The organism is Enterobacter sp. MGH119, assembly GCF_001037675.1.
GTDB lineage: Bacteria > Pseudomonadota > Gammaproteobacteria > Enterobacterales > Enterobacteriaceae > Enterobacter > Enterobacter hormaechei_C.
On sequence record NZ_KQ089929.1, the window covers coordinates 2,141,295 to 2,198,545 of the forward strand.

Sequence of the window (57,251 nt, forward strand, 5' to 3'; positions counted from 1 at the left end):
TCTATGCGCAGGAACTGCTGCCGGGACGTATCGGTATGGTTTCCGGCCTCTTTTTCGGTTTTGCCTTTGGCATGGGCGGCCTTGGCGCCGCCGTGTTAGGGATGGTTGCCGACCACACCAGCATCTTCCTGGTCTATAAAATCTGCGCTTTCCTGCCACTTCTGGGGATGTTGACCATATTCCTGCCTGACAACCGTCATAAAGCGTAACTTCACGGCTGCCAAAGTTAAACTTTGGCAGCCGGATAACCTGATGCCATAAGGCTTTCCTCTCCCTCCCCTCAGCAAATTTATCAAAATCTGCCTTTTTTCATGCTTATTGTCTTTTTATTGTGTTTTCAACAATTATTCATAAACATAAGCGTAAAAATTGTCATAAACTATTAATCGGCTTTTTGGTATTTGCACCAAAAATGGATCACCCATCGCAAAAGGAGACGGAATGCACCACGCCACACCGCTTATCACCACCATTGTTGGTGGACTTGTGCTCGCTTTTATTCTCGGCATGATTGCCAATAAACTGCGTATTTCGCCCCTGGTAGGCTATTTGCTGGCGGGCGTGCTGGCAGGGCCCTTTACGCCGGGTTTTGTCGCAGATACCAAACTGGCGCCTGAGCTGGCGGAATTAGGCGTGATCCTGCTGATGTTTGGCGTCGGGCTGCATTTTTCCCTGAAGGATCTGATGGCGGTAAAGTCGATCGCCATACCGGGAGCGATCGCCCAGATAGGGGTGGCGACGCTGCTGGGCATGGCGCTTTCGGCGGTGCTGGGCTGGTCAATCATGACCGGTATCGTATTTGGGCTGTGTCTTTCAACCGCCAGTACCGTGGTGCTGCTGCGCGCGCTTGAAGAGAGGCAGCTGATAGACAGCCAGCGCGGGCAAATCGCGATAGGCTGGCTGATTGTTGAAGATCTGGTAATGGTGTTGACGCTGGTTCTGCTGCCCGCCGTCGCCGGGATGATGGAAAAAGAGAATATCGGCTTCGCCTCGCTGGCGCTGGATATGAGCATTACCATCGGTAAGGTTGTGGCGTTTATCGCCATCATGATGCTGGTGGGCCGCCGTCTGGTGCCGTGGATCATGTCCCGCAGCGCCGCCACGGGCTCGCGTGAACTGTTCACGCTTTCAGTCCTTGCGCTGGCGCTGGGCATTGCCTTTGGCGCCGTCGAGCTGTTTGACGTCTCCTTTGCGCTGGGCGCGTTCTTCGCCGGGATGGTGCTGAACGAGTCCGAGCTGAGCCACCGCGCCGCGCACGATACCCTGCCGCTGCGGGATGCATTCGCGGTGCTGTTCTTCGTCTCCGTCGGGATGCTGTTCGACCCGTTGATCCTCATCCAGCAGCCGCTGGCCGTGCTGGGTACGCTGGCAATCATCATCTTTGGTAAGTCCGTTGCCGCCTTCTTCCTGGTGCGGATGTTCGGTCACTCGCCGCGCACGGCGCTGACCATCGCCGCCAGCCTGGCGCAGATTGGCGAGTTCGCCTTTATTCTTGCCGGTCTGGGGATGGCCCTGAACCTGCTGCCACAGGCGGGGCAAAATCTGGTGCTGGCGGGGGCGATCCTCTCCATCATGTTGAACCCGGTATTGTTTGCCCTGCTGGAGAAATATCTCGAGAAGACCGAAACCCTCGAAGAGCTGACGCTGGAAGAGGCGACAGAAGAAGAGAAACAGATCCCGGTGGATATCTGCAACCACGCGCTGCTGGTCGGTTTTGGCCGCGTCGGCAGCCTGCTGGGTGAAAAACTGATGGCTCAGGGCATTCCACTTGTAGTGATTGAAACGTCACGCACCCGCGTCGACGAACTTCGCGAGCGCGGCATCCGCGCGGTGCTGGGCAACGCGGCTAACGAAGAGATTATGAATCTGGCGCATCTGGACTGCGCTCGCTGGCTGCTGCTCACTATCCCGAACGGTTACGAGGCTGGTGAAATTGTCGCCACAGCCCGTGAAAAATGCCCGCATATCGAAATCATTGCCCGCGCCCATTATGATGACGAAGTGGAGTACATCACCGAGCGCGGCGCGAATCAGGTGGTGATGGGTGAGCGTGAGATTGCGAATACGATGCTGACAATGCTGACGAAACCGCCGGTTGAAGAGGCAGTAACGGGGTAAGTTTTGTGCTGCCTGATGCCCTCACCCTGACCCTCTCCCGCAGGGAGAGGGAACAAACACTAAAAACGGCAACCACAGGTTGCCGTTTTGCTTTTACCTGTCCCAATAAGCCTCTTCGAGGCTGTCTTCCCGTTCCGGCAGCCCCCGCGTTAAGCGCGGAGAATGCTGGTTCAGCACCTGATAACTCACGCGGTTCGCGTACTTACACACCTGCGCCAGCGAGGAATAGGTCAGCCAGTCGAAGGTATGTTTGCTGGAATTCGGCACGTTGGTTTTGTGGTAGGCGTTGGCGGTAATGTCGTGCAGCAGCGCGGCCAGCGCGCCGTCGCCCGCGCCGTTAGTGTTCATGATCTTCTCAGGGCCACCCATATACGGTGCGATGTGAGAGAAGATACGCAGCGGGTTGATGCAGTCTTTATGACGCATAGCGCGGCTGAACTCATACTGATTAAATTCGGCGATTGCGCCCGGCAGCAGCGGGTGCTGGGTTTTACGCTTGCTCTCTTCTTCCGTGAAGCCCGCCATGTACAGCCCGACCGGCCCGGCGGTGCAGAGCACCAGGTCCACCCAGTCCAGCGCCTTATCAGACGCCAGCAGCGGATCGCTTTCGCCGGTCAGCGCTTCGGCTTCTTCTTCATTCATCGCCAGAATCGAGACGTGTTCTTTCAGGAAGGCCTGCCACCACTCCGGGTTGTCGGCAATGACGAATTTGGTGCCCAGCGTCAGAACCACAGGCACGTTGTATTTCTTCGCGTACTCAATTGCCTTCATGGTTGCGTCCGGCATTGGTTCGCCCGGCTTGCAGCGCACCAGATAGGAGGTCAGTACCAGCGCAGACGCGCCCGCGATCACCTCTTCCGGGATACTTTCAGCGCGCAGCTTATTCATATGGCCGGGGCTGATGGCAAAGGTACGCTCGCCGGAATCGCTTATCAGCGTAAAGCAGCGGCCAATCGGCCCGTCAACGCCCTGTAAATAGTTCAGATCGGTGCGGCTGGAGGTATTGCACAGGTAGCGGTAGGCGTAGCCACCGATTTCGATATTGCTGCACATCACGCCAAGCAGCACCGAGCGGTCGTCTGCCAGTACGGAGTAGTTGTGCATGGTGTTGCCGATAGTGCCGCCGGCAAACTGGTGGGTGATAAGATTTTCGCGCACCAGCTCCTGATACAGCGCTTCAGCAACGTCATCCTCAATTACCAGCGAGTGCCCGGCGCTCAGACCGTAACGTGCGACAAACGCATCATCCACTTTGGCTTCAATGTCCACCAGCGTCTGATCGATACCGACCACCCAGGCAGCGCTGGTTTCGCTTTCCTGCTGAATTTGCTGTAACAGCGGATCGCGGGCATCGACGGGGAAATAGTGTTTGGACTTACGTTTACCGGGAAATTTCATGGTCTGAACTGTGCAAAGAATACGGGCCGGGAATGGTAGCACAAACCCGGCCCGTAACGCGATCAGCGGCGGGTGGTGACCAGTGACACCATCATGTCGATGTGTTCAGGGGAGTCGTTAAGCGCAGGAATGTATTCGTATTTCGTTCCGCCCGCCTCCATAAAGAACTCTTTGTTCTGGACGGCAATTTCTTCCAGCGTTTCCAGACAGTCCGCCGAGAAGCCCGGCGACATCACCTGAATGTGCTTCACGCCCTTCTCGCCCAGCATTTTTAGCGTTTCATCAGTATACGGGGTCAGCCAAGGTTCACGGCCGAAGCGCGACTGGAAGGTCATCATCACCTTCTCAGGCGGCAGGCCGAGGGCGGAGACCAGCTCGCGGGTGGTATCGCGGCAACGCTGGGGGTAATCGTCCCCTTCGTTCGCGAAACGCTGCGGAATACCGTGATAGGAGAGCAGCAGCAGATCCGGCTCGCCGTGTTTTTCAAACGACGCGCGCACGCTGCTGGCAAGCGCCTGAATGTACAGCTCGTTATCGGCGTAGTCGCGGATAAAGGTGATACCCGGTATACGGCGGCGGGTCGCCAGAATGCGCCCCAGTTCGTCCCAGACGGCAGCTACCGTGGAGCACGAATACTGCGGATATAGAGCCAGCACCACAATGTGTTCAACGCCCTGCGCCAGCAGAGAGTCAACGGCGCTTTCCAGGGACGGCTTACCGTAGCTCATGCCGAGCGCAACGGGCATGTCCGGCAGGCGGGCGGCCAGCGCCTTCTCCTGACGACGGCTGTACACCATCAGCGGCGAGCCCTCTTCCATCCACACGGACTGATAGAGCTTTGCCACACGCGGGGAACGAATCGGCAGAATGACGCCACGCAGCAGTGGCCACCACAGCAGTCTTGGGGTATCCACGACGCGCGTGTCGCTTAAAAATTGTCGCAGGTAGCGTTTTACCGCCGCTGGAGTAGGTGCTTCTGGGGTGCCCAGATTGGCAAGCAGGATGCCGGTTTTCGCCTGACTCATTCACGCCTCTTAACCATTTGATAGGCTGTCAATTGTAGCGGAAATGCGTTTAAACGAAACCCATTGCTGCAATAGGTAAGATGAGAATTTTTCTCACCCGGGGCTCCGGGTGAGAGAGGTGCGCTTAGCCGAGAATTTTTTCCAGCTCTGCACGTACGTCAGCCACGGCTTTGGTGCCGTCCACTTTCGCGTATTTGGTGTTACCCGCCTGCGCTTCTTTGGTGTAGTAGCCGATCAGCGGTGCGGTCATCTGATGGTATTCCACCAGGCGTTTACGCACGGTTTCTTCCTGATCGTCTTTACGGGTGGTCAGCTCTTCGCCGGTCACGTCGTCTTTGCCTTCAACCTTAGGTGGGTTGAATTTAATGTGGTAAACGCGGCCAGAAGCAGCGTGTACGCGACGGCCAACGATACGGTCAACGATCAGCTCGTCCGGTACGTCGAACTCCAGCACGTAATCCACGTTGATGCCCGCTTCTTTCATGGCGTCAGCCTGAGGAATGGTGCGCGGGAAGCCGTCCAGCAGGAAACCATTGCGGCAGTCTTCCTGAGCAATGCGCTCTTTTACCAGCGCGATAACCAGTTCGTCGGTCACCAGCTTGCCTGCGTCCATGATGTCTTTAGCTTGTTTGCCCAGCTCGGAGCCAGATTTAACAGCGGCACGCAGCATGTCACCAGTAGAGATTTGCGGAATACCGTATTTCTCCATGATGAACTGAGCCTGAGTTCCCTTACCCGCGCCCGGAGCGCCAAGCAGAATAATACGCATTGCGAAAATCCCCTCAAATGTCGATTCAATTTTTCAAAAGCGCTAAACAATACCACCAGAACGGGTATCGCTCAAGGAAGGCGGGGAGGCTGAAACGGTTAATGAGGGGAGATAATTTGGGAGAGTGCGGTCTGGTGCCCTCACCCCGGCCCTCTCCCACGGGGAGAGGGAGAAGACCAGGGGAGACGTGGTCAGTTACGCCAGCAGCAGCGCATTCACACGTTTAATGAACAGGTTAGGATCTTCCAGCGTACCGCGCTCGGCCAGCAGGGACTGATCCAGCAGCAGTTCAACCCACTCCGCAAAGCGGGCGTCGTCCTGGGTATCCGCCGCGCGTTTCACCAGCGGGTGATCCGGATTAAGCTCAAAGATATATTTCACATCCGGCACGGCCTGGCCCGCCGCAGCGAACAGTTTCGCCATCTGGGTGCTCATTTCGTCCGCATCGGTGGTGACAATGGCTGGCGTATCGGTCAGACGGTGCGTGAAGCGCACCTCTTTCACGCGGTCACCCAGCAGGGTTTTCACGCGCTCAATGAACGGCTCCAGCGCCTTCTCGGCTTCTTTCGCGCTTTCGTCCACTTCATCTGCCAGCTTGTCGATGGACTCGTCAGCTTTGGCAACGGACTGGAACGCCTTACCGTCGAACTCGGTCAGGTAGTTCATCATCCATTCGTCGATGCGGTCAGACAGCAGCAGCACTTCGATGCCTTTCTTACGCAGCAGCTCCAGGTGCGGGCTGCTCTTCGCTGCCGCATAGCTGTCGGCGGTGATGTAGTAGATCTTCTCCTGCCCTTCTTTCATGCGGGAGACGTACTCTTCCAGCGACACGGTCTGGGCGGAGGAGTCGTTGTGCGTAGAGGCGAAGCGCAGCAGTTTAGCGATAGCTTTCACATTCGCGGTGTCTTCCGCCGGACCTTCTTTCAGCACCAGGCCAAACTGTTTCCAGAAGGTCTGGTATTTTTCCGCATCGTCCTTCGCCAGTTTTTCCAGCATCTGCAACGCACGTTTGGTCAGGGCGTTACGCAGGTTACGGGTGACGGTGCTGTCCTGAAGGATTTCACGCGAGACGTTCAGCGGCAGATCGTTGGAATCAATCAGGCCGCGCACAAAGCGCAGGTAGTTCGGCATGAACTGCTCGGCGTCGTCCATAATGAACACGCGCTGCACGTACAACTTCAGGCCGTGCTTGTGATCGCGGTTCCACATGTCCCATGGTGCCTGCGCCGGAATGTACAGCAGGCTGGTGTACTCCTGCTTCCCTTCCACACGGTTGTGGCTCCAGGTCAGCGGATCGGTGAAGTCGTGGGCAATGTGCTTGTAGAACTCATTGTACTCGTCGTCTTTAATTTCAGCTTTGTTACGCGTCCACAGCGCCTGCGCCTTGTTGATTTTCTCCCAGGAAACCACGGTTTCGCCGTCTTTCTCTTCCTGTTTTTCAATCTCAACCGGCAGCGCGATGTGGTCGGAATACTTGCTGATGATGGAGCGTACGCGCCAGTCGTTCAGGAAATCGTCTTCGCCTTCACGCAGGTGCAGGGTGATTTCGGTGCCGCGATCCGCTTTGGTGATGTCATCAACGGTGTACTCGCCTTCCCCTTTGGATTCCCACAGCACGCCGTTCTCGGCGCTGTCGCCCGCGGCGCGAGTGCGCACGGTGACTTTGTCCGCCACGATGAACGCCGAGTAGAAGCCTACGCCGAACTGACCAATCAGCTGGCTGTCTTTCGCCTGGTCAGAGCCCATGGACTCAAGGAACGCTTTGGTGCCGGATTTGGCGATGGTCCCGAGGTGGTCGATCACCTCGTCGCGGTTCATCCCGATGCCGTTATCGGCAATCGTCAGGGTGCGGTTCTCTTTATTGAACGAGACGCGCACGCGCAGTTCGCCGTCGCCTTCATACAGATCCGGGTTAGACAGCGCGCGGAAGCGCAGCTTGTCCGCCGCATCGGAGGCGTTGGAAATCAGCTCACGCAGGAAAATTTCTTTGTTGGAATACAGGGAATGGATCATCAGGTGCAGAAGCTGTTTTACTTCTGACTGGAAACCACGGGTTTCTTGTCCTTTCATCTAAGTCGACCTCAACAATGCCATTTAATGGGGTTGTAAAACGTTGAGTGAGAGATGGGGATAAGGGGGGAAATTTTCAAGCGGAGGCCGCGCGCGCAGCCTCCGTTTGGTCAGAAAATAATCTTGTGACGTCCGGCCAGCGAGTGCGACAGCGTGGTGCCGTCGACCATCTCCAGCTCACCGCCGACCGGCACGCCGTGGGCGATGCGGCTGGCGTCAACGCCGTACTGCGCGCACAGTTCGGCGATGTAGTTGGCGGTTGCCTCCCCTTCCACCGTGGGGTTGGTGGCGAGGATCACCTCTTTGATGGTTTCCGACTCCAGGCGCTGCTCCAGGCGGTCAAGACCGATATCGTCCGGGCCGATGCCGTCCAGCGGGGAGAGATGCCCCATCAGCACGAAATAGCGGCCGGAAAACTGCCCGGTTTGTTCGATGGCGTAGATGTCCGCCGGACTCTCTACCACGCAAATCTGACCGTTTTCCTGACGACGCGGGTTCGTGCAGATGTTGCATACGTCCTGCTCGGTAAAGGTACGGCAATCCGCACAGTGACCAATTTCTGACATGGCGCGGGTCAGAGCCTGCGCCAGGCGCATCCCGCCGCTGCGGTCGCGCTGCAATAGCGTAAACGCCATACGCTGCGCCGACTTCGGGCCAACGCCCGGCAGGCAGCGCAGTGCTTCCATTAACTGCGTGAGCAGCGGACTGGTTTGCATCAGAATGGCATCTTAAAGCCCGGCGGCAGTTGCATACCGCTGGAAACAGAGGCCATTTTCTCTTTCTGGGTTTCGTCGATACGGCGAGCGGCATCGTTAAACGCGGCTGCAACCAGATCTTCCAGCATCTCTTTGTCGTCTTCGAGCAGGCTCGGGTCGATTTCCACGCGACGGCAGTTATGCGCACCGTTGATGGTCACCTTGACCAGACCGGCACCGGATTCACCCGTGACTTCCAGTTGAGCGATCTCTTCCTGCATCTTCTGCATTTTTTCCTGCATCTGCTGAGCCTGCTTCATCAGGCCACCCAGACCGCCTTTTCCACCAAACATAGGCTTCTCTCTTCTTTCACGTTAAGGATTACAACCGTAAGTCAGACTCACGATCAAATGGGGCGAATACTCTCTTCATCCAGATCGGCGTCGAAGAACCGGCGCAGGGTCTGGATGTTGTTATCCGCAATTATCGCCTCGCGCGCCTGCGCGAGCTTCTCTTCATAAATGGCCTGACGCCACTCGAGCGGCGTTTTCACCGCCGGATTATCATCTTCAATGATAGTCAATTCAACCGGCACACCCTGTAATGCGGTAAGCGCCTCGGCCAGCGCCTTTTGCGCGCCTGGGGAGTTGAGGTGCCGCTGGCCAGGGCGCAGGTGCAGACGCACCTGATTACCGTCCTGCTCTTTCCAGGCGTTCAGCGCGACCTGCTCCACCAGCTTCGGCAGCTGAAGTTTGCTGACCTCAGCGGCCCAGGCGTCGCGCTCGATGGACTCTTCCGCGAGCTTCGCGGACAGCTCCGGCGTTTTTTCATGCTCCAGCGCCTTTTTCAGCGCTTTTGGCGTGGCGACCACTTCCTTGACCGTTTCAACAACGGTAGTCGCCTTCCAGCGGTATGCCTCTTCTTTCGCCGGGGCTTTTTGCTCGAGCGCGGACGGTGCCGGACGCGACTGCACGCGCTCCGTTACCGAGGCCAGTCGTTCAAGCGCGGCGTTGTTCACCGGCCGCGCTCTTGCAGGCGCTGCCGGTTCACTCTTTTTTGGTTTGGTTGCTCCCTGCGCACGTTGCAACTGGCTTCGTGCGGCAAGCACCGAACTGGTGGCATCCGACAGCGGCACGTTTTGCGGCGGCGGCGATGCCGGTTGCGGTGGCACCTGCTGCGGTGACATTACCGCGGTCGGCGCAACCGGCGCAAAGGACTGCCGGGGCGTTTCCGGCTCCGGCAGTGGCTTGCGCGGATGGAAGGCCAGTGCGCGCAGCAGCGTCATTTCAACGCCCATCCGGCGATCCGGTGCAAACGGCAGCTCTTTGCGGCCGATCAGCAGCGTCTGATAATAAAGCTGAACGTCAGCCGGCGGCACGGTGCGCGCAAGTTCACGCATCCGCTGCTCAATGGTCGCCATGTCCGCGCCAATGGCCGACGGAGACAGTTGCAGCATCGCCACGCGGTGTAGCAGGCTGAGCATCTCGACCAGCAGCGCTTCCCACTCAATGCCACGGGCAGCGGCGTCGTTGACGAGGGTCATTACCCGCTCACCGTTGGCGGCAATCATCGCTTCAATAAGCGACAGCGCCTGATCGTCATCCAGCGTGCCGAGCATGGTGCTGACCGCGTCGGTGGAGAGTTTACCGTCACCGCTGGCAATCGCCTGGTCGGTCAGGCTCAGCGCATCGCGCAGGCTGCCGTCCGCGGCACGGGCCAGCAGTTGCAGCGCACGCGGTTCATGGACAATGTTCTCTTCATCAAGGATATGCTCAAGCTGAGCGCGGATCTGCTCAACGTCGAGCGCCTTCAGATGGAATTGCAGGCAGCGTGAGAGGATCGTAACCGGCAGCTTTTGCGGATCGGTGGTCGCCAGCAGGAATTTGACATGCGCAGGCGGCTCTTCCAGCGTTTTCAGCAGGGCGTTGAAGCTGTGGCGCGACAGCATGTGCACTTCATCGATCAGATAGACCTTGAAGCGGCCGCGCGCCGGGGCGTACTGCACGTTGTCGAGCAGATCGCGGGTGTCTTCCACTTTGGTGCGCGAGGCGGCGTCGATCTCAATCAGATCGACAAAACGCCCCTGCTCGATCTCACGACAGTTGTCGCACACGCCGCACGGGGTGGCGGTGATCCCGGTTTCGCAGTTCAGACCTTTTGCCAGCAGACGGGCAATAGAGGTTTTACCGACGCCGCGGGTGCCGGAAAAAAGATAGGCGTGATGGATGCGACCTAGCGACAAGCCGTTCGCCAGGGCCGTCAGCACATGTTCCTGACCGACAACGTCAGCAAAGGTTTGTGGTCGCCATTTACGGGCTAACACCTGATAACTCATGGGCAGGCTCTGCAACGCTGGAAGGTGAATTAATGGAGGGGAATGCTATCACAACCTCACCCATTGAGCGAGGTTGTGAGATATGGGATTAATGTCCCGGGAATGGCACCAGGCTGTAGCTGGTAATACCCTGTTTTTCCAGACGCTGCTCGCCGCCGAGATCGAACAGGTTGATGATGAATGCCGCGTCGGTCACTTCCCCGCCCAGACGACGGATCAGCTTCACGGTCGCTTCGATGGTGCCGCCGGTTGCCAGCAGATCGTCCACCACCAGCACTTTGTCGCCTGGCTTGATAGCATCAACGTGAATTTCCAGCTGATCGGTGCCGTATTCCAGCTCATAGCTCTCAGCAATGGTTTCACGCGGCAGTTTGCGCGGCTTACGCACCGGCACAAAACCCACGCCCATCGCCAGCGCAACCGGTGCGCCAAACAGGAAGCCACGGGCTTCAGTACCTACTACTTTGGTGATCCCGGCGTTTTTATAACGCTCAACCAGCAGTTCAATGCTGAGGGCGTACGCTTTCGGGTCTTCCAGCAAGCTGGTGACATCGCGGAAAAGAATGCCAGGTTTTGGATAGTCCTGGATACTTTTGATGCTATTTTTCAGATATTCAAGCTGCTGTGCAGTTGCGGTCATCGGTTTGTGCCTAAATGAAACAGTGTTACTCACGGCGCGCGACGAGTCGGTCAAAGTAACAGTTGTTTAACCTTTGACCAGGCGCACCTGTGCTCGAAAACGGTCGAATTTACTGGCTGTGCGCCATAATTGCAACCGCCATGATGAGGCTTCAGTGCTTTTGTTGCTTTTCATCAACCACGGGGATCCGCCACATAAAGATCAGCAGGCAGGCCAGGATCGCCAGCAGCAGAATGCGCACCCACATCATTTTCACCAGCCATAACGAGACGGCGAAGGTGATCAGGATGAAGGCAATGGCGCGCGGCTTGGCCCCGGGCGGCATAGCCCGGTGTTTTTGCCAGTGCCGCAGGTAGCCGCCGAACCACGAGCGGTACAGAAGCCAGTGGTGAAAACGCGGCGACGAGCGGGCGAAGCACCAGGCGGCCAACAGGATAAACGGGGTGGTCGGCAGCAAGGGCAAAACCACACCCAGCGTACCCAGCACTACCGCGAGCCAGCCAATGATGATTAAAATAGTACGCTGCATAATGCGAATCGTTATCAAACTGAACGGCTACTTTACCACTGGAGAGCGCCTTGAAAACAGCACTGCTTCTTGAGAGGCTGCAAAATCAGCTGATCGCGCTGCGGGCGCAGGCCACACCGCTGATGGGCCACGCCACGCTGAAACCGCGCTTTGACCGGCAGCTCTTCCGCACCCGCAGCACCGTCATTCAGGATTATCTTGCTGAAGCGCAGACCAACCTCGACGAGCTTCGCCACGCGGTTGAGAGTGAACAGCAGGAACAGGTCGCGTGGCTTGCGGAGCATCTTACCGAGCAGATCACCGCCCTGCACCGGGAAATCGCCGCCTGGCCGCTACGGGCGTGGGACAGCGCCTCGCCTGGGCTCGGAAAATGGCAGCGCAAGCGGCTGGAGAACCAGGAGTTTGAGCGCCGTCTGTTTGAGATGAAGCGTGAGCGCGAAGCCCGCCTGAACATCAGCGAAACGCTGGAAGAGCAGCAGTTATTAATGCGTGAAATCAGCGCGCTGGAAGGCCGCATCGTCCGCTGCCGTCAGGCGCTGGATGAGATTGAACGCGTCATTGAACGCCTGACCCGTTAACAGGAGCCGCTGATGTCACTGGAAAATGCCCCCGATGAGGTCAAACTGGCCGTCGATTTAATTATGCTGCTGGAGAATCATGCGATCCCGGCTGAGACGGTGCTGAAAGCGCTGGAGATTGTGCGGCGGGATTTTGAGGGGAAACTTCCCCCTCACCCTGCCCTCTCCCCAGAGGGGAGAGGGAAATAATTCAGGCGGGAGTCGGGTCGTCCCCCTTAATTTCGCGCTTCACTTCCGTATGCTCGTCACCTTTCTCGTTACGCAGGTGCACTTCAAGCTGGTTGAAGGCGATATTAATGTTGTTTTCACGACACAGACGGTCAATGGTGCGGTTCAGCTCATCGACGGTGTAGCTGCGATCGCGCAGTTCGCGTACGTACAGGCGCAGCTCATGATCCAGCGTGCTTGGCCCGAAGGTGGTGAAGAACACGTCAGGCGCAGGATCGTGCATCACTTTAGGATGTGATTTCGCGGCTTCCAGCAGGACCTCTTTCACTTTATCCAGATCTGAACCGTAGGCCACCCCGAGTCGGATCACCACGCGGGTGGTGGTATCCGAGAGCGACCAGTTGATCAGGCGCTCGGTCACAAAGGCTTTGTTCGGGATGATCACCTCTTTACGATCGAAGTCGGTAATGGTGGTCGCACGGATGCGGATCTTGCTGACGGTCCCGGAGAAGGTGCCGATGGTGACGGTATCGCCGATACGCACCGGACGTTCGAACAGGATAATCAGGCCAGAGACAAAATTACCGAAGATCTCCTGCAAGCCGAAGCCGAGACCCACCGACAACGCTGCCGCCAGCCACTGAAGTTTATCCCACGAGACGCCCAGCGAGCCGAATACCGTCATCGCCCCGACAATAATAATGACGTAGTTCAGGATGGTAGTAATGGCGTACGACGCCCCCTGACGCAGGTTCAGCCTCGAGAGCACCAGCACTTCCAGCAGACCCGGCAGGTTGCGGATCAACGCCCAGGCAACCACTGACGACACCAGCGCAAAGAGCAGGCTGCCCATGGTGACGCTTTTCATTACCGCAGCGCCCGCTTCGGTACCGTTGTATTGCCAGAGCGTGATACTGTCGAGGTAGGCGAAGACGGTAATTAAATCAGACCAGATGGCCCAGAACATCACCGCAAACAGGGCGATCATCACCAGCATGGTAATACGCATCGTTTGCTGGTTGACCTGCTCCAGGGCGATAGTCGGCTCTTCCTGCGGCTCTGCCCCTTCAGCCCCCTCTTTCACCTGATGCTGCCGACGGGCAACAGCACGACGATACGCAATGCGGCGCGCCGCTACGCTCAAACCACGCAGCACGGTCTGGAACAGCAGGTTCCACACAATCACCAGATAAACCGTTTCGATCCAGCGGCCTGACAGACGCAGCGTGGTATAGAAGTAACCCGTCGCCGTCAGCACCATCAGCGCCAGCGGAATGATCGCCAGCACCGTTACGGTAACCAGACGAAGATTATGGGACTCTTTATCCCGCCAGCTGTCGCGGCACATCGGCCACATAAGGACGGCAATCAGCAGCAGGTTCAGCATAATCACCAGTTGCCCCAGTACGTCATCCATCAGATGCAGCGGCGAAAGCTCGGCCACAACTGACCAGAAGTGCAGCGGCAGCAGCGCGAGGCTGATGCGTACAATCTGGCGACGCCAGTGGCTGGTGAGTTTTTCCGGCATGTTGAAGTGGCGGACGGCGACGCCATCTTTTTCCAGCACTTTCCAGCACAGGCCAAACACCAGCCAGAACAGCGCCAGCTTCTTGCTGAACGCCCACAGCAGATCGCTGATATTCAACTGCATGGTCAGCAGGATCAGGCCCACGGCGAGTATCAACAGGCAGACCGGCAGAGCACGGATCAGATCGATCAGGATCGCTTTCGGGGTGTGCAGCTGGCTGTCGTTACGCAGTTGGCCCACTTCCGAGGCCAGCTTCGCCTGGTACTGTTTCAGCCATTTCAAACGCCAGCGTATTACGCCAGCGATGAGCAGCAAAGGCAGTCCCGCCAGGAAGGCAATCATTACCGCAGGCCAGGCTTTCTCCCAGTTCACGGTAATTTTCATGCTTTTTATCTGGGATTTCAGCGTTTCCGGGAAAGATTTAAACCAGTCCCAGTCCATGGGTTTATTGCTGTTCACCCAGAAAATCTGCTGGGTCAGGATCTCCTGGAGGCTTTTAGAAACGCTCACCAGCTGCTGCTGGTTGATTTGCAGGTTAATCGCCATCATCAACTGGTTGCCCAGCTGCTTGTTGAGCTGATCGAGCAGTTCGCGGCGCATGTCCACCACCTGCAACAGCGCGTCGTGAACTTCAGCGTTCACTTCACCTGAATGGCCCTCTTCCACTTTGGCAACGAAGGTATCGCTCTGGAATAGCGCATCGCGCTGCTGGTTGACGTCAAACTGTTCAAGACGCAAATCCGCAATGCGATTGGTCATGTCTTCCAGCTCGTCGGCGGACGGCAGCGTCTGCTGTTGCTGGTAGAGAATGCGCGACAGCAGCAGGCTGCCCTTCAGGACGGCAATCTGCTCCTTGACGTTACGCTCGGCCTGCAACGCGCGATCCAGCCAGTTTTTGACCTTGATATTCTGCTGCACCAGCGCGCTGCCGCTTTCAGTCGCCTGGATCAGACGTTCGCTCAGCTGGTGGTTAATCTCCAGCTCCTGCTTCACCAGCGGGTTGGCCTGAATACGCGCCGTCTCGTCTGGCGAGACCGCTTCCTGGGCCGTTTTTTCAGTCAGGGTCAGGCGCTTGCTGTTTACCGCTTCCTGCAACAGCTGAAGTTGATGCTCAAGCCGGTTGATATTCGCGGTCACGTAGTCACGCTGTTTTTGCAGCGCATCCTGTAGCACCGTGTTGCCTTCCAGGCTCTTACGCTGCTGTTCAATCTCCGCGTTTAGCAGCGTCTGCTGGATATTCAGCAGCGTTTGCTGGGTGGGGCGAAGCGCCCCTTCCCCAACGGTGACGCCATTCAGACGGTTACGTATCTGCTGTAGCTGTTGCGATGCGGAGTACATGGCGTTCTGCACGCGCTCAGGCTGGGTTTGCAGCGAAACCAGCTGGCTGTTATAGGTTGAGAGATCGGACTGCGCCGTTTGCAGATCGTCCAGCAGCTGCGCCACGCGCGACTCAAGCTGGCGCAACGACAGCGTGGCAAGCGTTTTTCGGGTTTCATCGTCGTTGTCGACGTCGCTGAGCGCATTCAGCGCCTCCGTAGCCTTACGCATGTTTTCCGGCGCCTGAGCGACCTTCTGCCTCAGCTGGGCCGTTTCGGCTTTGATGCGCTCTATCTTGTCCAGCGTTTCCAGGGTTTCCGTCAGGTCCTGCTGAACAAGTTTTTCCAGGGCGGACAGATCTTTCTGCTTATTCAGGGTGTCGAGTTGCGCCTGAACATCAGCACGCGTGGGAATGTCACTGCCGTTGTCTGCACGGGCCCAGGAAAGCGGCGCGGCTGCAAAGTAAAACAGCAGGATCAAAAACAGGGCCAGAACAAGATGTTGCGAGCGATTGATGTGCAGCATAGTTGTGAATGTGATGTGAGAAATGACCGGAAATAGTCGGGCATGAAGGATATCACGCCCGGCTGAAGCAGAATAGTACGACGGAAAGGGTCTACGATTTTTCCCGTACCCGATCAGGTAGAACGGGGGTGATGCTTACTTTGAAGGGTCGGACAGAGCTGGCACATCTCAAGAAAAATGTCGACATAGCTGCGCGCCTCTGATCTGAGATCGAACGACTCCGGAGCAAAAAGCCAGTTTTCCATCAGGCCGGAAATATAGCTGCGCATCAGGATCGCCGCCCGGCGGGTGAGTAAGGTAGCAGGAAGCATTTTGGCCTGCATGCACTCCGTGAGGACCTGTTCGATGCGATCGTAGCTTTCCAGACACAGGTCGCGCTGCGCCTGCTGAACCACCGCCATTTCGCCAACGAACTCACATTTATGGAAGATGATTTCCATCATCAGACGGCGGCGCTCTTCAACAACTGTCGCTTCAAGGATATATACTAGAATTTCTCTTAACACAGAGAGTGGATCGTGAGGGAATTTTGCCCGATACTCACTCTCAAGATCGCTAATGCTGGACTCTGAAAGCTCCCAGATTTCACCAAACAGATCGGACTTGTCTTTGAAATGCCAGTAAATCGCTCCCCGCGTGACGCCCGCGGCCTGAGCAATCTGTGCCAGCGAGGTTGCCGAAACACCCTGCTGTGAGAACAAACGCATTGCCACATCCAGAATGTGTTGTCGGGTTTCCAGCGCTTGTTGTTTGGTTTTTCGTGCCATACGTTGATGAATTTACAGGAGTCAGATTTACATACATTTATGAATGTATGTACCATAGCATGACGATAATATAAACGCAGCAATGGGTTTTTAGACTCAGGACCCTTGATCAATTTGAAATCGGACACTCGAGGTTTACATATGAACAAAAACAGAGGGTTAACGCCTCTGGCGGTCGTTCTGATGCTCTCAGGCAGCTTAGCGCTTACAGGATGTGACGACAAAGAGGCTCAACAAGGAGCTCAGCAGGTGCCAGAAGTTGGCGTCGTGACGCTCAAATCCGAACCTCTCCAGATGACAACAGAACTACCGGGCCGCACCAGCGCCTATCGCATTGCGGAAGTGCGTCCGCAGGTAAGCGGTATCATCCTGAAACGTAACTTCACCGAAGGCGGTGATGTCAAGGCAGGTGAGTCTCTGTATCAGATTGATCCAGCAACCTACCAGGCGTCTTATGAGAGCGCTAAAGGCGATCTGGCGAAAGCAGAAGCGGCAGCCAAAATTTCGCAGCTGACGTTGAATCGTTACAAGAAGCTGCTCGGCACGCAGTACATCAGCCAACAGGATTATGATTCAGCCCTGGCCGATGCGCAGCAAGCCAACGCGGCCGTTGTGGCGGCGAAAGCGGCGGTAGAAACCGCGCGTATTAACCTGGCCTACACCAAAGTGACCTCCCCTATCAGCGGTCGCATTGGTAAATCTGCCGTCACCGAAGGTGCACTGGTGCAAAACGGTCAGACCAACGCACTGGCCACCGTGCAGCAGCTTGACCCGATCTATGTTGACGTTACCCAGTCCAGCAACGATTTCCTGCGTCTCAAACAGGAGCTGGCAAGCGGTCAACTGAAACAGGAAAACGGTAAAGCCAAGGTTGAACTGGTTACCAACGACGGTATCGAGTTCTCGCAGACCGGTACACTGGAATTTTCTGATGTGACCGTCGATCAGACCACCGGCTCAATCACCATCCGGGCCATTTTCCCGAATCCGGATAAAACCCTGCTGCCGGGTATGTTCGTACGCGCCCGTCTTGAGGAAGGGACTAACCCAAGCGCCATTCTGGTTCCTCAGCAGGGTGTGACCCGTACGCCACGCGGCGATGCGAGCGCGCTGGTTGTGGGTGCCGATAACAAAGTCGAAATGCGCAATATCACTGCAACGCAGGCGATTGGCGATAAGTGGCTGGTGACGGAAGGTCTGAAAGATGGCGATCGCGTGATTATTACTGGTTTGCAAAAAGTTCGTCCTGGCGCGCAGGTCAAAGCGCAGGAAGTGAAATCTGACGACAAACAACAAGCGTCGGCCGCTGGCCAGTCAGAACAAACCAAGTCTTAACTTAAACAGGAGCCGTTAAGACATGCCTAATTTCTTTATCGATCGCCCCATATTTGCGTGGGTGATCGCCATTATCATCATGCTGGCCGGGGGACTTGCGATCCTGAAGCTGCCTGTTGCGCAATATCCAACGATTGCGCCACCGGCAGTAACGATCTCCGCAACCTACCCGGGCGCTGATGCGAAAACGGTGCAGGATACCGTTACGCAGGTTATCGAACAGAACATGAACGGTATCGATAACCTGATGTACATGTCCTCAAACAGTGACTCAACCGGTACGGTTCAGATCACCCTGACCTTTGAATCCGGTACGGATGCGGACATTGCGCAGGTTCAGGTGCAGAACAAATTGCAGCTGGCGATGCCTCTGCTGCCGCAGGAAGTACAACAGCAGGGCGTGAGCGTCGAGAAATCGTCCAGTAGCTTCCTGATGGTTGTCGGCGTGATCAACACCAACGGCACCATGACGCAGGAGGATATTTCCGACTACGTGGGCGCCAACATGAAGGACGCCATCAGCCGTACGTCAGGTGTGGGTGACGTTCAGCTGTTTGGTTCCCAGTACGCCATGCGTATCTGGATGGATCCGAATAAACTGAACAACTTCCAGCTGACGCCGGTTGACGTGATTAACGCCATCAAAGCGCAGAACGCCCAGGTGGCAGCCGGTCAGTTAGGCGGTACGCCGCCGGTCAAGGGCCAGCAGCTTAACGCCTCGATCATCGCGCAAACCCGTCTGACCTCCGCGGATGAGTTCAGCAAAATTCTGCTGAAAGTGAATCAGGACGGTTCGCAGGTTCGCCTGCGTGACGTAGCGAAAGTGGAGCTGGGCGGCGAGAACTACGACGTTATCGCGAAGTTCAACGGCAAGCCGGCATCTGGTCTGGGTATCAAACTGGCGACCGGCGCTAACGCCCTGGACACCGCGACGGCTATTCGTGCAGAGCTGAAGAAGATGGAACCGTTCTTCCCGTCAGGTCTGAAAATCGTTTATCCGTATGACACTACGCCGTTCGTAAAAATTTCGATTCACGAAGTGGTAAAAACCCTGGTTGAGGCGATCATCCTCGTCTTCCTGGTAATGTACCTGTTCCTGCAAAACTTCCGCGCGACGCTGATCCCAACCATCGCCGTACCGGTTGTATTGCTTGGGACCTTCGCGGTTCTGGCGATATTTGGCTACTCGATAAACACCCTGACGATGTTCGGGATGGTGCTCGCCATCGGCCTGCTGGTGGATGACGCCATCGTGGTGGTCGAAAACGTCGAGCGTGTGATGGCGGAAGAAGGCCTGCCGCCGAAGGAAGCAACCCGTAAATCTATGGGCCAGATCCAGGGCGCGCTGGTCGGTATCGCGATGGTACTGTCCGCGGTATTTATCCCGATGGCCTTCTTTGGCGGCTCTACCGGTGCGATTTACCGTCAGTTCTCCATCACCATCGTTTCGGCGATGGCGCTGTCGGTACTGGTTGCGCTGATCCTGACGCCAGCCCTGTGCGCGACGATGCTGAAGCCGATTCAGAAAGGCGGACACGGCGAGCATAAAGGGTTCTTCGGCTGGTTCAACCGCATGTTTGATAAGAGCACGCACCACTACACCGACAGCGTGGGTAACATCCTGCGCAGCACCGGTCGTTACCTGCTGCTCTATATCATCATCGTGGTGGGGATGGCATTCCTGTTCGTTCGTCTGCCAAGCTCGTTCCTGCCAGATGAAGACCAGGGCGTGTTCCTGAGTATGGCGCAGCTTCCGGCCGGTGCGACGCAAGAGCGTACGCAGAAAGTGCTGGATGAGATGACCGACTACTTCCTGACCAAAGAGAAAGACAACGTCGAATCCGTGTTTGCGGTTAACGGCTTTGGCTTCGCGGGTCGTGGTCAGAACACCGGTATCGCCTTCGTTTCTCTGAAAGACTGGTCTGAACGTCCAGGTGCAGAGAACAAGGTAGAAGCCATTACCGGCCGTGCAATGGGCACCTTCTCACAGATTAAAGATGCGATGGTCTTTGCCTTTAACCTGCCAGCGATTGTTGAACTGGGTACGGCGACCGGCTTCGACTTCCAGCTGATTGACCAGGGCGGTCTGGGCCACGAAAAACTGACGCAGGCGCGTAACCAGCTGTTTGGCGAGGTGGCAAAACACCCTGACCTGCTGGTGGGCGTGCGTCCTAACGGTCTGGAAGATACGCCGCAGTACAAGATCGATATCGACCAGGAAAAAGCGCAGGCGCTGGGTGTTTCCATCAGTGACATTAATACCACGCTGGGCGCCGCCTGGGGCGGTAGCTACGTTAACGACTTCATCGACCGTGGTCGCGTGAAGAAAGTGTACGTGATGTCCGAAGCGCAGTACCGCATGCTGCCGAACGATATCAACAACTGGTACGTTCGCGGTAGCGATGGCCAGATGGTGCCGTTCTCCGCCTTCTCAACCTCGCGCTGGGAATACGGTTCGCCGCGTCTGGAGCGTTATAACGGCTTGCCATCGATGGAAATCCTCGGTCAGGCAGCGCCAGGCCGAAGCACCGGTGAAGCCATGAACCTGATGGAAGAACTGGCCAGCAAACTACCTGCGGGTATCGGCTACGACTGGACCGGCATGTCCTATCAGGAACGTCTGTCCGGTAACCAGGCCCCTGCCCTGTACGCCATTTCTCTGATTGTGGTGTTCCTGTGTCTGGCGGCATTGTATGAGAGCTGGTCGATTCCGTTCTCCGTTATGCTGGTGGTTCCGCTGGGGGTTATCGGTGCACTGCTTGCCGCGACCTTCCGTGGGCTGACCAACGACGTTTACTTCCAGGTGGGCCTGCTGACAACCATTGGCTTGTCGGCGAAGAACGCGATACTCATCGTCGAATTCGCCAAAGATCTGATGGAGAAAGAAGGAAAAGGCCTGATTGAAGCCACGCTGGAAGCCGTTCGTATGCGTTTGCGTCCAATCCTGATGACGTCCCTGGCGTTTATCCTCGGCGTTATGCCGCTGGTTATCAGCTCCGGCGCGGGCTCCGGCGCACAGAACGCGGTAGGTACGGGTGTAATGGGTGGTATGGTCACGGCGACCGTTCTCGCCATCTTCTTCGTACCGGTGTTCTTTGTGGTGGTTCGTCGCCGCTTCAGCCGCAAAAATGAAGATGTTGAGCACAATCATTCGGTAGAACATCACTGATACCGGTTTCACATGATAAAAAGGCCGCATTTGCGGCCTTTTTCATTTTCAGAAAAAATCATAAAATAGACCTATTGCTTTTCTATTTATTTTCTTCTTTTTAAATGAGGCCTGCATAATAGGCCGATAACTTACACCAGGAACTCAGCCTTCTTTTATTATCATTTTGCGGCGTAAATTATTCGGACTATTCCTAAGTAACGGAAATTATCTGAAGATATCTGGTTTCGGACTTCACATGAAACTTTGCGCTAACTCAATGAATTTTAAGGAACCGATAAAAAACGGTTTTTTATTTGATTAACGTGGTTGCTGCAAAAGGTACATTTGCGTAAAGGCTCGCACAGTAACGATTTAATTGTAATTTTTCGTAATAGCGCGGTGAAATCTTGATCAGAGTGGCTTATAGTTAGAGTTATCAGGAACACAGGTCCCATGTGGCTAAGCAAGTTGTATCCATCCCGACATGATGTTCGGTGAGTAAAAAATCACTCAGAAGGGGATGCGCTATGGACGAGTACTCGCCAAAAAGGCATGATATCGCGCAGTTGAAATTTCTCTGCGAATCCTTGTACCATGACTGCCTTGCCAATCTTGAAGAAAGTAACCATGGCTGGGTGAACGATCCAACGTCTGCTATCAATTTACAGCTTAACGAGCTGATCGAGCATATCGCCACCTTCGCACTTAATTATAAAATTAAGTACAATGAAGATAATAAGTTGATAGAGCAAATTGATGAATACCTGGACGACACCTTTATGTTGTTCAGCAGCTACGGCATTAACGCACAGGATTTGCAGAAATGGCGTAAATCAGGAAACCGTCTATTTCGCTGCTTCACTAATGTCAGCAGAGCTAATCCGGTTAGTCTTTCCTGTTAAAATTATTACAATTACTAAGGTGAATTTATGTCTGATAAACCATTAACAAAAGTCGATTATTTGATGCGCCTGCGACGCTGCCAGTCAATTGACACCCTCGAACGTGTTATTGAAAAAAATAAATACGAGCTCTCTGATAATGAACTGGCGGTATTTTATTCAGCTGCCGACCATCGTCTGGCTGAACTAACCATGAATAAACTGTATGACAAGATCCCCTCTTCGGTATGGAAATTTGTTCGTTAATCGTTGAAGAGAGACTGTAAAGGCACTACGCCCGTTGTTAAGCTGAATTTACCTTTCGAATTACGCTTCAAGTGCAAACGCCAGGTTCCCGTATAAAACGTATTTATGCGCATAAATGTTGTGACTCCCGTCACAGCCGCTTTTAGGGAACGTTCCCTTTCTGGTTAATCCTCTTTACGCTGCGTAAAACGATTCCAGAGAGGTTCCCATGAGTGAAGAAAAACAGAAGATGATTGCAGGTGAATATTACCGCCCTGGCGATGACACGCTGAGGGCTGACCGTTTACGCGCGCGTCATCTTGTTCACCGCTATAACCATACCGCACCCGATGAGAAGGCCGAACGTCGCGCCTTATTAGCTGACCTGCTGGGTCAAAGCGAAGGCGCCTATATAGAACCGAGCTTCCGCTGCGACTACGGGTATAACATCTATCTGGGCAAAAATTTTTATGCCAACTTTGACTGCGTCATGCTGGATGTCTGCCCTGTCCGCATTGGCGATAACTGTATGCTTGCGCCGGGGGTGCACATTTATACGGCCACGCATCCTCTGGATGTGACCGAACGTAACAGCGGGCTGGAGTACGGTAAACCGGTCACCATTGGTGATAACGTCTGGATCGGCGGACGTGCGATCATTAACCCGGGCGTAACCATTGGCGATAATGCGGTTATCGCTTCCGGCGCGGTAGTGACCAAAGACGTGCCGGCCAATGCTGTCGTGGGCGGCAATCCGGCGAAAATCATTAAAATGCTCTAAGCGCATCCTGAGTAACTGTTATGCTTTTTCCTGGCATAACTGTTACTTTCATCGCGTAAACCCCTCTCATAAAATAAGCAGATCACCTGTATTTTCAACAATCATAAAGGCAAAAAATGACAGAGATACAGCGCCTGCTTACCGCCACCATCGACGATCTCAATACTCGCGAAAAGCGCGACAATCGCCCGCGCTTTAGCATCAGCTTTATTCGCAAACACCCCGGGTTGTTCGTCGCCATGTACGCCGCCTGGCTGGCAACGCTTATCGTCATGCTGAAGTCTGAAACGCTGGTCGATTCCGTCTGGCTGCTGGTAGTGCTGTTCGTGGTGTTTAACGCGTTTTTCTTTTTCGACGTCAATCCGCGTTACCGGTATGAAGATATCGACGTACTCGATTTCCGCGTGTGCTACAACGGGGAGTGGTACAACACGCGTTACGTGCCGAAGGAGCTGATCGACAGCATCCTGCACTCGCCGGCTGTCGAAGCCGGGCAAAAAGAGAAGTTGCAGAAAATGGTCACCACCAAGGGCCAGCTCTCTTTTTATGATGTCTTTACCCTTTCCCGCCCCACTGCTGCGTAATTAACGCCTGAAGACGTCGGATACCCGGCGCAAACTGCGAAGCAGAGGTATTGCCGTAACCTAAAACCAGACCGGTTTGCCCCTGCTTCGTCTCAAGGTAATATCCGCTCAGCGCAGCGGGTGCCAGCTGAAACGCTCTTGCCTGCTCCACCAGCCGCTGGTCGTCGATACCGTCAATCGCCAGCGCCAGGTGCATCCCTCCTTCTCCGGCAAGAACGCGATGCGGCGTATGAAGCTCTGCGCTTAGCACCTCTCGCAGTTGGCGGTATCGCTTACGATAAAGTCGGCGCATGGCGGCAAGATGTCGCGCATAGTGGCCTTCCTCAATAAACAGCGCCAGGGTGCGCTGTTCAGCGCGATGCCCGCCGCGCAGCAGCGAGCCGATGGCGGGACGTGCCGCCTTCGCCAGCGCTGGCGGTAACACCATGAACCCCATTCGGAGCGACGGAAACAGCGTTTTGCTGAACGTCCCCAGATACACAACGGGCGCGTTGTTGACCATACCCAGCATCGCCGGGACGGGCTCACCGGTATAACGGAATTCGCTGTCGTAATCGTCCTCAATGATCCACGCGTTGTGCTGCCGGGCCAGTTCCAGCAGCGCCAGACGCCGCCGCGCGCTGAGTACGCTTCCGTAAGGGAACTGATGCGATGGCGAGGTAAAAATCAGCTTGGGTGAAGGCGCACACAGCCCTTCCCAGCACATCCCCTCGTCATCCACCGGTATGCCGGTCATCGCCAGGCCGGTTTTGACAAAAGCGCTTTTGGCGCCGCTATAGCCGGGATTTTCCACCCAGGCGACATCCCCCGGCTCGCTTAACAGCATTGTGCACAGATTGACGCCCTCCAGCGCCCCTTCGGTTATCACTATCTGGCTGGCGTCACAGTCAATGCCGCGGGAGAGCGCAAGATGGCGGGCAATGGCGGCCCGTAGCGACGGCTCGCCGGCAGGGTCGCCATACCCTAACAGGGCGCTTCCCTCCTCGCGCAGGACGCGATCGTACAACCGCCGCCACAGCGGCAAGGGGAAATAGTTGATGGCAGGCGTTCCCGGCGTAAACGCCATCACCGGAGTGTCACGCGGCACAGGCGCGGGCAGCCGGGCGACACGTTTTGTCAGCCTGACGTCCGGGTCCGGTAATGTCCGGGCAATCGTACGAGGAGCGAATTGCCCCACCCGCGTGCCCTGGCGGCTACGCAGCAAATAACCTTCGAGCGTGAGCTGGTCCAGCGCCGCGTTGACGGTATTTCGGGACACCGAGATCTGATGCGCCAGCGTTCGTGAGCCGGGCAAATGGCTGCCGGACCGAAGCCTTCCGCACAGTATGGCCTCCCGCAAAGCAAGATAGAGCGCGCGCTGGAGCGTCTCTGTCCCACGTTTTTTCAGCGCAGCATGGAGCAAGGTGTATAGCTCATCACCCGGTATATTCATCATTCCTCCTTGTGGTACCAGAAAAACATAACCTGGTGGTTCTTTTTAAGGAACCAGCAATTCATTAATCTGGAGATCTTCTTAACATCATGGAAATAAAGATGAATACATTCAATGAGTTTGGTCAACCTGTAGGGGAAAGCCTTATCGACTGGCAGCCTCGGCCGCACCCGTCCCGGGTGGTACTTCAGGGTCGCTATTGTCGGCTTGAGCCGCTGCGCATGGAGCATGCCCACGCGTTGTTCTCTGCGTATTCCGTGGCCGGAGATACCCGAAGCTGGACGTGGCTGCTGCGTGAGCCCGATGCCACCGCAGAGGAGTTTGCCGAATGGGTGGCGAGCGTAAGCGAATTAGCCGATCCCATCCACTTTACCGTTATCGATAACCAGACCCAGTCTCCTGTCGGGACGCTGTCCCTGATGCGGATCGATCCTAAAAACGGCGTCGTGGAAGTGGGACATGTTCACTTCTCGTCACTGTTAAGCCGCACGCCCATGTCGACAGAAGCGCAGTATCTGCTGATGCGGTACGTGTTCGATACCCTGGGCTACCGGCGTTATGAATGGAAGTGCAATAGCCTGAACGAACCCTCCCGCAAAGCGGCCCTGCGTCTTGGCTTTCAGTTTGAAGGGCGTTTTCGCCAGGCGCTGGTCATTAAAGGCCGAAACCGGGACACCGACTGGTTTTCAATTCTCGACAAAGAGTGGCCAGCGCTGGCGAGCGCCTTTGAAAGCTGGCTTGCCACCGACAATTTTACTGCCGACGGCAAACAGAAAAGATCCCTGGAAAGCTGGCGAGAAACGCGCGTCTAGCGCCTTTTTTTACGCCCCTGCACCGCCTTAAAGCGCGGGTTAGATTTGCAAATCACGTATAAGCGTCCCTTGCGTTTGACTATCTGGCAATCCGGGTGACGCTGTTTTGCACTGCGCAATGAGTTAAGCACCTGCATGATTAGCCTCGCTTCGCATCAAGAAAGCCGCCAAAACGCTTGCGGAAGCGTGCCGCGCTGCCATCTGTCGAGAAGGTCTTCTGCTTCCCGGTGTAAAACGGATGTGATTTAGAGGAGACATCAAGAGTAACGTAAGGATACGTTTTCCCCTCAAGCTCAATTTCACGATCTGTCTTAATCGTTGAGCCAACTTTAAAATATTCATTAGCCGTGGTGTCGTGAAACACAACGGTGCGATAGGTTGGATGGATATTCGGTTTCATCTCTGGCCTTCATGTATTGTTATAACATAACAAAATACTATCTGAGCTTTGCTGCAAAAACAACCCCTGTGACGCGCAGCCTGTTTTTGAAAGGTTTATTCAGATACCTGCCTGAGACGGTTGCATGCTATAACTATATCATTTACCGATAAAAACTTTTTCCTCTGGCGCGCAAACTCCAGGCCCGGGGCGGGCATATGGGAAGGATAAAACAGCATGCGAACCCGACATCTGGTCAGCCTGGTGACAGGCGTACTGATCTTCTCTGTGCTGGTCCCTGTGTGCCTCAGTATCTGGCTGGCGCATCGTCAGGCTGAGGAGAAATTTGTGGACGCGCTGGACAGCTATGCCTCGCGTGTCCTGATCCGTACCGACAGAGTCGTTGCGCAGGCAAAACAGGCGCTCACGCACCTACAGACATTCCACGCCCCGCCCTGCACTCCCCCGCATTTACGCGAAATGCGCCGGGTCGCGTTCTCATGGCGCTATATCCAGGAAGTGATGTATATCGATAACCTGAAACCGCTCTGCTCATCGCTTGAACAATCCAGTGATACGGCGATCTTACCGCCCCCAATGCGGATCACCGAAGATGGTTATAGCGCGTGGCTCACCTCGCAAAACGACCTCGGCATTCAGCGTTATATGGCCGTTCTGGGGAAAGGACATTATCTGGTAATGGTCGATCCGGCGTCGCTTGTGGATGTTGTTCCGTTTGGTGAAATCTCAATGGATGCCGCCCTGGTGGGCAGCTCAACCCATCATATATTTGCCAGAAGCAATGTTCTCGACCCGTATATTCTCTCTGTCGTTAAGGAGCAGCAGGACGTTACGCGCGTGCAATACAACGGCTCAATGTACGTGATGAAACCTGTACCCGAACTGGGGTTTACGGTGATCGCTTGGGTGTCGTTAAAACCGCTGGCGGCTTCCTGGCACCAGCAACTGATCATCTGGCTACCGGCTGGCATACTGCTAAGCCTGGTTGCTGCCCTTATTGTCATGCGCATTCTCCGCCGTTTGCTGTCCCCGCGTCACCGCCTGATCGACGCGATCAACAACCGGGAGATCGAGGTTCACTACCAGCCCATCGTGGCGCTGTGTAGTGGAAAACTGGTGGGTGCTGAAGCGCTGATGCGCTGGCCGCAGCCAGATGGCAGTAACCTGTCGCCTAATCTCTTTGTTCCGCTGGCTGAGCAGACAGGGCTTATTTCAACGCTGACGCGGCTAGTGGTAAATGAGGTATTTGAGGATCTAGGCGCCTGGCTACACCATCACCCGGAACTGCATATTTCTGTCAACCTTGCGCCATCGGATTTAACGTCCCCCGAGCTGCCTCGCCAGCTGAGTCAGTTGCTCAACAAATGGGGCGTCCACCCGCGCCAGATCGCCCTTGAATTAACCGAGCGCGGGTTTGCCGATCCTGCCGTCAGCGTACCTGCTATCGCTGCATTTCGCCGCGCCGGGCACGCTATCTACATTGATGATTTTGGCACGGGTTACTCCAGCCTGAGCTATTTGCAGGATCTGGATGTCGATACTCTGAAGATTGATAAATCCTTTGTGGATGCGCTGGAGTACAAGCACGTGACTCCCCACATCATCGAAATGGCCAAATCGCTTAAACTGGCGATGGTCGCAGAAGGCATTGAAACTGAAGGGCAGATCGAATGGTTGCATCGCCACGGCGTGCAGTACGGCCAGGGCTGGTATTTCAGCAAGGCGCTGCCTAAAGAGGATTTCATTCTCTGGGCCGCGCACAACCTCAGGAAATAAACCGATTGTGCGGTGTTACGTGCGGCCACGGCAGTGGCCGCACGTTTCGGCTCAGCCGTTCTGCTGCCAGCTAAACGTGTAGCGCAGCCGGCGGTTTTGCAGAATGAAGGCCGGGGCTACGCTCGGGCTCCATGAGTCGTCCCCCCCTACGCCCATGTGAAACGCATCAAGATTCAACCAGCAGCCAGCCTCTTCCCGCAGCAAGTGCTGATGCGTTGTCTCATGCAGCTGCCGCTGGCTATAACGGCTCAGGGAGAAATGGAACTGTCCCTGCAACTGATGGGAGCCAAACGTCAGCTCGCGGGTGTCGCAGCGCAAACCGTTCTCCGTCGGGAAGATATACGGCGTCTGCATCTCTTCCAGCGGTAACGCCCAGCGCCCCTGCTGCGCCGCCAGTTTTCTGTCCGGATAGTTTTCCAGCGGGCCTAGTCCCAGCCAGCGCACCGTTTCCGGGATATCCGCCATCATAACGCTCAGGCCCACGCGAGCGGGCTCAGGAATGTCAGACGCCACCGTCACCTGCACATCACCGTGCAGCACCCCGTGGTCATCAATCCGCCAGACCTTGCAGCTGATAAACAGCGCTTTACCCTGATGCTCCCAGACGTGCTGCGTGGTCACTATCACCTCACGGTTATGCTGCTCCGCTTCACACTGGAGGAGGCGCGCGGACATCTCATACATCCCTGCCGCTTTCCAGCGTTCCACCCACGCGTTCGGATCGATGCGGGTCGCCTCGCTGACGCCAATGTCATTGTCCAGCGGCGCGCGGGTGAAGTTATCCGTTAGCGGAGAACGGAGCGTTTCAGCGCCCTCGTTCCACCACTGGGTCAAGTTTCCGGTGAGACGGCTAAACTGCCAGCGCTGCTGCTGATGAGTAATGTCCAGCGCCTCGTCCTGCACCGTTAGCTGCGGAGGGGTTCCGCCTGCTTTCGGTGGCGCAAGGTACAGCGGCGCCGGAAGCGGCCACTGATCCCAGGCACAACGGTGGCCGGGCGGCGACCACGGCGTGGCCTGCGGCTGAACGATCTCCACGTTGAGCCAGACCTCGCCCGGCTCAGCGACAAGTTCAGGCAGCGGGATCTCAACGTGCTGCGTCCCCTCGGGCGCAACAGAAAGGGGTGTTTCGCCGGAAGCCAGTACCGCACCGTCACGCGCCACCGACCATCGCAGATACTCGTTGTCAGTATGACGGAACAGATAATCGCTCTGGATCTCGACGACCAGCGGAGCGGTGCTCACCAGCGTAAAGGTAAAGAACTGCTGGGCACGCTGCGCCTCGTAAAGGGCGGGATGCGGAGTGCGATCGGGAAACACCAGCCCGTTGAGGCAGAACTGTCGGTCGTTGGGCTTATCGCCAAAATCGCCGCCGTAGGCCCAGAATACCGTGCCGTCTTCCGCTTTTTTCGTCAGCGCCTGATCGACCCAGTCCCAGACAAAGCCGCCCTGCAACCGGGGATGGCTGCGGAATGCCTGCCAGTAGCTGGCAAAGCCGCCAAAGCTGTTGCCCATCGCGTGGGCATACTCGCACAGGATCAGCGGACGGGTTTCGTCCGGCATACCAATCCACTTTTTAATCGACCACTTTGGCACCGCCGGGAACGGCTGATCCTGATCGACGCGAGCGTACATCGGGCAGACAATATCGGTTGCCGCCGTACTGGCGCCGCCGCCTTCATACTGCACCGGCCGCGTGGGATCGGTGGTTTTCAGCCAGCGGTACAGCGCATCGTGATTCGCCCCATGCCCGGACTCATTCCCCAGGGACCAGATGATGATGGACGGATGATTCCGGTCCCGCTGCACCATACGCGTTACGCGTTCGCTCATGGCAGGCAGCCAGCGCGGATCGTCCGCCAGGCGGCTCATTGGCACCATGCCATGGGTTTCAATATTCGCCTCATCAACCACGTACAGGCCGTAGCGATCGCAAAGCGTGTACCACAGAGGATGGTTCGGATAATGCGAGCAGCGCACGGCGTTGAAGTTATGCTGCTTCATCAGTTCGATGTCGCGGCGCATGGTCGCCTCATCCATCACCTGCCCCTTCTCAGGATGATGTTCGTGACGGTTCACGCCGCGGATCAGCAGCGGTTTGCCGTTAAGCTTCAGCTGGCCGTTGCTGATTTCGACGCGTCTGAAACCGACATTGCAGGCTTCAGTCTCCAGCACGTTACCCTGCGCATCCCGAAGCGACATTGTCAGCCGATAGCATTCCGGTGTTTCAGCGCTCCATAGCGCAGGAGCGTTCACGGGTATCGCCACCCTAAGCCGTTCTGCCCAACTGCCGCGTTCGTCCACGATGGCCGATCCGGGCTGCTGCGTGGTTTGCGCGCAGGCTTCGCCGTTACGCCACAGGGTAAACGCCACCTCGCATTCGGCGTAGCGTGTGCCTTCCAGCGCAACGTCAACCCGGAGTTTCGCCCGATCGCATTCGGCATTCAGATCGGTCACGATCTGATAATCGGCAATTCGCGTTTCCGGCTTGTGCAGCAGCGAGACGTCACGGAAAATGCCACTCATCCGCCACATGTCCTGATCTTCCAGATAGCTTCCGTCGCACCAGCGTAACACCATCACCGCCAGGCGGTTCTGCCCCGGTCGCAGCACCGCGCTGAGATCGAACTCCGCAGGCAGACGGCTGTCCTGCGAATAGCCCATCCACTGGCCGTTACACCACAGATGAAAAGCTGAATTCACCCCGTCAAAAATAATGCGGGTTTGCCCGCTGCACATCCAGGCGTCATCCATCTCAAATGTGAGCGAGTAACAACCGGTTGGGTTTTCAGCCGGAACATAGGGCGGGTTCACATTTATCGGATAGGTGACGTTGGTATAGATGGGAGTATCAAATCCCTGCATCTGCCAGTTCGACGGCACGGGCATCTCAACGGCATCAGCCAGATCGTCCGTTATCCATGCCTCCGGAACCTGCTCTGGCGCCGGGAAAAAGCTGAATCGCCAGATGCCGTTAAGCAGACGCTTGCTCCGCGAAGGCTTATCCTCGCGGGCGAAGGTTTCATCGCGCCAGCTATGAAAAGGCGCGTGTGCGGCCAGACGATTCCACTGCGTCACACCCGGGTTTTCCCAGTCACGACGCGCCAGAAGTGCGCTGAGAGTCAGCGGCAATGTAGAAGACATATCAACCTCTTTGCGAAGCGCTCACAATTTTAGCCAACATGCCCTGGTAAACGGTAGCGGTAAAGACTTTGATCGTCACCAGGCGAGCACGATCACAAAAGTGCTAGCTGCGCGCCAGTTTCTCCGCCAGCAGCGCCAGCGTTCTGAGCTGTTGCGCAAGATCTTCACGATCGGCCTGCTGTGCGGCGCGCGGCGCGGTGGAATGACGCACGCTCAACGTAACGGGAAGTTGTTCCTGCCAGCATTCGTCGTGATGGGCAGGTGCCATCAGCCACTCCACGCTGCGCTCACCGGCCTCGCGGAACGCCTGCCGAACGGTGGTGAGCGGAGGTGAAAACCACGCGCTGTCAGCCGTATCATCAAACCCGACAACCGAGATTTGCCCCGGTACCGCAACGCCTTTTTCCGCACAGGCGCGTAAAACGCCAAGCGCCATCTGATCGTTAGCGACGAGGATCGCCTCCGGCAGCTGCGCGCCCGCCAGGAGCTGATGCCCTTTCTCATAGCCCGAAGCCGCGCTCCAGTCGCCCTGCGCCACCGCAAACGCCTCCACGCCGGCCTGAGCGAGCGTGGTTTTCCATCCCGCCAGACGAGCCCGGGCAGAGACAGAACTTTCCGGCCCGGCGAGCAGCGCAATTCGCTGGTGCCCCAGCGAAAGCAGATGCTCTGCCCCCAGGGCAGCGCCCTGTTCGGCATTGAAAACGAGACTGTTAACCCGAGCTGTGGGGGACACATCGAGAAAAAGAACCGGGGTCGGCGAGGCCATTTCCTGAAGCATTTCTGCCAGGGCATCTTCCAGCGGAACGTTCACCAGCAGCGCCTCTACGCGCTGCGCCAGTAATTCCTGCAAAGCAGCCTGACACTGCGCGGGTTGCTCCACCATGGAGATGAGTACGCTAGCCCCCTGCTCCACTGCCCGGGATTTTACAGCTGAGGCGATTTGCGACGGCGCATGTAGCGCCAGATCGCTGGTCATCAGCCCCAGCGTACGGGTGCGTTTCCCGGCCAGCTGCTGCGCGCCACGGTTGGGCACATAGTGTAGCGCCGCCATGGCCTGCCGGACCTTTTCCCGCGTACGGGCAGAAACGTGTTCCGCGTCGTTAATCACCCGGGAAACGGTCTGATAAGAAACGCCTGCCACGCGGGCAACGTCATAAAGAGTGATCGCTTTCATACATTCTGGCGTCGTGAAAAGAGAAGTCTCTATTCTGACACAGTTACGCCATCATAGCCTGTGAGCGCTTCGCAAAATTAAACAATCCGCTCCGGCTGTGGAGCTTTCTGAATGCGCGGTCTCTGGCGAAACCACGGCAAACAGAGCTGGATCAGCGGGCCGATGGTTAATGCATACAGCACGGTTCCAACGCCAAACGCTCCCCCGAGGAGGTAGCCGACGATCAACACAGTCACCTCGATCGCGGTACGCACGCTGCGGATCGACCAGCCCAGCCGGGCGTGTATGCCGGTCATCAGGCCGTCGCGCGGACCTGCGCCAAAACCCGCGCCGATATACATCCCGGTGGCAAGGGCGTTAACCACAATGCCGGAAACCAGCAGGGTGATGCGCACGGGCAGCGAGGTGAGCTCAGGGATCAGCGCCATTGACGCATCTGCCGCCAGACCAATACAAATCACATTACTGATAGTGCCCAGCCCCGGCAGCTGACGCAGCGGGATCCACAGCAGCAGCACCGCTGCCCCGGTTAAAATAATCACCGTGCCGATGCTCATCCCTGTCTGGATGGCGACGCCAAGGTGAAAGACATCCCAAGGGTCGACACCCAGATCCGAACGAATAAACATCGCGGTTGAAAGCCCGTACAGGCCTAAACCGACATAAAGTTGTACCAGACGACGTACCATTTTCTCTTCTCCGAAGAACCAGGTTCCATCTTCGGTGAAAATGGCACTATGATTAATGTCCAGTTTTCAAATAGTGGACTGCACATGTCATCACGTCGTTTTGGAAGCCAGTCTCTGGTACGCCTGTTAGGGCACTGGCAGCAAGCCTCTTCCCGTACCCCGCTGTGGCGCCAGCTGGCTGACGCGTTACGCCTGTTGATTCTGGATGGCAGGCTGGCGCTAAACACGCGCCTGCCCGGAGAGCGGGAGCTGGCCACCGCACTGAGCATAAGCCGCACCACCATCAGCAGCGCGCTGGCGCATCTGCGGGAAGAAGGTTATCTGGAGAGCCGTCACGGCAGCGGTTCGCGGGCGATCCTGCCAGACAGCCGCGCCGTGCCCACGCTTTCCACAGCCAGTGCGGCGCTGGATCTCTCAACCGCCGCGCTCAACGCGGGGCCAGAGATCCACCAGGCCTACGCCCACGCGCTGACGGCCATCACGCCGAATCTGGCGCTGACCGGGTACGATCAGCTTGGGCTTCCGGCGCTGCGTGAAGCTATCGCCGCCCGCTACACCGCACGCGGTCTGCCCACCCGGGCAGACGAAGTGATGGTGGTGAACGGCGCCGTCAGCGGCTTTGCCCTGATCTTAAGAATGATGACCGGTCCCGGGGATCGCGTGGTGGTGGATCATCCCACTTACCCGCTGGCAATAGCCGCCATTCAGGGAGCGCTATGCCGGCCCGTGGGCGTCTCGCTGCCTGAAACGGGTTGGGATACCGACGGTTTTGCCGCAACGCTCGCCCAGACCGCCCCGCGTCTGGCCTATCTGATGCCGGATTTTCATAATCCGACCGGGCGTTGCATGGATGCCGCGACGCGCCAGACCATAACCGACATCGCCGCGCAAACCCGCACCACGCTGGTGGTGGATGAAACCATGGTCGATCTCTGGTTCGATGCTCCCCCGCCGCCGCCGCTGGCCGCCTTTAACCCGGAGGCCGCGGTGATGACGCTGGGTTCCGCAGGCAAAAGTTTCTGGGGTGGGCTGCGTCTCGGCTGGATCCGCGCCTCGTCCCGCACTATCGCCACGCTCGCGCAGACGCGCGACACGCTGGATCTGGGTTCTCCGGTGCTGGAACAACTGGCCACGCTGTGGCTTATCGAAAACAGTGAAACCTTCCTGCCTGCCCGGCGGGAAATGCTGGCAGAACGTCGCGACCGCTGCGGCCAGATGCTGCGGGAACATTTCCCCGAATGGCGGTTTCAGGAAGCGGAGGGAGGGCTCTCATACTGGATTGAATTACCCGGCATGCTGGCGACGCAGCTGGCGGCACGCGCCGAGACGACAGGCATCATTATGGGCACCGGCACGCGCTTTGGGCTTTCAGGCGCGTTTGACCGCTATCTGCGAATGCCCTTCTCACTCAGTCCGCCAGAACTTGAAGAGGCATTATTGCGGATCAAACCGCTGTGGCGTGCGTTAAATAAAAGTGTAGCGCCAGTAAAACGGAGCCTGGTGTAAATTATTCGCCAGAAACAATAAAAACTGCTGACTGTAACGCATGCAGTCAGCAGTTTTCGTGAAGAACAGCTTAATGTTGAGGAGGAATCGGGAAGCCTTTCAGCGAAATAATGAAATTATCCCCTTCTTTCTTTATTTTTGCACCGGTATCACACCAGTCAGACGCAATTCGAAAGAACTCATCACTTCCTACATTCCAGCCAAGACGAACATGTTTCACGTAGCCGGAACGTAACAGATTGCAGGCCTCGTTGTAGTCACTGGCAGTCGATAGTTGTTGTTTCATTTTCTCTTCTTCAGAAGTTTACGTAGTGCTTTGATTTCTTTAGGAGTAAATGGAGTTACGCTCTCTTCTTCCGTATGCTGATTATCAACATCCTCTTCCGATACTCCCGCCTCTTCTACTGCTTCAAATGCCAGCAGCAGCAGTTTCTCTGTGGTCACGCTTAAATTCTCATTATTGTCTTCCGCATAGTGGCGAAGTCTTTCTTTTAGCGCTTCATCAATTTTAACGTTTAAAACCGCAGTAACCATGATTGTCACATCCTTTCGGAACACGTGTTTAATTTAATACACGAAGATAAGTTTGTTATCCAGATATATATTTTTTAGCTTATGACAGAATAAAGGCATCCGAAAATAAAATGACAGTCTATTATTACAGGTTTATGACATTATTATTTCAGTTAAATGAAGGCTGTATTACAGAAAATACAATAGTCACATAATTTAGAAGGTTTATTCAGGGGAACAACTGAGAGGTTCACAAATGGGTGGGGGCCCTGCCAGCTACATCCCGGCACCCACGTCGTCTGCCCTGGCTGCTTCCTTCCGGACCTGACCTGGTGAACAGAGTAGCGTTGCGGGAGAACCAACAGAGCCCCCATTGAGAGCGTTGATAACCAACGCGCTGGCGCATTATCCCTGTGGAGCACCTCAATTGCAAGCCGCTGACAACCGGATGCTGGATTATTGCGCAAACTGCCCCGACAATCTTCTTTATCTTCGTATAACATTACCCTTCGCTGATTTCCCGCAGGAGAAACAATGGACGAACATGACACTTTCCCACAGCGAGTGTGGCAAATCGTGGCTTCGATTCCGGAAGGCTGTGTCACGACCTATGGGGAAGTCGCCCGGCTGGCGGGTTCTCCGCGCGCGGCGCGTCAGGTTGGAGGCGTGCTGAGAAGGCTACCGGAGGGAAGCACGTTACCGTGGCACCGGGTCGTCAATCGCCATGGCGCCATTTCCCTCACCGGGCCAGACTTGCAGCGCCAGCGTCAGGCATTACTCTCAGAAGGGGTACAGGTGTCTGGGGCAGGACAGATTGATATGCAGAAGTATCGCTGGGAGTACTGACGCCCTCTCCCGTCAACATGGAGAGGGCGAAGGAAAATTACATCTGTGTTGGGGGTGTAGGCAGAGTCGGCTGATTGGTTTGCGTTGCAACAGGCACTTCAGTTTGCTGCACCGGTACCAGGGTCAGGTCGATTTTGGTGCCGCCTTTGTTGACCGCTTCCTGTACGGTATCGGTGATAAAGACCAGCTTATCGTTGATCGTTACCGCCGCGCTCAGGAGGATACGCGCGTTAGGCTGGACGTCAGACGGGTTGTACGGCAGCACGAAGCTGAACGGCGCCTGTTTACCCTCTGTACGAACTGCACGCTGAGCAAGGACTTTAGACGGTGCATCCGCCAGAGACGCATCGGATAACGTGACCGTTAAAACCGCGTCCGGCGGCAGAGCGACTTTCTGTTTGATCCAGATGGTACCGGACACGTTAGGCTGTCGAATAGCTTGCTGTGAAAGGGTGTTAATCCCGTTTGGGGTCGCCGTTGGTACCGCTACATCGGCACTCTTATCCGCACAGGCGGACAACGCCACCGCCATTGCAACACCGCTTAACATAGGCACGAGTTTCATTGAAGTCTCCTTATCATCAATGCACCGGCGGGATCGATCCCATCCGATGTCGTTTTATTCACATAACGTAAACAAGTGTGGCACAAATCACGGATTTATGCCTAATTTTGCCCAGGTATTAAGATTATTCTACCCATCGGACCACTATCGTTTCTGCGTTATACTCAGCGTATCTTTCGCCACGGCGTTTATTGAGGACCACTATGAGTCAGGCACTGAACAATCTGCTGACATTGCTGAACCTGGAAAAAATAGAAGAAGGGCTTTTTCGCGGACAGAGCGAAGATTTAGGCTTACGCCAGGTTTTTGGGGGCCAGGTCGTGGGGCAAGCGCTATATGCCGCTAAGGAGACAGTTCCGGCAGACCGTCTGGTGCACTCATTCCACAGCTACTTTTTACGCCCCGGTGACAGCGCTAAACCGATTGTGTACGACGTGGAAGTTCTGCGTGACGGCCAAAGCTTCAGCGCCCGTCGCGTGGCGGCCATCCAGCATGGGAAACCCATCTTCTACATGACCGCCTCCTTCCAGGCGCCAGAGCCGGGCTATGAACATCAAAAAAAGATGCCGCCTGCCCCGTCGCCGGACGATCTGAAATCGGAAACCGAAATAGCCCGCGCACTCGCGCATCTGTTGCCGCCGCAGGTAAAAGAGAAGTTTCTGTGCGATAAACCGCTGGAGATCCGCCCGGTCGAATTTCATAACCCAATGAAGGGGCATACCGCTGAGCCCGCCCGTCAGGTGTGGATCCGCGCCAACGGCAGCGTACCGGCAGACTTGCGCGTGCATCAGTATCTGCTGGGTTATGCGTCGGATTTCAACTTCCTGCCGGTTGCGCTACAGCCGCACGGTGTGGGCTTCCTCGAAAAAGGGATGCAGGTAGCCACAATTGACCATTCCATGTGGTTCCACCGTCCATTCGATATGAATGAATGGCTGCTTTACAGCGTGGAAAGTACCTCTGCGTCCAGCGCGCGCGGTTTTGTTCGCGGGGAATTTTACACCCAGGATGGTGTGCTGGTGGCTTCTACCGTGCAGGAAGGTGTGATGCGTAATCGCGGGTGATGTAAAAAGCCCGGTGGCTATGCTTACCGGGCCTGCAAATTACGCTTTTTCAGGCCGGGTAAGGCGAAGCCGCCGCCCGGCAAGGCACTCAAATTATGCGTTATAGGCATTCTCGCCGTGGCTGTTGACGTCCAGGCCTTCGCGCTCCTGCTCTTCCGGCACGCGCAGCCCTACGGTCATATCAGCCAGCTTGTAACCGATAAAGGCCACAACACCCGACCAGACAACGGTGATTGCGATACTTTCCAGCTGTACCAGCACCTGATGCCCCATGGTTACACCTTCTGCGTAACCCACACCGCCCAGAGATTGGGCAGCAAAGATACCGGTCATGATACAGCCGACAATGCCGCACACACCGTGCACGCCGAATACATCACACGGATCGTCAACGCGCAGAACACGTTTCAGTGCGGTAACGCCCCACAGCCCCGCCAGTCCTGCGACGATACCGATCAGCAGCGCACCGCCTACGCCCACGTAACCGCACGCTGGCGTAATACCTACCAGACCGGCAATCGCCCCGGAACAGGCACCCAGCAGCGATGGCTTGCCGCGAACGGCCCACTCGCCAAATACCCATGAGAGGATAGCGCCGGCGGTTGCCACAACGGTATTCACGAAGGCCAGTGCAGCGATTTCGTTAGCGGCGCTGGCTGAACCTGCGTTGAAGCCGAACCAGCCAAAGTAGAGGATGGCGGTGCCGGTAAAGACCATCGGCAGATTGTGCGGCTTGAATGCTTCCTTCCCGAAGCCCACGCGCTTGCCAATCAGGTAGGCGCCTACCAGGCCTGCTACCGCGGCGTTGATGTGCACAACGGTACCACCCGCAAAGTCCAGCGCGCCATGGGAAGCCAACAGACCACCGCCCCAGACCATATGCGCAATCGGGATATAGGAGAGCGTCAGCCAGACCACCACGAAAATCAGTACCGCAGAGAAGCGGATACGCTCAGCCAGCGCGCCCACAATCAGCCCCACGGTGATGCAGGCGAATGAGCCCTGAAACGCGACATGAATATACTGATAGAAGCTGCCCATTACCGCGGTCAGTTCGATATTTTTCAGCATCGCCCAGTTAACGTTGCCGAAGAAGGCGTTGCCCTCCCCGAAGGCCAGCGAGTAACCGTAAACCACCCACAGCACGCACACCAGCGCGAACGTGACGGCAACCTGCGTCAGCATGGAGAGTACGTTCTTGCCGCGAATCAGGCCGCCGTAAAACAGCGCGATCCCCGGAATCGTCATGAACAGCACCAGCGCGGTGCAAATCATCATAAAGGCGTTATCGGCTTTGTCTGCCACAGCAGGTGCAGCCATTGCCAGGCCCGGCAGCAGTGCCAGCGACCCCAGACCTGTTTTCATTGTTGCTTTCTTCATTTTCTTGATCCCTATCACTGTGTGCCAGGAGTTACTTACAACGCCGCTTCGTCAGATTCGCCGGTACGGATGCGAATAACGCGCTGTAGTTCGGCAACGAAAATTTTGCCGTCGCCAATTTTTCCGGTGTAGGCCGCTTTGCTGACGACATCAATCACCTCATCAAGCTGATCGTCGGCAATCGCCACATCAATTTTCACTTTTGGCAGGAAGTTAACGCTGTATTCCGCCCCGCGATAAAGCTCGGCATGACCTTTCTGACGCCCAAAGCCTTTCACTTCGGTGACAGTCAGTCCCTGAATACCCATGGAAGACAGCGCTTCACGCACGTCTTCGAGTTTGAATGGTTTGATTACCACCGTAACCAGCTTCATATATCCCCTCCAGTCAGAATTCGGTAATGGCCGCAGCTAACACGAGAGTGATATTGCAAAGGGTGTGCCAGAAGTGAAAGGTGAGGAGGAAAGCGCCGCGGCGCGCATGCGCCGGGAAAAAGTGAAAAAAAAACGCACCATGGCAGTGCAGGGTGCGTTTCAGTTTTGCACCAACGGTTAAGTCTGTTAGCGCATTGCCTTGTTATGGTGCATCAGGCGCTGAGTGACTCTTCCTCGCGCACGCTGGCGGCCAGTTCGTCGCCTGCCAGCTGCAACTGATACATCTGCCAGTAGCGTCCTTTTGCCTCAAGCAGCGCTCTGTGCGTACCCCGTTCAACGGCCTGGCCACGGTGCAGAACCAGAATGGTATCGGCATCGACGATCGTTGACAGGCGGTGGGCGATCACCACCAGCGTAGTGTGATCCCGCACGGCAGCCAGCGCCTGCTGGATCGCCTGCTCGGTACCGGAGTCAATGCTTGCGGTCGCTTCATCCAGAATTAACACCTGCGGCGTCTCAATCAGCACGCGCGCCAGCGCCAGAAGTTGCTTTTGCCCGACGGAGAGGTTGTTGCCCTGCTCACCCAGCCGGGTATTGATCCCCTCGCTTAACCCGCGCGCCAGATCCGCCAGCTGCACCGTTTCCAGCACCTCCCATACCTGCTCAGGGGTGAAAGGACGTCCCAGCGTCACGTTGGCATAAAAGGTATCCGCCAGCACCACCGGATCCTGCTGCACCATCGCGACGCCCTTACGCAACGCGTTGTGGCTAAGAGAGGCAAGCGGCCGTCCGTCCAGACGGATCTCCCCCTGCGTCAACGGATAGTAGCCCATCAGCAAACTGGCGAGCGTGCTTTTGCCGCTGCCGGTATGCCCAACCAGGGCGACAAAACCACGCGACGGTACCTCGAGGTTGATATCCTGCAAGACAAGCTGGTCGTCGCGGTAGGCAAACGAGACATGATCAAACGCTATGGATCCACTTTCCAGCGGGCGTTCGTCATCGCCATAGGTCTGACGCGGCCTGTCCATTAGCTCGAATACACGTTCGCCCGCGACCACTGCCTGTTGCAGCATCGACTGCTGCGTGGTGAGTTCAATCAGCGGTTCGTTAAGGCGTCCGAGGTAACTGATAAACGCGTACAGTACCCCCACCTCGATGGTTCCGCGCGTCGTCAGGCCGAACAGCATCAGCAGTCCGCACAGCACCAGCGCTGAGAAGAGGCTCAGCAGCGGACGTAACAGGAAACCGTCCAGGCGTAACGTCTGCATCCGCGCCATATAATGCGAGCGGCTGGCTTCCCCCATTCGCTCACCAAAACGCGCCTGCTGGCGAAACTGCTGAATAACGCTCATGCCGTTGATCACTTCGTTGAAGCCATCATTGATATCTGCAAGGTAAGCGCGCACGCGGCGCACGATCGGCGTGCTGTAGCGCTGGTAAATCACCATCACGATCAGCACCGCCGGGAAAATGGTGATTGCCACCAGCGCCATCCGCCAGTCCAGGCTGAACATCGCCACCAGCATCGCGCCAATTAGCGCGGCACTGCGCAGAACCGTTGCAACAACGGTTACATAGAGGTCGCGGATCACCTCGGTGTCATTGGTGACGCGCGAAATAACCTGCCCGACCGGCTGGGTATCAAACTCGCTCAGCGGCTGGCGCAGCGCGGCATCCATCACGTCCGTGCGCAGCTGCTGCACCACGCCCACGGCGGCCCGGTTAAAGAGCAGTGACTGCGCGTAATGCAGCCCTGCAGCCGTCAGCTGTAGCCCGACGTACGCCACGCCCAGCCCGGCGACCAGGCCGAGAGGCAAATAGCCTTTCGCTACCATGTTATCGATGAAATAGCTGATAAGCAGCGGACCGGTCACCTCCGCAATCGCGGCGATCCACAGCAACAGCACGGCGATGGAAAGCGGTTTGCGCCACGGTGAGCCATAGGCCAGCAGCCGTTTTAACGTCGGCCACATCTGTCCAAACTTACGCATCGGCCACCTCCTCATCCAGCGCGGCTTCAAGCTGTTGATAGCGGTACATATCCCGATACCAGCCGGTCTGCCCGGCGAGCTGCTCATGCTGACCACGTTGGGCAATATGTCCGTGCTGAAGCACCAGAATTTCACTGGCTTCGGTAAGCGCCGACAGACGGTGCGCGCTGATGATGACCGTGCGCCCCTCTCCCCACTGGCGAAGGTTATGCAGAATTTGATGTTCAGTACGCCCGTCAACCGCGGACAGCGCATCATCCAGAATCAGGATCTCAGCGTCCAGCAGTAGCGCGCGGGCAATAGAGATACGCTGTTTTTGTCCGCCGGAGAGCATAACGCCCCGCTCACCCACTTCCGTGTCGTAGCCCTGCGGCAGGCGCAGAATATCCTCGTGGACGCTGGCCAGACGCGCCACGTGCTCGATCTGGTCCTGTGTCGCGGTCGGACACCCGAGCGCAATATTGTTGGCAATGGTGTCTGAAAACAAAAACGGCGTCTGGCTGACGACCGCCAGGCGGCTGCGCCAGTCATCCAGCAGCAGACGTGGCAGAGGGATGTCGTGGAAACGGATATCGCCTTCGCTCACGTCAAAATGGCGCTGAATCAGTGACAGAATGGTGCTTTTACCGGAACCCGTCGGGCCGCAGATGCCCAGCATCTGACCAGGACGCAGCGTGAAACTGACGTTCTCAAGCACCGGATGTTCCGTTTGCGGGTAGATAAAGGCGCGGATATCAGCCTTGAGAATACCCGGACCTTCCGGTACCGGCTCGCTGCCATCGTTCACGACCGGCACTTCCGCCAGCATGGCGCGGATACGGCTGTAAGCGGCGCTCCCACGTTCAACGATATTAAACATCCAGGCCAGCGCCAGCATCGGCCAGATCATCAGCCCAAGGTACATCGCAAAGCTGGTTAACTGCCCGAGGGTCATGGTGCCTCGCACCACCATCCAGCTGCCGCCGCCCACCGCCAGCAGGTTCGCCATGCCAATCGCAATATAAATTGTCGGATCGAAACGGGCATCAATACGCGCCACGCGCATGTTTTTCGCGCCGGTATCGGCGGCGTCGGCGGCAAACAGCGCGGACTGGCGGTCTTCCAGACCAAACGCTTTGATCATGCGGATGCTGGTCATGCTCTCCTGGGTGCGATCGTTCAGCGACGAGAACGCCGCCTGCGCCAGCTTAAAGCGTTCATGGAGCTGCTCGCCGTAGCGGTTAATTGCCAGCGCCATCAGCGGCATTGGCAGCAGCGCCAGCAGCGTGAGCTCCCAGCTAATTTGCGTAGACATCACAATCAATACCGCACAGCCCATCACCAGGGAATCCACCAGCGTTAACACCCCTTCACCGGCGGCAAACACCACGCGGTCTACATCGTTAGTGGCGCGGGCGATGAGATCCCCGGTACGGTGACGCAGATAAAACTCAGGGTGCTGGCGGCTCAGCTGACGGTAAAAGTCCTCGCGCAGCTCAACGGCAAGCTGATAGGACGCACCGAACAGCAGCACGCGCCAGACATAACGCAGCAGGTAAACCACCACGGCCGTCAGCACCAGCGTACCGACCCACATCATCACCCGTGCGGCGGTGTAATGTTGTTCGGTAACGCCATCCACGACGTAGCCCACCACTTTGGGGGGGATCAGTTGCAGAATGGCAATGATAATAAGCAGGGCCACTGCGCCGAGGTAGCGTTGCCACTCCCGACGAAAGTACCAGCTTAATTGGGCAAATAATCGCACGCGGTCTTTTCCTGAAGGTATTTTAAGAAGTTATTCAATGGGTAACGCTGTGGTGTATTTAATCTGTTCCATGGCGAAGCTGGAGGTGACATCGGACAAGCCCGGTACGCTATTGACCAGCCGCTTGTAAAAATCATCGTAGCGCTTCATGTCTGCCACCTGAACGCGCATCAGATAGTCGTATTCCCCCGCCATGCGCCAGAAGCCGAGCACCTCGGGCATGTCGGAAACCTGCGTGACGAAGCGGCAGTACCATTCGCTGCTGTGATGCTGCGTTTTTATCAGGACGAAGGCGGTCAGTCCAAGCCCCAGTTTTTCGGGATCCAGCAGCGCCACACGTCCCAGCAGAATGCCATCATCTTCCAGCTTCTTGAGGCGCTTCCAGCACGGTGTGGTGGTCAGATTAACGGCATCTGCCAGCGCCTGCAAAGAGAGGGTACAGTCGCTTTGCAGCAAAGAAAGCAGCTTACGGTCAATTTTATCTAACATAGCCACCTCGAAGAGAAAATTATTCTCCTTACATTCTATTTTAAAGGTCAGATAGCAACAATTTTTTCTGTGCTTTTCGCTATGCTGGGCACAAAATGACAAACGGATAACTACGATGAATAGCACCTGGGTTAAACATGCCATCAGCGAAATAAATGCCGACTATCAGCGCTCGGCAGACACCCACTTAATCCGCCTGCCTCTGCCGGGATTTCCCGGTATTCAGCTCTATCTGAAAGATGAAAGTACCCATCCTACCGGTAGCCTGAAGCATCGCCTGGCGCGTTCACTCTTTTTATACGGTTTATGTAACGGCTGGATTAAAGAAGGCACCACGATTATTGAATCGTCGTCCGGATCAACTGCCGTCTCCGAAGCCTACTTTGCCCGCCTGTTGGGTCTGCCGTTTATCGCCGTGATGCCCTCATGCACGGCGAAACGTAAAGTTGAACAGATCGAATTTTACGGCGGACGCTGCCACTTTGTGGACAGTGCCTGCGAAATCTATGCGGCCTCCGAAATGCTGGCCCGCGAGCTGAATGGTCACTATATGGACCAGTTCACCTTCGCCGAACGCGCCACCGACTGGCGCGGCAATAATAACATTGCGGACAGCATTTTCCGCCAGATGACCCATGAGCCGCATCCTGTCCCCTCTTACATTGTCATGAGCGCGGGCACGGGCGGAACCTCCGCCACCATCGGACGTTATATCCGCTGTCAGGGTTATGATACGCAGCTGATGGTGGTTGACCCGCAAAACTCGGTGTTCCTCGATTACTGGCAATCCCGCGATGCGAGCCTGCGCAGCCCCGTGGGGAGCAAGATCGAAGGGATTGGTCGCCCGCGCGTCGAACCCTCGTTCATTCCGGACGTTGTGGATGAAATGCTCCGCGTGCCGGATGCCGCCAGCGTCGCGACGGCGCACTGGCTGGAGACACAGCTTGGCCGTAAAGTCGGGGCTTCTACCGGCACCAATATGTGGGGCGCGCTACAGCTGGCCGCGAGGATGCGTGAAGAAGGCCGTACCGGCTCTGTCGTCACGCTGCTGTGCGACAGCGGGGAGCGATACCTGGACACCTATTACAACGCAGAATGGGTGCAGGCCAATATTGGCGATGTTGAGCCGTGGAAAGCGCAGATTTCGCAGCTGGTGAAATAAAAAAAGCCAGGCTTAGCCTGGCTTGCTGGAAGGGTCTCACTATTCGGGGGAATATGGGAGGTTATTTTTGTCCAGCCAATGCGTCAAAAAATGGGACACCGCTTCGTTACGACAGTGTCCGATAACCGGTAAATGCGGGAGCGCGGCGATAAGCTGCGGCATCGCGTTCCCCATAATCAGCCCACGACCTACGTTGCTCAGCATCTCGTGGTCGTTCATGGCGTCACCAAAGGCCATACAGTCCTGCATCGTCAGCCCCAGATGATCGCTCAGCACCGCCAGCGCGGATCCTTTGTTACAGCCCACCGGCAGCACTTCAAGACAGTCCACCGCCGAGAAGGTCAGGTGCGCCCGTTCGCCCAGCGCCTCGTTAAGCTGAATACGCAGACGGCAGAGATCGTCGTGATCGCCACAGAAGCAGATCTTGGTCACCTTGTGTGCCGGAATGCGGCGCAAATCGATAAGCTGATATTTAAAGCCGCTGTAAACGTGAGCGTGCAGCAAGGCCGGGATCTCACGCCCGGTAAACCAGCCTTCATCATTAAAAACATGCACGCTGGCCTGCGTATCCCAGGTGCTGTGCAGGACAATGTCCGCCACCTCCGGATTCAGATCCTGACGGTGCAGCACATCGCCGTCGACGGAGTGAATGCGCGTTCCGTTGCCGGTGATCAAGAACGCATCGAGGGCAAATGTCCCCAGCAGAGGGCGCATCTCCAGCACATGACGACCAGTAGCAAACGTCAGGGTAACTTCACGCTCGCGCAGGCGCTTAAGAGTGTTCAGGGTTTTCTCCCCTAAACGGTGATCCGGCATTAACAGCGTGCCGTCCATATCAAATGCAGCGAGCCGAGCCATGATTACTCCCGAAATGTGATGCGGTTAACTTGTGCATCAGTATTACGTGGGATATACGGAAGTAATAGTGAATAGATGATAATTATTGTTCCGGGTTTTTCATGCGCCAGCTTAACCGTCTTAACCAGTATCAGCGTCTGTGGCACTCGTCTGCCGGCGCACCGCAGCAGGTGACCATCAGTGAACTTGCCAGCCGCTGCTTTTGCAGCGAGCGACATGTTCGCACCCTGCTGCGCCAGGCGCAGGAGGCGGGCTGGCTAAGCTGGCACGCCCGCTCCGGACGAGGTAAGCGTGGGGAATTACGCTTTCACGTCACCCCGGATTCGTTGCGTAATACGATGATGGAAGAGGCCCTGAAAAGTGGACAGCAGCACAACGCGCTGGAGCTGGCCCAGCTCGCACCTGAAGATTTGCGATCGCTGCTGCATCCGTTTATGGGCGGACAGTGGCAGAACGATACGCCGACGCTGCGTATTCCCTACTATCGCTCGCTGGAGCCGCTTCAGCCGGGGTTTCTCCCTGGCCGGGCGGAGCAGCATCTGGCGGGACAGGTATTCTCTGGTTTGACGCGTTTTAATGGTAACAGCAGTGAACCCACGGGCGATCTGGCGCATCACTGGGAAGTCTCTGCTGACGGCCTGCGCTGGCATTTCTACATTCGCTCCACCCTGCACTGGCATAACGGCGATAAAATAGAGACGGCACAGCTCCGGCAAAGCCTGACGGCGCTGTTATCGCAGCCCGGCATGGGCACGCTGTTCCGCAGCGTCTTACGTATCGAAACCACGCACCCGCAGTGCCTGACGTTTATTCTCCATCAACCTGACTACTGGCTGGCGCACAGGCTGGCAACCTACTGTAGCCGTCTGGCGCATCCCGATTACCCCGTGGTGGGCAGCGGTCCCTTTCGGCTGAGCGTTTTTGAGCCTGAACTGGTGCGTCTGGAAAGCCACGAGCAGTATCATCTTGGCCATCCGTTGCTTAAGGCTATCGAGTACTGGATCACGCCCCAGCTTTTTGACTACAGTCTGGGCACCAGCTGTCGCCACCCGGTGCAAATCGCCATTGGCGAGGCCGACGAGCTGGCCAGCCTGCGGCTGGTGAGTAACAGCACCAGTCTGGGCTTCTGCTACCTCACGCTGAAACAGAGTCCACGTCTGAGCGAACTTCAGGCAAAGCGGCTGATTAATATCATTCATCTCTCAACGCTGCTGCACACCCTTCCCCTGAACGAAGGGCTCATCACTCCTACCGAGGAACTGCTTCCCGGCTGGGCGATCCCCCAGTGGCCTGATTTAACCGACGTTGCGCTGCCAGAGGCATTGACGCTGGTCTACCACCTGCCGGTTGAGCTTCACACCATGGCCAGCCAGTTAAAAGCATACCTTACGCGGCAGGGTTGTGAACTGACCGTCATCTTTCATGACGCCAAAACGTGGGACGGGTGCCAGCAGCTTGCCGATGCAGACATCATGATGGGAGACAGACTGATTGGCGAAGCGCCGGCGTACACGCTTGAGCAGTGGCTCCGCTGCGATGCGCTCTGGCCGCATCTGCTGAGCGCACCGGCATTCGCCCATTTGCAGGCCACGCTGGATGCGGTGCAGTCGCAGGCCGACGAGCGTGACCGACACGCAGGACTTCAGGCTATATTCAGCCGGTTAATGGAGACAGCCGTCCTGACGCCGCTCTTTAACTACCAGTATCAAATCAGCGCGCCTCCGGGCGTCAACGGCATACGCCTTAACACTCGCGGCTGGTTTGACTTCACCGAAGCCTGGCTTCCTCCACCAAACGCGTGAAGAAGCTGGTCGCCGCTTTAGCCAGGCGTTAACATGACGCTTTTACTGTAACTGTCGAGATGATCTATGAAACGTGCCGTCGTCGTGTTCAGCGGAGGACAAGATTCCACCACCTGCCTGATTCAGGCGCTTCACCAGTATGATGAAGTGCACTGCGTCACTTTTGATTATGGTCAGCGTCATCGCGCTGAAATCGATGTCGCTCGTGAACTGGCTCTCAAACTGGGCGCCCGCGCTCATAAAGTGCTGGACGTGACGCTGTTAAATGAACTGGCCGTCAGCAGCCTCACCCGCGACAGCATTCCGGTGCCTGATTACGAACCGGATGCCAGCGGCATTCCGAACACCTTCGTACCGGGCCGCAACATTCTCTTCCTGACCCTGACGGCGATCTATGCCTACCAGGTGAAAGCCGAAGCGGTGATCACGGGCGTGTGTGAGACCGACTTCTCTGGCTACCCGGACTGCCGGGATGAATTCGTGAAAGCACTCAATCACGCCGTCGATCTGGGAATGGCAAAAGAGACCCGCTTCGAAACGCCGCTGATGTGGCTGGATAAGGCTGAAACCTGGGCGCTGGCCGACTACTGGGGCAAGCTGGATGTCGTTCGCAACGAGACCCTGACCTGCTACAACGGCATTAAAGGGGACGGCTGTGGGCAGTGTGCCGCCTGTAACCTGCGCGCGAACGGTCTGAATCATTATTTTGCGGATAAAGCGGGCGTTATGGCCGCAATGCAGAAAAAGACCGGGCTGAAATAAGGGCTACCTGACCGTGCTGTCGAACAGTTTTACACCGGCAGCACGGGTAATTTTCATCAGTGTAGTCAGCGTTGGGTTACCATTTTCGGACAGGGTACGGTATAGCTGCTGACGTGAAAGCCCCGCTTTGGCTGAAATCTCTCCAATACCGCCGCGCGCTTCGATAACGCGTCTGAGGGCAATCAAATAGGCTGGGATCCCCTGGTCCTCGTAAATTTCATCCAGTGCAATTTGCAGATAGAGTTGCGCGTAAGAAGGATTTTCGCGCAGCATTTTGACTACAGCTTCATCATGGCTGACGGTACTTGAGAATTTTCGCTCACTTTTGCTCATGGAGTTTATCCTTTTGATGATCTTTCCAGTAATCTATTGCCAGCATCACATCCGCTTTCTGGCTCTTTTTGTCACCGCCGATCAGCAACAATAAGATTTCCCGATGCTGGACCGCAAAATAGACTCGATAACCGGGACCACTATCAACCTTCAACTCCCAGACACCCTCTCTGAGATAACGGTAATCGCCAAAATTCCCCTTCTCAGCGCGGTCGATTCGCAGAAGGATCCGAAACGCCAGCTCCGGATCCTTTCGTCTCAACTTTGCTACCCAATCCTCAAACGGTATTTTTCCGTCGCGGGTTCGGTAACGTTTAACAACGTAGTCCCTGTTCATGATTTTATCCCTGAAAACCCTTCTTGTCTTTTATAAAAGACAAAAACTTACGCGATCATCAGCTCCAGCTTTTCGCGCAACTCCCCTTCCAGCGGCAACGCTTTCTGGGTTTTGAGATCGATACAGACAAAGGTGATCAGCGCATCGGCCACAATCTGCCCTTCTGGCTCCAGCGTAACGACCTGGCTCAATACACCACTTTTGCCATTCAGTTGTTGAACCTCACTGGTCACGGTGAGCACATCTCCCAGCACAGCCGGGCGGCGGTAGTTAATGTTGATATTGACGACCACAAACGCGATGTTGTGTGCGGTTAGCCACTGGAAGCTTTCGCTGTTCTCCAGGCCGTCCCAGCGCGCCTCTTCAAGAAATTCAAGGTAGCGGGCGTTATTGACGTGCTGGTAAACATCGAGGTGATAACCACGGACTTTGATTTGTGTCTGCATAGCGCAATAGCCTTTCGTTGTTATAGGTTCAGAGGTCATAACTGGTATGACCTCTTTATCCTGGCAAATTTTTGCCGCAGTGCAAGTGATTACGCGATTACAGCGTCAGGTGTGCGAGATTGCGCTCAACCAGCGCGCTGCCCATACCCGGCACCTGCTTGAGATCGTCAAGGGTTTTGAAAGGACCATACTCTTCACGATAGCTGACGATGGCCTGCGCTTTTTTGAGGCCCACGCCATTCATTACGCGGGCAAGATCGTCCGCAGAGGCAGTATTAATACTGACCCGCGTACCCTCGTCCTCAATGGCTTTCGTGCTGGCCGTCGCGTTGACTTTAACCTGACCTTGTGACGTTGCATCGGCCTGAGTTTGTGCAGCCTGGGCTTTAGACGAGGGTGACGCCGCCAGCGCGCCCGCACTCATCCCGGAAGTGGCAATAGCCAGTGTAATTAACAGTGCTTTGATTCCACATTTCATGCTGTTTTCTCCTTGTTTGTTGACAGCCATGCCACGATAGCCGCACGGAAAAACAGGGACAAACAGCAGATTGCAGAAATGGAAAAGGCCGCGAAAGCGGCCTTTAGTTTTTGCAGAACGTTACGAAAATCTGCGAGCAGACACGTAATTATTGCTCCTGAGTGACCACATCACCCAGCTTGATTTTGGCTTCTTTACGCAGGTTGCTCATCAACGCTTCGAAAGCAATCTGGGCATTGTTCTGGGTAATTCCCTGAACCATGGCCTTCTTCTGCGCGTCTGGCAGCGTGCCGGCTTTCACTTCATCCAGCGCCAGAACCACCACGTTACCCTGCATATCGGTCGTGGTGCCAAAGACAGGTTTGTCTTTCGCCGGCAGGCTCAGACCAAACGCCGCCTGGCTGACAGGATCCTGACCGGTACGGCTCAGCGTTTTTGCTTCGCCAAAGCTCAGGCCAGCCGCTTTCAGCGCATCGTTCTTACCGGCTTTCAGGTCGGCCAGAATTTTCTCTGCATCCAGTTTTGCCTGCTGTGCCGCTTTGTTGTGTTTCACCAGCGCCACCACCTGATCTTTCACTTCCGCCAGGGGCTTCACTGCCTCGGCTTTGTGCTCGCTGACGCGCAGTACGAACGCACGATCACCGTCAACGGTAATAATGTCTGAGTTGCTGCCCGGCGTACCATTCTCACCGACCAGACCACCATTGAAAATGGCATCTGAAACCGGTTTGAAGTTCAGTTCTTCCGGCAGGTTTTCGTGGCTGAACCAGCCCGTCTCAACCGCTTTCACGCCAGCAGCCTGCTCAGCGCCCGCCAGTGATTCGTTGTCGTTGCTTGCGGCATCGCTCACTTTCTGTTGCAGAGCATAGAAGGCATCCAGCGCTTTCTCCTGCTTCACTTTCGCAGCGATATCATCACGAACGTCAGCCAGCGGCTTGGTTTTCGCCGCCACAACATCGTCCAGACGCGCCACCAGGAAGCCGACGGAGGATTTGATTACACCAGACAGTTGGCCTTTCTCTTTCAGGCCTGCATTTTTCAGCTCATCCGGGGTAGTTGACTCTTCCAGCCAGCCCATATCACCGCCGTTTTTGGCAGAAATAATGTCGGTGGATTTTGCTTTCGCTAAGGTGGCGAAATCAGCGCCTTTGTTCAGCTCGTCCAGCACGGCTTTCGCTTCTGCTTCCGTTTTGGTCTGGATCACGCTGTAACGGTTACGCTGCGGCTGAGTGAACTGATCCTGATGCTGGTCGTAATAAGACTGGATCTCGGCGTCAGTCGCATTTTCCTGCATCGCCGCTGCATCCAGCTTGATATAGCTTACGCGGAACTGTTCCGGAGAGATGAAGTTGTTCTTGTTTTGCTCGTAGTAAGCATTAACTTCAGCGTCGCTAACCTGCTGTTTCGCTGCCAGTGCGTTGACATCAATCGTCGCTTCACGCACCACGCGTTGCTGCGCCACCAGTGCCGCCAGCTCTTCAGTTTCACCTTTCAGCATGAAATCGGTGCCCACCACCGCGTTGATCAGCTGTTGCGTGGTCAACTGGTTACGCAGTGCCTGAGCGTACTGGTCAGCCGTCATACCCATCTGGTTAACAATGCTGTTGTAACGCGCGTTGTCGAACTTCCCATTAGACTGGAAAGCCTGCGTCGAGAAGATGGCTTTTTTAACCTGCTCATCGCTGATGCCCAGACCCAGGCTTTTCGCGTACTGATCCAGCAGCGCCTCGTCAATAAGGCGGTTTAGCGTCTGCTGACGCAGGTTTTTCATATAGCCTTCGTTGGCTGCAAGTTCAGAGTATTGGTCGCCCAGCTGTTGCTGCATGCGGTTACGTTCACCAGCAAAAGCGTTCTCGAACTGCCCACGGCTAATTTCCTGGCCATTCACTTTTGCGGCGTAGTTCGCGCCACCGCCGATGAGGTAACTACTCACACCGGTCAATATGAACGACACGATAATGATACCGAAAATAATCTTGAGCACGAGACTGTTAGCAGCCGTGCGTAAGCTGTCCATCATGGTGTAACAACACTCCGCTGTAGGTGACTGGTTACCTGACGCTGACGGAAAATCCTGACCGTCGCGCGTAAAGGCGTATTGTGACAAGAAAACAGGGCAATTGTCAGCCCACAACTCGCATAAACTCGCACAAATCAGGTCTGGACAAACAAAAAAGGCACATCAAACGATGCGCCCTTGTACTTTTCAGCTTCCCTGGAGCGGGAAAGCAATCAGTTTACTGCGTCTTTCAGCGCTTTACCTGCACGGAAACCCGGCACTTTAGCGGCAGCAATGGTGATCTCTTTGCCGGTCTGAGGGTTGCGGCCAGTACGGGCTGCACGCTCTTTAACCGCAAAAGTACCGAAGCCTACCAGTGCAACGTCGTCCCCAGCTTGCAGAGATTCAGTAACAGAAGCAATTAAAGCATCTAAAGCACGTCCAGCTGCCGCTTTAGAAATATCAGCACCCGCAGCAATTTTGTCAATCAGTTGAGATTTATTCACTGTTCTCTTCCTCTCTTTATAATTTATATCGCACCTGAATCCTTCACAGCGCGACCGCGCAGCAGTTATATCAGTCCTGCTATGACCTTACAACACCCGTTGTTGATGGCTAACCCAATCAGCAATCTAAATTAGCTATACAAAAAAAGGCTGGCAAGTACGAAATGACTTACCAGCCTTGTTTTTATTGGCGCTCTTTGCGCGAGGTCACTATTTTGCAGTTACAACCTGCATTCCGGACGGTTCATTTTGCAGTGCGAGAGTCAGAACTTCCTCAATGCGTTTCACCGGATGGATCTGCAAATCGGCAATAACGTTGTCCGGAATCTCTTCCAGATCGCGTTTATTCTCGTAAGGGATCAATACGGTTTTGATCCCACCGCGGTGTGCCGCCAGCAGTTTTTCTTTTAACCCGCCGATAGGCAGTACCTGACCACGCAGCGTAATTTCACCGGTCATGGCCACATCAGCACGAACCGGATTACCTGTCAGGCAGGAAACCAGCGCAGTACACATGGCAATACCCGCGCTTGGGCCATCTTTCGGCGTCGCCCCTTCCGGAACGTGAACGTGAATGTCGCGTTTTTCGTAGAAATCAGGGTTGATACCCAGTTTTTCCGCACGCGCGCGCACCACGGTCAGCGCCGCCTGGATGGACTCCTGCATCACTTCACCCAGCGAACCGGTGTAGGTCAGCTTGCCTTTGCCCGGAACACAGGCGGTTTCGATGGTCAGCAGATCGCCGCCCACTTCCGTCCATGCCAGACCGGTCACCTGACCAACACGGTTTTCGTTGTCTGCGCGACCGTAGTCGAAGCGTTGAACGCCCAGGTACGCATGCAGATTGTCGCCGTTAATCACGATGTGCTTCAGGCTCTTATCCAGCAGCAGCTGTTTCACTGCCTTACGGCACAGCTTAGAGATCTCACGTTCGAGGCTACGCACACCCGCTTCACGGGTGTAGTAACGAATAATGCCGACAATGGCGCTGTCCTCAACGGTCAGCTCGTTGGCTTTAAGCGCGTTACGCTCAATCTGCTTCGGCAGCAGGTGCTGTTTGGCAATGTTCAGCTTCTCGTCTTCGGTATAACCGGACAGACGGATCACTTCCATACGGTCCAGCAGCGGTGCCGGAATGTTCATGGAGTTCGACGTCGCCACGAACATCACATCGCTCAGGTCGTAATCCACTTCCAGGTAGTGATCGCTAAACGCCACGTTCTGCTCTGGATCAAGCACTTCCAGCAGCGCCGACGCCGGATCGCCACGCATGTCCGAAGACATTTTGTCGATCTCATCGAGCAGGAACAGCGGGTTTTTGACGCCCACTTTCGCCATTTTCTGGATAAGCTTGCCCGGCATGGAACCGATGTAGGTACGGCGGTGACCGCGGATTTCCGCTTCATCACGCACGCCGCCCAGCGCCATACGGATGTACTTACGCCCTGTCGCTTTGGCGATGGACTGGCCCAGAGAGGTTTTACCCACCCCTGGAGGCCCTACCAGGCACAGGATTGGGCCTTTGATTTTGTTCACACGGCTCTGTACCGCGAGGTACTCAAGAATGCGGTCTTTCACACGTTCCAGGCCGTAGTGGTCGGTATCCAGGATCTCCTGGGCCTGACGCAGGTCTTTTTTGACCTTGCTGCGGGCATTCCACGGAACCTGCACCATCCACTCAATGTAGCCGCGTACAACGGTCGCTTCCGCCGACATCGGAGACATCATTTTCAGCTTCTGCAACTCAGCTTCAGCTTTCTCTTTCGCCTCTTTCGGCATCTTCGCCGCGTCGATCTTACGCTTCAGCGCTTCGTTTTCATCCGGCGCATCGTCCATCTCGCCGAGCTCTTTCTGAATGGCTTTCATTTGCTCGTTCAGATAGTACTCACGCTGCGATTTTTCCATCTGCTTTTTGACGCGGTTGCGAATGCGCTTCTCAACCTGGAGCAGATCGATCTCAGACTCCATCATCGCCATCAGGTATTCCAGACGTTCGTTAACGTCGGACATTTCCAGCACGGACTGTTTGTCAGCCAGCTTCAGCGGCATATGCGCAGCGATGGTATCCGCCAGACGTGCAGGATCGTCGATGCTGTTCAGCGACGTCAGCACTTCAGGTGGGATTTTCTTATTCAGCTTGATGTAGCCTTCGAACTGGCTGATCGCGGTGCGTACCAGCACTTCCTGCTCGCGCTCATCAAGTTCCGGTGAATCAAGGTACTCTGCCTTCGCAGAGAAGTGCTCGCCATCGTCTGACAGAGTGGTAATACGCGCACGCTGTAAGCCTTCCACCAGCACCTTCACGGTGCCGTCTGGCAGCTTCAGCATCTGCAAAATAGAGGCCACGGTCCCGACGGTGAAAAGATCGTTTACACCCGGCTCATCCGTTGATGCTTCTTTCTGCGCGACCAACATGATTTTTTTATCATGATCCATGGCGGCTTCGAGGCAACGGATAGATTTTTCCCGCCCTACAAATAAGGGTATGACCATGTGCGGATAAACCACCACATCGCGCAACGGCAATACGGGGATTTCAATGCGTTCAGAACGCTCAGGATTCATAGAGCTCTCTCTTAGTTTAGTGTCCGCCAGGTAAACTGGTCATGTAACTGTGCTTCACACAACCATTAACATGTAATCCAGTATATGGGGATGTTTCCCATACATTCAACGCCATGAATACGGAAAAAGTAAAGGGGAGATAAAATCCCCCCTTTTTGATTAACTGATTGTATGAAATGGTGAATTATTCGCCAGATGCCTGCTGCGCTTCCGGTTTACCGTAAATCAGTAACGGCTTGGTCTGGCCACCAATGACGGACTCGTCGATCACGACTTTTTCGACGTCTTCCATAGAAGGAAGATCGTACATCGTGTCGAGCAATGCTGCTTCCACGATAGAACGCAGGCCACGGGCACCGGTTTTACGCGCCATCGCTTTCTTGGCAATCGCGTCCAACGCTTCGTCACGGAATTCCAGCTCAACGCCTTCAAGATTAAACAGCGCCTGATACTGCTTGGTCAGCGCGTTTTTCGGCTCTTTCAGGATCTGAATCAACGCGTCTTCGCTCAGTTCGTTCAGGGTCGCCACAACCGGCAGACGGCCGATAAATTCCGGAATCAAACCGAATTTGATCAGATCTTCCGGCTCAACCTGCGCCAGCAGCTGGCCTTCGTTTGGTTTTTCAGACGTGGCTTTCACCGTTGCGCCAAAACCAATGCCGGAGCCGGTTTCCACACGGTGAGAGATCACTTTATCCAGGCCTGCAAACGCACCACCACAGATAAACAGGATCTTAGAGGTATCAACCTGCAAGAATTCCTGCTGCGGATGTTTACGCCCACCCTGCGGTGGAACAGCCGCAACCGTACCTTCAATCAGCTTCAGGAGCGCCTGCTGCACGCCCTCGCCCGAGACGTCACGGGTGATGGACGGGTTGTCTGATTTACGAGAGATTTTGTCGATCTCATCGATATAGACGATCCCGCGCTGGGCTTTCTGTACGTCGTAATCGCACTTCTGGAGCAGCTTCTGGATAATATTTTCAACGTCTTCACCCACATAACCGGCTTCGGTCAGGGTGGTGGCATCCGCCATAGTGAACGGAACATCCAGCAGGCGCGCCAGCGTTTCTGCCAGCAGGGTTTTACCGGAACCGGTAGGCCCGATCAGCAAAATGTTACTTTTGCCCAGTTCTACGCCATTGCTGGTATCGCCGTTACGCAGACGTTTGTAGTGGTTGTATACCGCCACCGCCAGCACTTTTTTCGCCTGCTCCTGACCAATAACATAGTCGTCCAGGTGGTGGCGAATCTCGTGTGGCGTTGGTAACGCGCTGCGCTCACGGTGCGGCGCGACTTCTTTAATCTCTTCGCGAATGATGTCGTTACATAAATCGACGCATTCGTCGCAGATATACACGGACGGCCCGGCAATCAGTTTACGCACTTCATGCTGGCTTTTGCCGCAAAAAGAGCAGTACAGCAGTTTGCCCGAACCATCTTTGCGTTTATCTGTCATGAGTCCAAACCTCTTTTTAAGTTCTATGTGCCGCACATGACGACGCAAATGCCATTCTCAGACGCAAGCTGCTTACAGGCAACGTGCCGCCCTACCTTAGTATAGCGGCACACTCGCGTCGCGGGCATCAATTACGATGGGTCAAAATGGAGTCGACTAAGCCGTACTCAACTGCCTCTGGCGCAGAGAGGAAGCGATCGCGCTCGGTATCGCGCTCGATCTGCTCGAGAGGTTGACCCGTATGCTGCGCCATAAGTTCATTCATGCGCGCTTTTACTTTCAGAATTTCTCGGGCGTGGATTTCAATATCCGTCGCCTGGCCCTGGTAACCACCCAGCGGCTGGTGAATCATCACGCGGGAATTAGGCAGGCAGAAACGCTTACCTTTCGCCCCTGCGGTTAACAGGAAAGCCCCCATGGACGCCGCCTGCCCCATACAGATGGTGCTGACATCCGGCTTGATGAATTGCATGGTGTCATAAATAGACATGCCCGCCGTAATAACACCGCCCGGCGAGTTGATATACAGGTAAATGTCTTTTTCCGGGTTTTCCGCTTCCAGGAACAGCATCTGCGCCACGATCAGGTTAGCCATATGGTCTTCCACCTGGCCGGTCAGAAAGATAACGCGTTCCTTGAGCAGACGGGAATAGATATCGAAAGAACGCTCACCGCGTGAGGTCTGTTCAATAACCATTGGCACCAGCGCCATATGGGGTGCAAAGTTATCTCGTTCGCCACTGTATGACATTTCCGTCTCCTGGTTCAAAATTGAAAACACCTGCTGTACTGATTGTAACCTTATGGACGGATTATCAGCCAGTCTCAATCATCGTGATTACATACTAATGGGGGTCGCCATGCCCTATTTCAAGCATAACAACGTTTTGTTGTAACGCTAACACTGAAAGGGCGTTTTAGCACCCTTCCAGGACTAAAGCTGTGATAAAAAAAACCCGTCGCCGGAGGGCAACGGGTTTTTTGTTCAAACTTTAAACCGTTGGGGCGAAATTACGCCTGCTGGTTCATCAGTTCGGTGAAAGAGGTCTCTTTTTCGGTCACTTTCGCTTTCGCCAGTACCGCTTCAACAGCCTGCTCTTCCAGTGCGACGTTGCGCATGTTGTCCATCAGCTCTTTGTTCTTACCGTAGAACTCGATCACTTCTGATGGATCTTCGTATGCAGAAGCCATCTCTTCGATCA

At 55.8% G+C, this 57,251-nt stretch carries 54 protein-coding genes, 1 other RNA gene and 1 other annotated feature (2 of these 56 cut by a window edge); of the genes, 18 read left to right on the forward strand and 37 right to left on the reverse strand.

Translation table 11 applies throughout. From position 1 onward, the window contains the following. On the forward strand, nt 1–209 hold the 3' end of the coding sequence (locus SK53_RS10260) for an MFS transporter (protein WP_015571242.1). The gene continues 1,012 nt to the left of window position 1, outside the view; the window shows 209 of its 1,221 coding nt (coding positions 1,013–1,221); its start codon lies off the left edge, out of view; it ends in the stop codon at nt 207–209. Between the two features lie 232 nt (nt 210–441). Next, nucleotides 442–2,118, forward strand: a complete 1,677-nt coding sequence (gene ybaL, locus SK53_RS10265; protein WP_022650507.1) for a YbaL family putative K(+) efflux transporter — start codon at nt 442–444, stop codon at nt 2,116–2,118. A gap of 93 nt (nt 2,119–2,211) precedes the next feature. On the opposite strand, the gene SK53_RS10270 is transcribed toward ybaL, so the two are convergent. The 9 genes from SK53_RS10270 to SK53_RS10310 all read right to left on the reverse strand — a co-directional run bounded on the left by SK53_RS10270 (nt 2,212) and on the right by SK53_RS10310 (nt 11,579). Beyond that, a complete protein-coding gene (locus SK53_RS10270) occupies nt 2,212–3,516 on the reverse strand; it encodes an inosine/guanosine kinase (RefSeq protein WP_022650506.1) in 1,305 nt (434 codons plus the stop codon). A 62-nt stretch (nt 3,517–3,578) separates the two neighbouring features. Further along, nucleotides 3,579–4,541, reverse strand: a complete 963-nt coding sequence (gene hemH / locus SK53_RS10275) for a ferrochelatase (protein ID WP_003858963.1) — start codon at nt 4,539–4,541, stop codon at nt 3,579–3,581. Nucleotides 4,542–4,665: 124 nt separating this feature from the next. Beyond that, entirely contained in the window at nt 4,666–5,310 is a 645-nt protein-coding gene (gene adk, locus SK53_RS10280) for an adenylate kinase (protein ID WP_006809841.1), read from the reverse strand. Nucleotides 5,311–5,505: 195 nt separating this feature from the next. Next, nucleotides 5,506–7,380, reverse strand: a complete 1,875-nt coding sequence (htpG, locus tag SK53_RS10285; RefSeq protein ID WP_048209255.1) for a molecular chaperone HtpG — start codon at nt 7,378–7,380, stop codon at nt 5,506–5,508. 110 nt (nt 7,381–7,490) lie between these two features. After that, nucleotides 7,491–8,096, reverse strand: a complete 606-nt coding sequence (gene recR, locus SK53_RS10290) for a recombination mediator RecR (RefSeq protein WP_006809843.1) — start codon at nt 8,094–8,096, stop codon at nt 7,491–7,493. Beyond that, nucleotides 8,096–8,428 carry a YbaB/EbfC family nucleoid-associated protein gene (locus SK53_RS10295; protein ID WP_003858972.1) on the reverse strand — a complete coding sequence of 111 codons (333 nt, stop codon included), beginning with the start codon at nt 8,426–8,428 and terminating at the stop codon, nt 8,096–8,098. Before SK53_RS10295 ends, recR begins: the two co-directional genes overlap by 1 nt. 53 nt (nt 8,429–8,481) lie before the next feature. Further along, a complete protein-coding gene (gene dnaX / locus SK53_RS10300; RefSeq protein ID WP_017383214.1) occupies nt 8,482–10,410 on the reverse strand; it encodes a DNA polymerase III subunit gamma/tau in 1,929 nt (642 codons plus the stop codon). Further along, nucleotides 9,088–9,152: a sequence feature (DnaX frameshifting element), on the reverse strand. (Overlaps the previous gene by 65 nt.) An 88-nt stretch (nt 10,411–10,498) precedes the next feature. Next, entirely contained in the window at nt 10,499–11,050 is a 552-nt protein-coding gene (apt, locus tag SK53_RS10305) for an adenine phosphoribosyltransferase (RefSeq protein ID WP_000127359.1), read from the reverse strand. Between the two features lie 151 nt (nt 11,051–11,201). Further along, nucleotides 11,202–11,579, reverse strand: a complete 378-nt coding sequence (locus SK53_RS10310) for a DUF454 family protein (protein ID WP_022650503.1) — start codon at nt 11,577–11,579, stop codon at nt 11,202–11,204. A gap of 50 nt (nt 11,580–11,629) precedes the next feature. On the opposite strand from SK53_RS10310, the gene priC reads away from it, so the two are divergent. Both priC and rsmS read left to right on the forward strand, forming a co-directional pair. Further along, a complete protein-coding gene (priC, locus tag SK53_RS10315; protein ID WP_045346373.1) occupies nt 11,630–12,157 on the forward strand; it encodes a primosomal replication protein N'' in 528 nt (175 codons plus the stop codon). 12 nt (nt 12,158–12,169) lie between these two features. Next, nucleotides 12,170–12,346, forward strand: coding sequence for a pleiotropic regulatory protein RsmS (gene rsmS / locus SK53_RS10320; protein WP_022650501.1), 177 nt, complete (start codon nt 12,170–12,172; stop codon nt 12,344–12,346). A gap of 1 nt (nt 12,347) precedes the next feature. Here rsmS and mscK read toward each other — a convergent pair whose 3' ends face one another. Together mscK and acrR are read right to left on the reverse strand one after the other, a co-directional pair. After that, entirely contained in the window at nt 12,348–15,695 is a 3,348-nt protein-coding gene (mscK, locus tag SK53_RS10325) for a mechanosensitive channel MscK (protein WP_048209257.1), read from the reverse strand. Nucleotides 15,696–15,808: 113 nt separating this feature from the next. Further along, nucleotides 15,809–16,462 carry a multidrug efflux transporter transcriptional repressor AcrR gene (gene acrR, locus SK53_RS10330; protein WP_032608669.1) on the reverse strand — a complete coding sequence of 218 codons (654 nt, stop codon included), beginning with the start codon at nt 16,460–16,462 and terminating at the stop codon, nt 15,809–15,811. A 141-nt stretch (nt 16,463–16,603) separates the two neighbouring features. Between acrR and acrA the strand changes: the two genes are divergently transcribed. From acrA to SK53_RS10360, 6 genes are all read left to right on the forward strand, one after another. Continuing rightward, entirely contained in the window at nt 16,604–17,797 is a 1,194-nt protein-coding gene (gene acrA / locus SK53_RS10335; RefSeq protein ID WP_022650498.1) for a multidrug efflux RND transporter periplasmic adaptor subunit AcrA, read from the forward strand. 22 nt (nt 17,798–17,819) lie between these two features. Further along, nucleotides 17,820–20,966 (forward strand): multidrug efflux RND transporter permease subunit AcrB, encoded by a 3,147-nt coding sequence (gene acrB, locus SK53_RS10340; protein WP_022650497.1) that lies wholly within the window; start codon nt 17,820–17,822, stop codon nt 20,964–20,966. Between the two features lie 509 nt (nt 20,967–21,475). Further along, nucleotides 21,476–21,850 (forward strand): Hha toxicity modulator TomB, encoded by a 375-nt coding sequence (gene tomB, locus SK53_RS10345; RefSeq protein WP_006809850.1) that lies wholly within the window; start codon nt 21,476–21,478, stop codon nt 21,848–21,850. A 27-nt stretch (nt 21,851–21,877) separates the two neighbouring features. Beyond that, nucleotides 21,878–22,096 (forward strand): HHA domain-containing protein, encoded by a 219-nt coding sequence (locus SK53_RS10350; RefSeq protein WP_015571250.1) that lies wholly within the window; start codon nt 21,878–21,880, stop codon nt 22,094–22,096. 208 nt (nt 22,097–22,304) lie between these two features. Continuing rightward, nucleotides 22,305–22,856, forward strand: a complete 552-nt coding sequence (gene maa, locus SK53_RS10355) for a maltose O-acetyltransferase (protein WP_023315537.1) — start codon at nt 22,305–22,307, stop codon at nt 22,854–22,856. Between the two features lie 116 nt (nt 22,857–22,972). Then, nucleotides 22,973–23,440 (forward strand): YlaC family protein, encoded by a 468-nt coding sequence (locus SK53_RS10360; RefSeq protein WP_022650495.1) that lies wholly within the window; start codon nt 22,973–22,975, stop codon nt 23,438–23,440. On the opposite strand, the gene SK53_RS10365 is transcribed toward SK53_RS10360, so the two are convergent. Then, nucleotides 23,412–24,872 (reverse strand): MocR-like pyridoxine biosynthesis transcription factor PdxR, encoded by a 1,461-nt coding sequence (locus tag SK53_RS10365; RefSeq protein WP_048209260.1) that lies wholly within the window; start codon nt 24,870–24,872, stop codon nt 23,412–23,414. The genes SK53_RS10360 and SK53_RS10365 overlap by 29 nt on opposite strands. 101 nt (nt 24,873–24,973) lie before the next feature. Between SK53_RS10365 and SK53_RS10370 the strand changes: the two genes are divergently transcribed. Next, nucleotides 24,974–25,684 carry a GNAT family N-acetyltransferase gene (locus SK53_RS10370; protein WP_022650493.1) on the forward strand — a complete coding sequence of 237 codons (711 nt, stop codon included), beginning with the start codon at nt 24,974–24,976 and terminating at the stop codon, nt 25,682–25,684. Here SK53_RS10370 and ykgO read toward each other — a convergent pair. After that, entirely contained in the window at nt 25,681–25,821 is a 141-nt protein-coding gene (ykgO, locus tag SK53_RS10375; protein WP_003859006.1) for a type B 50S ribosomal protein L36, read from the reverse strand. The two genes, SK53_RS10370 and ykgO, sit on opposite strands and share 4 nt — an antisense overlap. 2 nt (nt 25,822–25,823) lie before the next feature. Continuing rightward, nucleotides 25,824–26,084 (reverse strand): type B 50S ribosomal protein L31, encoded by a 261-nt coding sequence (locus SK53_RS10380; RefSeq protein WP_015571255.1) that lies wholly within the window; start codon nt 26,082–26,084, stop codon nt 25,824–25,826. A 216-nt stretch (nt 26,085–26,300) separates the two neighbouring features. On the opposite strand from SK53_RS10380, the gene SK53_RS10385 reads away from it, so the two are divergent. Next, nucleotides 26,301–27,860, forward strand: coding sequence for an EAL domain-containing protein (locus SK53_RS10385; protein ID WP_047654117.1), 1,560 nt, complete (start codon nt 26,301–26,303; stop codon nt 27,858–27,860). Between the two features lie 51 nt (nt 27,861–27,911). Here SK53_RS10385 and SK53_RS10390 read toward each other — a convergent pair whose 3' ends face one another. The 3 genes from SK53_RS10390 to SK53_RS10400 all read right to left on the reverse strand — a co-directional run bounded on the left by SK53_RS10390 (nt 27,912) and on the right by SK53_RS10400 (nt 32,864). Continuing rightward, entirely contained in the window at nt 27,912–31,001 is a 3,090-nt protein-coding gene (locus tag SK53_RS10390) for a beta-galactosidase (protein ID WP_048209263.1), read from the reverse strand. Nucleotides 31,002–31,104: 103 nt separating this feature from the next. Next, on the reverse strand, nt 31,105–32,175 hold the full coding sequence (locus SK53_RS10395; RefSeq protein WP_023315532.1) for a LacI family DNA-binding transcriptional regulator: 1,071 nt from the start codon (nt 32,173–32,175) through the stop codon (nt 31,105–31,107). 77 nt (nt 32,176–32,252) lie between these two features. Next, on the reverse strand, nt 32,253–32,864 hold the full coding sequence (locus tag SK53_RS10400) for a membrane protein YczE (protein ID WP_048209266.1): 612 nt from the start codon (nt 32,862–32,864) through the stop codon (nt 32,253–32,255). An 84-nt stretch (nt 32,865–32,948) separates the two neighbouring features. Here SK53_RS10400 and SK53_RS10405 point away from each other — a divergent pair, with 84 nt between their 5' ends. Continuing rightward, a complete protein-coding gene (locus tag SK53_RS10405) occupies nt 32,949–34,370 on the forward strand; it encodes a MocR-like transcription factor YczR (RefSeq protein WP_048209268.1) in 1,422 nt (473 codons plus the stop codon). Nucleotides 34,371–34,440: 70 nt separating this feature from the next. On the opposite strand, the gene SK53_RS10410 is transcribed toward SK53_RS10405, so the two are convergent. From SK53_RS10410 to ffs, 3 genes are all read right to left on the reverse strand, one after another. Continuing rightward, the gene (locus tag SK53_RS10410; protein WP_015571263.1) at nt 34,441–34,656 is read right to left on the reverse strand and encodes a hypothetical protein; all 216 of its coding nucleotides are present in this window, start codon (nt 34,654–34,656) and stop codon (nt 34,441–34,443) included. Then, the gene (locus tag SK53_RS10415) at nt 34,653–34,904 is read right to left on the reverse strand and encodes a hypothetical protein (protein ID WP_006809862.1); all 252 of its coding nucleotides are present in this window, start codon (nt 34,902–34,904) and stop codon (nt 34,653–34,655) included. The genes SK53_RS10410 and SK53_RS10415 overlap by 4 nt, the downstream gene beginning before the upstream one ends. Before the next feature lie 246 nt (nt 34,905–35,150). Next, nucleotides 35,151–35,247, reverse strand: an RNA gene (gene ffs / locus SK53_RS22745) — signal recognition particle sRNA small type. A 170-nt stretch (nt 35,248–35,417) separates the two neighbouring features. Here ffs and SK53_RS10420 point away from each other — a divergent pair. Next, nucleotides 35,418–35,729, forward strand: coding sequence for an MGMT family protein (locus SK53_RS10420; protein WP_003859016.1), 312 nt, complete (start codon nt 35,418–35,420; stop codon nt 35,727–35,729). Nucleotides 35,730–35,766: 37 nt separating this feature from the next. Here SK53_RS10420 and SK53_RS10425 read toward each other — a convergent pair whose 3' ends face one another. After that, a complete protein-coding gene (locus SK53_RS10425; RefSeq protein WP_003859018.1) occupies nt 35,767–36,294 on the reverse strand; it encodes a YbaY family lipoprotein in 528 nt (175 codons plus the stop codon). A 203-nt stretch (nt 36,295–36,497) separates the two neighbouring features. Between SK53_RS10425 and tesB the strand changes: the two genes are divergently transcribed. Continuing rightward, entirely contained in the window at nt 36,498–37,358 is an 861-nt protein-coding gene (tesB, locus tag SK53_RS10430; protein ID WP_022650486.1) for an acyl-CoA thioesterase II, read from the forward strand. Between the two features lie 93 nt (nt 37,359–37,451). On the opposite strand, the gene amtB is transcribed toward tesB, so the two are convergent. From amtB to SK53_RS10455, 5 genes are all read right to left on the reverse strand, one after another. Continuing rightward, nucleotides 37,452–38,738, reverse strand: a complete 1,287-nt coding sequence (gene amtB, locus SK53_RS10435) for an ammonium transporter AmtB (protein ID WP_022650485.1) — start codon at nt 38,736–38,738, stop codon at nt 37,452–37,454. 35 nt (nt 38,739–38,773) lie between these two features. Further along, complete coding sequence (gene glnK, locus SK53_RS10440) at nt 38,774–39,112, reverse strand: P-II family nitrogen regulator (protein WP_006809867.1); 339 nt, start codon at nt 39,110–39,112, stop codon at nt 38,774–38,776. Nucleotides 39,113–39,324: 212 nt separating this feature from the next. After that, nucleotides 39,325–41,106 (reverse strand): SmdB family multidrug efflux ABC transporter permease/ATP-binding protein, encoded by a 1,782-nt coding sequence (locus SK53_RS10445; RefSeq protein WP_023315529.1) that lies wholly within the window; start codon nt 41,104–41,106, stop codon nt 39,325–39,327. Beyond that, nucleotides 41,099–42,853, reverse strand: coding sequence for a SmdA family multidrug ABC transporter permease/ATP-binding protein (locus SK53_RS10450; protein ID WP_023315528.1), 1,755 nt, complete (start codon nt 42,851–42,853; stop codon nt 41,099–41,101). Before SK53_RS10450 ends, SK53_RS10445 begins: the two co-directional genes overlap by 8 nt. Before the next feature lie 30 nt (nt 42,854–42,883). Beyond that, nucleotides 42,884–43,342, reverse strand: coding sequence for an Lrp/AsnC family transcriptional regulator (locus SK53_RS10455; RefSeq protein WP_015571267.1), 459 nt, complete (start codon nt 43,340–43,342; stop codon nt 42,884–42,886). A 115-nt stretch (nt 43,343–43,457) separates the two neighbouring features. Here SK53_RS10455 and SK53_RS10460 point away from each other — a divergent pair, with 115 nt between their 5' ends. Beyond that, nucleotides 43,458–44,504, forward strand: coding sequence for a PLP-dependent cysteine synthase family protein (locus tag SK53_RS10460; protein ID WP_003859036.1), 1,047 nt, complete (start codon nt 43,458–43,460; stop codon nt 44,502–44,504). 39 nt (nt 44,505–44,543) lie between these two features. Here SK53_RS10460 and cof read toward each other — a convergent pair whose 3' ends face one another. After that, nucleotides 44,544–45,362 (reverse strand): HMP-PP phosphatase, encoded by an 819-nt coding sequence (gene cof / locus SK53_RS10465; RefSeq protein WP_048209271.1) that lies wholly within the window; start codon nt 45,360–45,362, stop codon nt 44,544–44,546. A 101-nt stretch (nt 45,363–45,463) separates the two neighbouring features. Here cof and SK53_RS10470 point away from each other — a divergent pair, with 101 nt between their 5' ends. Both SK53_RS10470 and queC read left to right on the forward strand, forming a co-directional pair. Then, the gene (locus SK53_RS10470) at nt 45,464–47,164 is read left to right on the forward strand and encodes an SgrR family transcriptional regulator (RefSeq protein ID WP_048209273.1); all 1,701 of its coding nucleotides are present in this window, start codon (nt 45,464–45,466) and stop codon (nt 47,162–47,164) included. Nucleotides 47,165–47,230: 66 nt separating this feature from the next. Next, nucleotides 47,231–47,926: a 7-cyano-7-deazaguanine synthase QueC gene (gene queC / locus SK53_RS10475; protein ID WP_015571271.1), complete on the forward strand. Its 696-nt coding sequence runs from the start codon at nt 47,231–47,233 to the stop codon at nt 47,924–47,926. A gap of 3 nt (nt 47,927–47,929) precedes the next feature. Here the strand turns inward: queC and SK53_RS10480 are convergent, their stop codons facing one another. From SK53_RS10480 to tig, 10 genes are all read right to left on the reverse strand, one after another. Further along, nucleotides 47,930–48,259, reverse strand: a complete 330-nt coding sequence (locus SK53_RS10480; RefSeq protein ID WP_022650480.1) for a helix-turn-helix domain-containing transcriptional regulator — start codon at nt 48,257–48,259, stop codon at nt 47,930–47,932. Further along, nucleotides 48,246–48,596, reverse strand: a complete 351-nt coding sequence (locus tag SK53_RS10485; protein ID WP_023324235.1) for a type II toxin-antitoxin system RelE/ParE family toxin — start codon at nt 48,594–48,596, stop codon at nt 48,246–48,248. Before SK53_RS10485 ends, SK53_RS10480 begins: the two co-directional genes overlap by 14 nt. 47 nt (nt 48,597–48,643) lie before the next feature. Continuing rightward, the gene (locus SK53_RS10490) at nt 48,644–49,042 is read right to left on the reverse strand and encodes a YbgC/FadM family acyl-CoA thioesterase (protein ID WP_023315524.1); all 399 of its coding nucleotides are present in this window, start codon (nt 49,040–49,042) and stop codon (nt 48,644–48,646) included. A 97-nt stretch (nt 49,043–49,139) separates the two neighbouring features. After that, complete coding sequence (locus tag SK53_RS10495; RefSeq protein WP_048209278.1) at nt 49,140–49,520, reverse strand: helix-hairpin-helix domain-containing protein; 381 nt, start codon at nt 49,518–49,520, stop codon at nt 49,140–49,142. 148 nt (nt 49,521–49,668) lie between these two features. Next, complete coding sequence (gene ppiD, locus SK53_RS10500; protein ID WP_045142051.1) at nt 49,669–51,540, reverse strand: peptidylprolyl isomerase; 1,872 nt, start codon at nt 51,538–51,540, stop codon at nt 49,669–49,671. A gap of 212 nt (nt 51,541–51,752) precedes the next feature. Continuing rightward, the gene (hupB, locus tag SK53_RS10505) at nt 51,753–52,025 is read right to left on the reverse strand and encodes a nucleoid-associated protein HU-beta (protein ID WP_002444653.1); all 273 of its coding nucleotides are present in this window, start codon (nt 52,023–52,025) and stop codon (nt 51,753–51,755) included. A gap of 210 nt (nt 52,026–52,235) precedes the next feature. Continuing rightward, the gene (gene lon, locus SK53_RS10510; RefSeq protein ID WP_006809878.1) at nt 52,236–54,590 is read right to left on the reverse strand and encodes an endopeptidase La; all 2,355 of its coding nucleotides are present in this window, start codon (nt 54,588–54,590) and stop codon (nt 52,236–52,238) included. A gap of 184 nt (nt 54,591–54,774) precedes the next feature. After that, nucleotides 54,775–56,049 carry an ATP-dependent protease ATP-binding subunit ClpX gene (gene clpX / locus SK53_RS10515; RefSeq protein WP_006809879.1) on the reverse strand — a complete coding sequence of 425 codons (1,275 nt, stop codon included), beginning with the start codon at nt 56,047–56,049 and terminating at the stop codon, nt 54,775–54,777. Nucleotides 56,050–56,176: 127 nt separating this feature from the next. Beyond that, entirely contained in the window at nt 56,177–56,800 is a 624-nt protein-coding gene (gene clpP / locus SK53_RS10520; protein ID WP_006809880.1) for an ATP-dependent Clp endopeptidase proteolytic subunit ClpP, read from the reverse strand. 260 nt (nt 56,801–57,060) lie between these two features. Further along, on the reverse strand, nt 57,061–57,251 hold the end of the coding sequence (tig, locus tag SK53_RS10525; RefSeq protein WP_015571277.1) for a trigger factor. 1,108 nt of this gene lie beyond the right edge of the window; only the last 191 of its 1,299 coding nucleotides appear in the window; its start codon lies off the right edge, out of view; it ends in the stop codon at nt 57,061–57,063.

Bases quoted from the DNA above. Each gene is read 5' to 3' on its own strand.
- SK53_RS10370 (WP_022650493.1), top strand. From the start codon at position 24,974: ATGAATACATTCAATGAGTTTGGTCAACCTGTAGGGGAAAGCCTTATC.
- SK53_RS10385 (WP_047654117.1), top strand. From the start codon at position 26,301: ATGCGAACCCGACATCTGGTCAGCCTGGTGACAGGCGTACTGATCTTC.
- clpX (WP_006809879.1), bottom strand. From the start codon at position 56,049: ATGACAGATAAACGCAAAGATGGTTCGGGCAAACTGCTGTACTGCTCT.
- SK53_RS10390 (WP_048209263.1), bottom strand. From the start codon at position 31,001: ATGTCTTCTACATTGCCGCTGACTCTCAGCGCACTTCTGGCGCGTCGT.
- cof (WP_048209271.1), bottom strand. From the start codon at position 45,362: ATGGCTCGGCTCGCTGCATTTGATATGGACGGCACGCTGTTAATGCCG.
- SK53_RS10420 (WP_003859016.1), top strand. From the start codon at position 35,418: ATGGACGAACATGACACTTTCCCACAGCGAGTGTGGCAAATCGTGGCT.
- rsmS (WP_022650501.1), top strand. From the start codon at position 12,170: ATGTCACTGGAAAATGCCCCCGATGAGGTCAAACTGGCCGTCGATTTA.
- maa (WP_023315537.1), top strand. From the start codon at position 22,305: ATGAGTGAAGAAAAACAGAAGATGATTGCAGGTGAATATTACCGCCCT.
- lon (WP_006809878.1), bottom strand. From the start codon at position 54,590: ATGAATCCTGAGCGTTCTGAACGCATTGAAATCCCCGTATTGCCGTTG.
- tomB (WP_006809850.1), top strand. From the start codon at position 21,476: ATGGACGAGTACTCGCCAAAAAGGCATGATATCGCGCAGTTGAAATTT.
- hemH (WP_003858963.1), bottom strand. From the start codon at position 4,541: ATGAGTCAGGCGAAAACCGGCATCCTGCTTGCCAATCTGGGCACCCCA.
- dnaX (WP_017383214.1), bottom strand. From the start codon at position 10,410: ATGAGTTATCAGGTGTTAGCCCGTAAATGGCGACCACAAACCTTTGCT.
- recR (WP_006809843.1), bottom strand. From the start codon at position 8,096: ATGCAAACCAGTCCGCTGCTCACGCAGTTAATGGAAGCACTGCGCTGC.
- SK53_RS10365 (WP_048209260.1), bottom strand. From the start codon at position 24,872: ATGAATATACCGGGTGATGAGCTATACACCTTGCTCCATGCTGCGCTG.
- SK53_RS10460 (WP_003859036.1), top strand. From the start codon at position 43,458: ATGAATAGCACCTGGGTTAAACATGCCATCAGCGAAATAAATGCCGAC.
- SK53_RS10295 (WP_003858972.1), bottom strand. From the start codon at position 8,428: ATGTTTGGTGGAAAAGGCGGTCTGGGTGGCCTGATGAAGCAGGCTCAG.
- SK53_RS10490 (WP_023315524.1), bottom strand. From the start codon at position 49,042: ATGCAGACACAAATCAAAGTCCGTGGTTATCACCTCGATGTTTACCAG.
- acrR (WP_032608669.1), bottom strand. From the start codon at position 16,462: ATGGCACGAAAAACCAAACAACAAGCGCTGGAAACCCGACAACACATT.
- SK53_RS10410 (WP_015571263.1), bottom strand. From the start codon at position 34,656: ATGAAACAACAACTATCGACTGCCAGTGACTACAACGAGGCCTGCAAT.
- SK53_RS10415 (WP_006809862.1), bottom strand. From the start codon at position 34,904: ATGGTTACTGCGGTTTTAAACGTTAAAATTGATGAAGCGCTAAAAGAA.
- SK53_RS10445 (WP_023315529.1), bottom strand. From the start codon at position 41,106: ATGCGTAAGTTTGGACAGATGTGGCCGACGTTAAAACGGCTGCTGGCC.
- apt (WP_000127359.1), bottom strand. From the start codon at position 11,050: ATGACCGCAACTGCACAGCAGCTTGAATATCTGAAAAATAGCATCAAA.
- SK53_RS10310 (WP_022650503.1), bottom strand. From the start codon at position 11,579: ATGCAGCGTACTATTTTAATCATCATTGGCTGGCTCGCGGTAGTGCTG.
- amtB (WP_022650485.1), bottom strand. From the start codon at position 38,738: ATGAAGAAAGCAACAATGAAAACAGGTCTGGGGTCGCTGGCACTGCTG.
- htpG (WP_048209255.1), bottom strand. From the start codon at position 7,380: ATGAAAGGACAAGAAACCCGTGGTTTCCAGTCAGAAGTAAAACAGCTT.
- SK53_RS10400 (WP_048209266.1), bottom strand. From the start codon at position 32,864: ATGGTACGTCGTCTGGTACAACTTTATGTCGGTTTAGGCCTGTACGGG.
- SK53_RS10360 (WP_022650495.1), top strand. From the start codon at position 22,973: ATGACAGAGATACAGCGCCTGCTTACCGCCACCATCGACGATCTCAAT.
- SK53_RS10270 (WP_022650506.1), bottom strand. From the start codon at position 3,516: ATGAAATTTCCCGGTAAACGTAAGTCCAAACACTATTTCCCCGTCGAT.
- SK53_RS10350 (WP_015571250.1), top strand. From the start codon at position 21,878: ATGTCTGATAAACCATTAACAAAAGTCGATTATTTGATGCGCCTGCGA.
- ybaL (WP_022650507.1), top strand. From the start codon at position 442: ATGCACCACGCCACACCGCTTATCACCACCATTGTTGGTGGACTTGTG.
- mscK (WP_048209257.1), bottom strand. From the start codon at position 15,695: ATGCTGCACATCAATCGCTCGCAACATCTTGTTCTGGCCCTGTTTTTG.
- SK53_RS10425 (WP_003859018.1), bottom strand. From the start codon at position 36,294: ATGAAACTCGTGCCTATGTTAAGCGGTGTTGCAATGGCGGTGGCGTTG.
- adk (WP_006809841.1), bottom strand. From the start codon at position 5,310: ATGCGTATTATTCTGCTTGGCGCTCCGGGCGCGGGTAAGGGAACTCAG.
- SK53_RS10405 (WP_048209268.1), top strand. From the start codon at position 32,949: ATGTCATCACGTCGTTTTGGAAGCCAGTCTCTGGTACGCCTGTTAGGG.
- queC (WP_015571271.1), top strand. From the start codon at position 47,231: ATGAAACGTGCCGTCGTCGTGTTCAGCGGAGGACAAGATTCCACCACC.
- ykgO (WP_003859006.1), bottom strand. From the start codon at position 25,821: ATGCAGGTGCTTAACTCATTGCGCAGTGCAAAACAGCGTCACCCGGAT.
- acrB (WP_022650497.1), top strand. From the start codon at position 17,820: ATGCCTAATTTCTTTATCGATCGCCCCATATTTGCGTGGGTGATCGCC.
- clpP (WP_006809880.1), bottom strand. From the start codon at position 56,800: ATGTCATACAGTGGCGAACGAGATAACTTTGCACCCCATATGGCGCTG.
- acrA (WP_022650498.1), top strand. From the start codon at position 16,604: ATGAACAAAAACAGAGGGTTAACGCCTCTGGCGGTCGTTCTGATGCTC.
- SK53_RS10480 (WP_022650480.1), bottom strand. From the start codon at position 48,259: ATGAGCAAAAGTGAGCGAAAATTCTCAAGTACCGTCAGCCATGATGAA.
- SK53_RS10470 (WP_048209273.1), top strand. From the start codon at position 45,464: ATGCGCCAGCTTAACCGTCTTAACCAGTATCAGCGTCTGTGGCACTCG.
- SK53_RS10485 (WP_023324235.1), bottom strand. From the start codon at position 48,596: ATGAACAGGGACTACGTTGTTAAACGTTACCGAACCCGCGACGGAAAA.
- tesB (WP_022650486.1), top strand. From the start codon at position 36,498: ATGAGTCAGGCACTGAACAATCTGCTGACATTGCTGAACCTGGAAAAA.
- ppiD (WP_045142051.1), bottom strand. From the start codon at position 51,540: ATGATGGACAGCTTACGCACGGCTGCTAACAGTCTCGTGCTCAAGATT.
- SK53_RS10495 (WP_048209278.1), bottom strand. From the start codon at position 49,520: ATGAAATGTGGAATCAAAGCACTGTTAATTACACTGGCTATTGCCACT.
- SK53_RS10395 (WP_023315532.1), bottom strand. From the start codon at position 32,175: ATGAAAGCGATCACTCTTTATGACGTTGCCCGCGTGGCAGGCGTTTCT.
- SK53_RS10380 (WP_015571255.1), bottom strand. From the start codon at position 26,084: ATGAAACCGAATATCCATCCAACCTATCGCACCGTTGTGTTTCACGAC.
- SK53_RS10455 (WP_015571267.1), bottom strand. From the start codon at position 43,342: ATGTTAGATAAAATTGACCGTAAGCTGCTTTCTTTGCTGCAAAGCGAC.
- glnK (WP_006809867.1), bottom strand. From the start codon at position 39,112: ATGAAGCTGGTTACGGTGGTAATCAAACCATTCAAACTCGAAGACGTG.